The sequence below is a fragment of the Oligoflexus sp. genome, assembly GCF_035638955.1.
In the GTDB taxonomy this organism is placed as follows: domain Bacteria; phylum Bdellovibrionota_B; class Oligoflexia; order Oligoflexales; family Oligoflexaceae; genus Oligoflexus.
The window spans coordinates 57,672-108,028 of the sequence record NZ_DASQYZ010000019.1; the positions used below are offsets into that span (position 1 = coordinate 57,672).

General features: G+C 52.6%; 45 protein-coding genes and 2 pseudogenes (1 of these 47 only partly in view). 27 read left to right on the forward strand and 20 right to left on the reverse strand.

All coding sequences use genetic code 11. The features are described from left to right. Positions 1 to 976 carry the 3' portion of an ABC1 kinase family protein gene (locus VE954_RS02425; RefSeq protein WP_324949290.1) on the forward strand. It extends 476 nt beyond the left edge of the window, so only the last 976 of its 1,452 coding nucleotides appear in the window; its start codon lies beyond the left edge, outside the window; it ends in the stop codon at positions 974 to 976. Next, positions 966 to 1,931 carry a DUF3187 family protein gene (locus VE954_RS02430; protein ID WP_324949292.1) on the forward strand — a complete coding sequence of 322 codons (966 nt, stop codon included), beginning with the start codon at positions 966 to 968 and terminating at the stop codon, positions 1,929 to 1,931. Before VE954_RS02425 ends, VE954_RS02430 begins: the two co-directional genes overlap by 11 nt. A gap of 8 nt (positions 1,932 to 1,939) precedes the next feature. Here VE954_RS02430 and VE954_RS02435 read toward each other — a convergent pair whose 3' ends face one another. Next, a complete protein-coding gene (locus VE954_RS02435) occupies positions 1,940 to 2,755 on the reverse strand; it encodes a hypothetical protein (RefSeq protein ID WP_324949293.1) in 816 nt (271 codons plus the stop codon). Positions 2,756 to 2,988: 233 nt separating this feature from the next. Here VE954_RS02435 and VE954_RS02440 point away from each other — a divergent pair, with 233 nt between their 5' ends. Beyond that, positions 2,989 to 3,489 (forward strand): hypothetical protein, encoded by a 501-nt coding sequence (locus VE954_RS02440; RefSeq protein ID WP_324949295.1) that lies wholly within the window; start codon positions 2,989 to 2,991, stop codon positions 3,487 to 3,489. Positions 3,490 to 3,770: 281 nt separating this feature from the next. Next, the gene (locus tag VE954_RS02445) at positions 3,771 to 5,504 is read left to right on the forward strand and encodes a PQQ-binding-like beta-propeller repeat protein (protein ID WP_324949297.1); all 1,734 of its coding nucleotides are present in this window, start codon (positions 3,771 to 3,773) and stop codon (positions 5,502 to 5,504) included. A gap of 41 nt (positions 5,505 to 5,545) precedes the next feature. On the opposite strand, the gene VE954_RS02450 is transcribed toward VE954_RS02445, so the two are convergent. The 3 genes from VE954_RS02450 to VE954_RS02460 form a co-directional block, all read right to left on the reverse strand. Continuing rightward, entirely contained in the window at positions 5,546 to 6,268 is a 723-nt protein-coding gene (locus VE954_RS02450; RefSeq protein WP_324949299.1) for an SIMPL domain-containing protein, read from the reverse strand. 129 nt (positions 6,269 to 6,397) lie between these two features. Next, on the reverse strand, positions 6,398 to 6,667 hold the full coding sequence (locus VE954_RS02455) for a hypothetical protein (RefSeq protein WP_324949301.1): 270 nt from the start codon (positions 6,665 to 6,667) through the stop codon (positions 6,398 to 6,400). 147 nt (positions 6,668 to 6,814) lie between these two features. Beyond that, positions 6,815 to 7,504: a lysophospholipid acyltransferase family protein gene (locus VE954_RS02460; protein WP_324949303.1), complete on the reverse strand. Its 690-nt coding sequence runs from the start codon at positions 7,502 to 7,504 to the stop codon at positions 6,815 to 6,817. Positions 7,505 to 7,687: 183 nt separating this feature from the next. On the opposite strand from VE954_RS02460, the gene VE954_RS02465 reads away from it, so the two are divergent. Next, the gene (locus tag VE954_RS02465; protein WP_324949305.1) at positions 7,688 to 8,185 is read left to right on the forward strand and encodes a hypothetical protein; all 498 of its coding nucleotides are present in this window, start codon (positions 7,688 to 7,690) and stop codon (positions 8,183 to 8,185) included. Positions 8,186 to 8,286: 101 nt separating this feature from the next. Then, positions 8,287 to 9,666: an OmpA family protein gene (locus VE954_RS02470; protein WP_324949306.1), complete on the forward strand. Its 1,380-nt coding sequence runs from the start codon at positions 8,287 to 8,289 to the stop codon at positions 9,664 to 9,666. A 56-nt stretch (positions 9,667 to 9,722) separates the two neighbouring features. On the opposite strand, the gene VE954_RS02475 is transcribed toward VE954_RS02470, so the two are convergent. Further along, positions 9,723 to 10,415 carry an OmpA family protein gene (locus VE954_RS02475; protein WP_324949308.1) on the reverse strand — a complete coding sequence of 231 codons (693 nt, stop codon included), beginning with the start codon at positions 10,413 to 10,415 and terminating at the stop codon, positions 9,723 to 9,725. 313 nt (positions 10,416 to 10,728) lie between these two features. On the opposite strand from VE954_RS02475, the gene VE954_RS02480 reads away from it, so the two are divergent. Continuing rightward, on the forward strand, positions 10,729 to 11,970 hold the full coding sequence (locus VE954_RS02480; protein ID WP_324949310.1) for a PA14 domain-containing protein: 1,242 nt from the start codon (positions 10,729 to 10,731) through the stop codon (positions 11,968 to 11,970). 62 nt (positions 11,971 to 12,032) lie between these two features. Here VE954_RS02480 and VE954_RS02485 read toward each other — a convergent pair whose 3' ends face one another. Then, the gene (locus VE954_RS02485; RefSeq protein ID WP_324949312.1) at positions 12,033 to 12,848 is read right to left on the reverse strand and encodes a crotonase/enoyl-CoA hydratase family protein; all 816 of its coding nucleotides are present in this window, start codon (positions 12,846 to 12,848) and stop codon (positions 12,033 to 12,035) included. A 69-nt stretch (positions 12,849 to 12,917) separates the two neighbouring features. Between VE954_RS02485 and VE954_RS02490 the strand changes: the two genes are divergently transcribed. Next, positions 12,918 to 13,088 (forward strand): hypothetical protein, encoded by a 171-nt coding sequence (locus tag VE954_RS02490; protein WP_324949314.1) that lies wholly within the window; start codon positions 12,918 to 12,920, stop codon positions 13,086 to 13,088. Here VE954_RS02490 and trhA read toward each other — a convergent pair. Next, positions 13,085 to 13,729, reverse strand: a complete 645-nt coding sequence (gene trhA / locus VE954_RS02495; protein WP_324949316.1) for a PAQR family membrane homeostasis protein TrhA — start codon at positions 13,727 to 13,729, stop codon at positions 13,085 to 13,087. The genes VE954_RS02490 and trhA overlap by 4 nt on opposite strands. A gap of 282 nt (positions 13,730 to 14,011) precedes the next feature. On the opposite strand from trhA, the gene VE954_RS02500 reads away from it, so the two are divergent. Continuing rightward, positions 14,012 to 14,746 carry a hypothetical protein gene (locus VE954_RS02500; protein WP_324949318.1) on the forward strand — a complete coding sequence of 245 codons (735 nt, stop codon included), beginning with the start codon at positions 14,012 to 14,014 and terminating at the stop codon, positions 14,744 to 14,746. Between the two features lie 188 nt (positions 14,747 to 14,934). Beyond that, positions 14,935 to 16,392, forward strand: a complete 1,458-nt coding sequence (locus tag VE954_RS02505) for a sigma-54 dependent transcriptional regulator (protein WP_324949320.1) — start codon at positions 14,935 to 14,937, stop codon at positions 16,390 to 16,392. Between the two features lie 8 nt (positions 16,393 to 16,400). Here the strand turns inward: VE954_RS02505 and VE954_RS02510 are convergent, their stop codons facing one another. Next, the gene (locus VE954_RS02510; RefSeq protein ID WP_324949322.1) at positions 16,401 to 17,102 is read right to left on the reverse strand and encodes a sulfite exporter TauE/SafE family protein; all 702 of its coding nucleotides are present in this window, start codon (positions 17,100 to 17,102) and stop codon (positions 16,401 to 16,403) included. Between VE954_RS02510 and VE954_RS02515 the strand changes: the two genes are divergently transcribed. The 9 genes from VE954_RS02515 to VE954_RS02555 all read left to right on the forward strand — a co-directional run bounded on the left by VE954_RS02515 (position 17,079) and on the right by VE954_RS02555 (position 26,984). Beyond that, complete coding sequence (locus VE954_RS02515) at positions 17,079 to 19,490, forward strand: heavy metal translocating P-type ATPase (RefSeq protein ID WP_324949325.1); 2,412 nt, start codon at positions 17,079 to 17,081, stop codon at positions 19,488 to 19,490. The two genes, VE954_RS02510 and VE954_RS02515, sit on opposite strands and share 24 nt — an antisense overlap. Before the next feature lie 9 nt (positions 19,491 to 19,499). Next, complete coding sequence (gene ccoS, locus VE954_RS02520; RefSeq protein WP_324949327.1) at positions 19,500 to 19,655, forward strand: cbb3-type cytochrome oxidase assembly protein CcoS; 156 nt, start codon at positions 19,500 to 19,502, stop codon at positions 19,653 to 19,655. A gap of 39 nt (positions 19,656 to 19,694) precedes the next feature. Then, positions 19,695 to 21,815, forward strand: coding sequence for a cytochrome-c oxidase, cbb3-type subunit I (gene ccoN, locus VE954_RS02525; RefSeq protein WP_324949329.1), 2,121 nt, complete (start codon positions 19,695 to 19,697; stop codon positions 21,813 to 21,815). Then, complete coding sequence (locus VE954_RS02530; protein ID WP_324949331.1) at positions 21,812 to 21,994, forward strand: CcoQ/FixQ family Cbb3-type cytochrome c oxidase assembly chaperone; 183 nt, start codon at positions 21,812 to 21,814, stop codon at positions 21,992 to 21,994. Before ccoN ends, VE954_RS02530 begins: the two co-directional genes overlap by 4 nt. Next, positions 21,991 to 22,548, forward strand: a complete 558-nt coding sequence (locus tag VE954_RS02535; RefSeq protein ID WP_324949333.1) for a cbb3-type cytochrome c oxidase N-terminal domain-containing protein — start codon at positions 21,991 to 21,993, stop codon at positions 22,546 to 22,548. The genes VE954_RS02530 and VE954_RS02535 overlap by 4 nt, the downstream gene beginning before the upstream one ends. 12 nt (positions 22,549 to 22,560) lie before the next feature. After that, on the forward strand, positions 22,561 to 23,901 hold the full coding sequence (ccoG, locus tag VE954_RS02540) for a cytochrome c oxidase accessory protein CcoG (RefSeq protein WP_324949335.1): 1,341 nt from the start codon (positions 22,561 to 22,563) through the stop codon (positions 23,899 to 23,901). Positions 23,902 to 24,192: 291 nt separating this feature from the next. Then, complete coding sequence (locus VE954_RS02545; protein WP_324949337.1) at positions 24,193 to 24,552, forward strand: hypothetical protein; 360 nt, start codon at positions 24,193 to 24,195, stop codon at positions 24,550 to 24,552. A gap of 260 nt (positions 24,553 to 24,812) precedes the next feature. Continuing rightward, positions 24,813 to 25,820, forward strand: a complete 1,008-nt coding sequence (locus tag VE954_RS02550; RefSeq protein ID WP_324949339.1) for a hypothetical protein — start codon at positions 24,813 to 24,815, stop codon at positions 25,818 to 25,820. A gap of 12 nt (positions 25,821 to 25,832) precedes the next feature. After that, positions 25,833 to 26,984 carry a hypothetical protein gene (locus VE954_RS02555; protein ID WP_324949341.1) on the forward strand — a complete coding sequence of 384 codons (1,152 nt, stop codon included), beginning with the start codon at positions 25,833 to 25,835 and terminating at the stop codon, positions 26,982 to 26,984. On the opposite strand, the gene VE954_RS02560 is transcribed toward VE954_RS02555, so the two are convergent. Continuing rightward, positions 26,981 to 28,048: a hypothetical protein gene (locus tag VE954_RS02560; protein ID WP_324949342.1), complete on the reverse strand. Its 1,068-nt coding sequence runs from the start codon at positions 28,046 to 28,048 to the stop codon at positions 26,981 to 26,983. The two genes, VE954_RS02555 and VE954_RS02560, sit on opposite strands and share 4 nt — an antisense overlap. A gap of 420 nt (positions 28,049 to 28,468) precedes the next feature. On the opposite strand from VE954_RS02560, the gene VE954_RS02565 reads away from it, so the two are divergent. Next, the gene (locus tag VE954_RS02565; protein WP_324949344.1) at positions 28,469 to 28,666 is read left to right on the forward strand and encodes a hypothetical protein; all 198 of its coding nucleotides are present in this window, start codon (positions 28,469 to 28,471) and stop codon (positions 28,664 to 28,666) included. 12 nt (positions 28,667 to 28,678) lie between these two features. Here the strand turns inward: VE954_RS02565 and VE954_RS02570 are convergent, their stop codons facing one another. Continuing rightward, the gene (locus tag VE954_RS02570; RefSeq protein WP_324949346.1) at positions 28,679 to 29,563 is read right to left on the reverse strand and encodes a M28 family peptidase; all 885 of its coding nucleotides are present in this window, start codon (positions 29,561 to 29,563) and stop codon (positions 28,679 to 28,681) included. A 177-nt stretch (positions 29,564 to 29,740) separates the two neighbouring features. Here VE954_RS02570 and VE954_RS02575 point away from each other — a divergent pair, with 177 nt between their 5' ends. Further along, positions 29,741 to 30,706 (forward strand): YihY/virulence factor BrkB family protein, encoded by a 966-nt coding sequence (locus VE954_RS02575; protein WP_324949348.1) that lies wholly within the window; start codon positions 29,741 to 29,743, stop codon positions 30,704 to 30,706. Between the two features lie 54 nt (positions 30,707 to 30,760). Here VE954_RS02575 and VE954_RS02580 read toward each other — a convergent pair whose 3' ends face one another. The 3 genes from VE954_RS02580 to VE954_RS02590 all read right to left on the reverse strand — a co-directional run bounded on the left by VE954_RS02580 (position 30,761) and on the right by VE954_RS02590 (position 35,261). Further along, on the reverse strand, positions 30,761 to 32,383 hold the full coding sequence (locus VE954_RS02580) for an NAD(P)/FAD-dependent oxidoreductase (protein ID WP_324949350.1): 1,623 nt from the start codon (positions 32,381 to 32,383) through the stop codon (positions 30,761 to 30,763). 169 nt (positions 32,384 to 32,552) lie between these two features. Further along, complete coding sequence (locus VE954_RS02585; protein WP_324949352.1) at positions 32,553 to 32,984, reverse strand: CBS domain-containing protein; 432 nt, start codon at positions 32,982 to 32,984, stop codon at positions 32,553 to 32,555. A 204-nt stretch (positions 32,985 to 33,188) separates the two neighbouring features. Then, positions 33,189 to 35,261, reverse strand: a complete 2,073-nt coding sequence (locus VE954_RS02590; protein WP_324949354.1) for an ATP-binding protein — start codon at positions 35,259 to 35,261, stop codon at positions 33,189 to 33,191. 120 nt (positions 35,262 to 35,381) lie between these two features. Here VE954_RS02590 and VE954_RS02595 point away from each other — a divergent pair, with 120 nt between their 5' ends. The 4 genes from VE954_RS02595 (at position 35,382) to VE954_RS02610 (ending at position 38,472) form a co-directional block, all read left to right on the forward strand. Continuing rightward, positions 35,382 to 36,383, forward strand: coding sequence for a cytochrome-c peroxidase (locus tag VE954_RS02595; protein WP_324949378.1), 1,002 nt, complete (start codon positions 35,382 to 35,384; stop codon positions 36,381 to 36,383). A gap of 17 nt (positions 36,384 to 36,400) precedes the next feature. Next, positions 36,401 to 36,718, forward strand: coding sequence for a cupredoxin domain-containing protein (locus tag VE954_RS02600; RefSeq protein ID WP_324949356.1), 318 nt, complete (start codon positions 36,401 to 36,403; stop codon positions 36,716 to 36,718). A gap of 35 nt (positions 36,719 to 36,753) precedes the next feature. After that, positions 36,754 to 37,209: a cupredoxin domain-containing protein gene (locus VE954_RS02605; RefSeq protein ID WP_324949358.1), complete on the forward strand. Its 456-nt coding sequence runs from the start codon at positions 36,754 to 36,756 to the stop codon at positions 37,207 to 37,209. A 99-nt stretch (positions 37,210 to 37,308) separates the two neighbouring features. Further along, a complete protein-coding gene (locus VE954_RS02610) occupies positions 37,309 to 38,472 on the forward strand; it encodes a tetratricopeptide repeat protein (protein WP_324949360.1) in 1,164 nt (387 codons plus the stop codon). A 27-nt stretch (positions 38,473 to 38,499) separates the two neighbouring features. Here VE954_RS02610 and VE954_RS02615 read toward each other — a convergent pair whose 3' ends face one another. The 5 genes from VE954_RS02615 to VE954_RS02635 all read right to left on the reverse strand — a co-directional run bounded on the left by VE954_RS02615 (position 38,500) and on the right by VE954_RS02635 (position 46,486). Then, positions 38,500 to 40,125: a GMC oxidoreductase gene (locus tag VE954_RS02615; protein WP_324949362.1), complete on the reverse strand. Its 1,626-nt coding sequence runs from the start codon at positions 40,123 to 40,125 to the stop codon at positions 38,500 to 38,502. A gap of 214 nt (positions 40,126 to 40,339) precedes the next feature. Then, positions 40,340 to 42,349 carry a SpoIIE family protein phosphatase gene (locus tag VE954_RS02620; protein WP_324949364.1) on the reverse strand — a complete coding sequence of 670 codons (2,010 nt, stop codon included), beginning with the start codon at positions 42,347 to 42,349 and terminating at the stop codon, positions 40,340 to 40,342. A 9-nt stretch (positions 42,350 to 42,358) separates the two neighbouring features. Continuing rightward, positions 42,359 to 42,958 (reverse strand): hypothetical protein, encoded by a 600-nt coding sequence (locus VE954_RS02625; protein ID WP_324949366.1) that lies wholly within the window; start codon positions 42,956 to 42,958, stop codon positions 42,359 to 42,361. Between the two features lie 113 nt (positions 42,959 to 43,071). Continuing rightward, complete coding sequence (locus VE954_RS02630; RefSeq protein WP_324949368.1) at positions 43,072 to 45,096, reverse strand: PAS domain S-box protein; 2,025 nt, start codon at positions 45,094 to 45,096, stop codon at positions 43,072 to 43,074. 298 nt (positions 45,097 to 45,394) lie between these two features. Next, on the reverse strand, positions 45,395 to 46,486 hold the full coding sequence (locus VE954_RS02635) for a nucleoside hydrolase (RefSeq protein ID WP_324949370.1): 1,092 nt from the start codon (positions 46,484 to 46,486) through the stop codon (positions 45,395 to 45,397). A 135-nt stretch (positions 46,487 to 46,621) separates the two neighbouring features. Here VE954_RS02635 and VE954_RS02640 point away from each other — a divergent pair, with 135 nt between their 5' ends. Beyond that, on the forward strand, positions 46,622 to 47,995 hold the full coding sequence (locus VE954_RS02640; protein ID WP_324949372.1) for an adenylate/guanylate cyclase domain-containing protein: 1,374 nt from the start codon (positions 46,622 to 46,624) through the stop codon (positions 47,993 to 47,995). Between the two features lies 1 nt (position 47,996). Here VE954_RS02640 and VE954_RS02645 read toward each other — a convergent pair whose 3' ends face one another. Next, the gene (locus VE954_RS02645; RefSeq protein WP_324949374.1) at positions 47,997 to 49,145 is read right to left on the reverse strand and encodes an MBL fold metallo-hydrolase; all 1,149 of its coding nucleotides are present in this window, start codon (positions 49,143 to 49,145) and stop codon (positions 47,997 to 47,999) included. Between the two features lie 444 nt (positions 49,146 to 49,589). Beyond that, positions 49,590 to 50,008 (reverse strand): annotated as a pseudogene (tnpA, locus tag VE954_RS02650) (IS200/IS605 family transposase). Between the two features lie 89 nt (positions 50,009 to 50,097). On the opposite strand from tnpA, the pseudogene VE954_RS02655 reads away from it, so the two are divergent. Then, positions 50,098 to 50,357 (forward strand): annotated as a pseudogene (locus VE954_RS02655) (hypothetical protein); the annotation flags it as partial.

A 50,357-nucleotide genomic window follows, 5' to 3' on the forward strand; every position in this document is an offset into this window, starting at 1 on the left:
CGTGGATGAAGAAGGCCGCGAATGGGTGATCAAGGTGATCAAGCCTGACTCGCGCCGTCGTTTGGAAGAGACTCTCCAGGCCCTGGAACAAATCGTCACGCTGACCTCGCCTTTGAAACTGACTTCCATGGGTTCCAAAAGCATCCGTGAACTCCAGGATCTGATTCGCAGTCTGCGCCGCGAGGTGCAACTTGATCTTGAAAAGAAGAATCTCGATCGCATGCAGGAGCGCCTGAATGCAAAAAAGCAGCAGGTGCTGCGACTGCCTAAAACCTACGACCGCTTCTGTACCCCGTCCGTGCTCGTCATGGAACGATTCCGCGGTTCGTCCCTGGTGGACGTCGTGGAAGGTCGCGTGGCTCTGACGGCAGATCAGCGTAAAAAATTGGCCAAGCGTCTTTTGCAGGAACTGCTGGTGCAGGTCTTTGAAATCGGTCTCTTTCATGCCGACCCTCATGCCGGTAACCTCATGCTCCTGGATGATGGATGCGTGGGACTCTTTGATTGGGGCCTTACGGGCGAGCTGCGGGATATCGACCGCCGCCACATCTCCGGCATTTTAAAAGCCTTGCTGATGTCCGACATGCAAAGACTGGTCGATGTGCTGGTCAGCATTGGTGAAGAGCATGATGTGAATCTGCCGCGCACTGAAGTCGAAGCCGAACTGCGAAAAGTCGCAAACCTGATTCAGGAACATAAAACCGCGGGCACCCAGGCCTCCATGGAAGAACTCCTGGAAGCGGCGTTGCGCGGTTCAGAAAATCTGGGCATTCCTGTGCCGGATGGCCTTTTGATGATGGCCAAAAGCCTTTTGACCATCGAAGGATTGGCTCGCGGCATCGATCCCGAACTTTCCTTTGCCCGCGCGGCAGGGCCTGTTCTGCTCAAGGCCGCACGGCCCAACCTCAAGGAAGTGATCGGCATGGGCCGACGCCTGCCCCACTTGGTGAAAAAAATATTCGCCAATGCGTCATGATTTTTTATTTCTGCTGATTCTATCCTTGCCGCTCCTCACCGGCCCCCTTCAGGCCGGCGAGGGTCCTCTGCTCACTCGCTCCGAAGCCGTGGGTCAGCTCTTTCGCTTGAATCCCCCTCTGCAAAATCCTGAACTTCTGACCAGCGGCCGCCTTCATTTCGCAGCGTCACGAACCTATGCGAATCTTTGGGCTCGTGATAAACGCTATGTGGTGGACGGTGAAATTGTCGACGATCAGGCACGCATGGCCGCGGGGCTCGGTGCCGGATTTCAGGTCGGTCTTGGTTTTTCGAGTCGACGTTTTGTGCAAGCGGATACCGATCAGACGGCGATCACCTTTCATGATCTGTTTCGCATGGGGCAAGACGGTCGTTTGCAGACGGGAAAACATCACACGCGTTTTGTTATTCCTGATTACAACCTGCAGTATAGTCGCGATAACCTGGATCGAACCTTCAGCGAACAGGCGGTTTTTGATGTCAGTTACGCGTTTCTAGAAGCCGCCAGGCACGGCTGGGGCCTCACGGCCACACTCCTCGCGGCCTATGAAATGGCGGGTTTTTCCCCATACGCGTCGGGATCCATCGATCGGGGTGTGATTCTGAGTGCGATCTATCCTGGAAATGCCCTGACCTATTTTGCCAATGTGCGGCAGCTATTCTTTGATCAGCGGAAGGATGTTCGGGTCGGCACGCGTCCCGACAATCGCGGCTTTGCCCTGGGCATGACGTATCCTTTGCCGGATGAGCAGGAATTCATTTTTCAGTTTATGAATAATCAGCCGGTTTTTCGCGACCTGGGTCAGTTGAGTCGAAATTCTTATGAATGGCAGCTGGGCTATCGCTATCGGTGGGAGACTGTCACGCTGGAAGTGGCTGTGATTGAAAATATCTTCTGGCTGTACAACAGCCCGGACTGGGGCTTCAGTCTCGGGCTGCGTGCTCCTGTCAACTGACCTCGGACTCAGGGTTTAACCCAGAGGATCCCGCCGGAAAGTTTGCCCAGGTTATTGTTCCACTCATACGCATCCATGATCGCCAGATACAGCCTTGTGGTGCCGGTTGGTACCGTGAAACCCTGGAGCTTGCCGCTCGCATCCTTGCCATCACCGATGAAAAAGATCTGGCCCAGTTCCGGGGCGAGCGTTTTGAAGTTGCGTCCCACGCCTTCATTGAAATCAAGGGTAGCGGGTGATGCTGGTCTTTGTTCCGGTGTGCGATCATCCAAAAAAATGCCAATCAAGCTGTTGATCGGTGCCTTGATGTTGGAAAGGTTATTCATACCCGCCAGAGTATGGGTTCCTGGTGCGGTGGGAATGCCATCGGCATCTGATTCCTGATCGGTCATGGTTCCGTGAGCGATCTTGCCTTCCACGCGGAAGTAGAGATAGCGTCCGGCTTCGAAGCACTGGCGATCGGTCGGTGTCACCAGGATGGGCGAGTTCGCAGGCGCGCGATCCACCGAAGCGGGATAGGCGATTTCCGTGCCGCTGGGCATGCCGGCGAGGAACGGATTGGCAATCCCGGGAATCGAATAGAGCGTGCTGCACGCGACGGGCTCGGGATCCTTGACCACAGGCACCACGGGCGACGGTGTGGGTAAATTACTGACAGTGCCGTTCTCATCGCTGACAGGCGATCCCGTATCAACGGTCGCATCATCACCCGATGGACGAGCCATCGGAGCAGTTTCCACTGGAACGGATGGTTCTCTAAACTGGTGACCAGAGCCGCAGCTGACACTCATGGTCATGGCAAAAACATAAAACAAGTTTTTCATGTGCTCCCCCTCTCGAACAAGCAATAAACGGGTCGTTACTTTCCGGTTCGGCAGGATCTGCCGGGAATTAAGGAAGGCCCTCTGGGTGAAATTGATTACAAAGCACTTTTTCCCACTCTTTTACAAAATATAAAATCAATAACGTTGTTAACTGGACGGCCAGGCCTTCTGATGTTGATGATTTGTGCGTTATAACCAGCGCTATCAACTCGAGACTCACTGGAGAATTATCCATGCACGCAATAAAAATAACTCTGATCCTGACCTTGGCTGCTTTCGCGCCTCATGCTCTTGCCACCATTGTTCCGATGCCGAATCAAGTCGTCGAAGCCGTGCTTCACGGTGAAAGCGGATCGCTTTACGTTGATGGCTACGTGCAATTGAACAAAGATGCCCGCACGGTGAGTCTTGTTCTGCAGCCTGTGATGTCCCCCTGTCCTGCAGGAGACATGTGTCCTGAAGTGATGCCCGCTCCCGTCGAGTTCTTTTTGGAAAATGCCAAAGCTACCGAGGATGAATGCGGTGCGGTGAGTTACCAGGCTGAACAGGGCCAGGAGCCCATGATCAAAGTTACGATTACCGACAATACAAAGTACAGCTATGAAACCTGCCCCAGCTTTTTACCGGTGCCTGAAACCGAGGTGCAGGTGGAACAAATTTCCGTTGGCCCGAACAGTACGGAATCCAAAGGTGCCTATCTCTCTGGAACCGTCCTTTCTCATATTCGCTACTGATTTGTGGGGGGGCACCTGCCCCCTTTACACATTTTTCTGAGTCCTGACACCCGCCTCAAACCCAGCCTGCTTCCCCCTTCTGAGCTGCCCTGAGTTCATAACGACCTTGATGTCCGTTCATCGGTCTCATTCCATGCCGAAGCTTTGTGAATTTCACTTGATAACGACAGTTAACAAAGGCGATAACCAGCCTATCCCTGCATCCACAGGTTCCGCTCTTTCTATAAATTTCAGGACGCTTCCATTCATCATGTGCGGCTTTTGCCGCCAGGAGAACTATCATGCGAAAAAAACCAAGATCCTTGTGGTGGCTGGCTGGACTCCTCTTCAGCCTGCCTTCAGCTCCGGCTCAAACAGCAACGCATCGGTCTCCCCTTGGGGATGGCACCCATCTGTATTTGCGGTGCAACTCCACAACGTGGGATGTGAATGAGATGTCCCGCTTAAAACCCGGCTCGACTGATTTTTTGCGAGAACTGAGTTTTGACGTTAAAGAATCCTGGATGACCGATGCCGGCGATGACTGCGTGATCACGGAAACGCCTGAGCGGAACGCTTGGGGCGCCTGGCAAAATTATTATGGTGGGCAGCTTTCGTTCCTCAGGGTTCCCGAGAGTTCGCGCCTTCGCTTGCAAACCGATCCGAACGAAAGCGTGAATTTCAAACTGCGCTTTCCGACCCTGGGACGCTATCGCTTTATTCTGAACACCCGTGATGGATATTTTTCCGTTCGCAAAGACGGTACGCCTCAAGCAGGCGACGTGGCGTGGACCCTGCCTGGCAATATGCTGACTGACACTCAAGGCCGGCTCTTTCTATCCCATTACTATCCTCAGAATTCCCTATCGCTCGTCGACGGCGTGCAAGGGCTTCCTGTTTGGACCTATCAGGCGGATACATATATTTCCTTCTACAGCAACTGTTCCACCCAGGACACGGTTTTTGTCACCTTGTCGGGTCGGGTGGCGGCTCTTTCGATCAAGACGGGCAAGGAAGTCTGGAGCACCGATTTAAATGGAGCTTTGAAGGACGCCTATGGTTATTTAAATTGCTTTAAGAACAGCGATCAAATTTACCTGAGCTATGGCGCGGATCAGACCACGATCGTCAGTCTGCAGAAAAGCACGGGCAGGTCCGTCTGGTCCTGGACCGCTCCAGCCTATGCCGGCATCATGGGAGTTGATGCAGGTCATGTGTTTATCAACGCCTATCAGGATGCAAAATCCTCGATTCAATCTTTGAATAAAGCCAGCGGGCGTGAGGTTTGGCAGGCTCAAGCCGGGAGTGGCTATTTTACCCTGACGGACGATGGCGCTCTCTTTTTGGTCGATGGCACGCAGCTCAAGGCCTTATCTGCCGACACGGGGCGGGACCTCTGGACCTTTGCCGGTCGCCACGGTGATTCCATTTGGATGACGTTCGAGCAAAATGGTCTGTATGTTCATGAAAAAACGCGCATCAGTTCGCTTGACAAAAAAACCGGCCGCAGCCTTTGGGTTTATGATTACAGTGCGTTTGCTGAACAGTATCCTTACTCGCAAATCCTGAAAGCGGGTGTGGTGATTGTGCGTGTGAATGATTACAACGCCAATAGCAGTCGTCAGATCGCTTTGAATAGCTGGACCGGTAAAGTGTTGTGGGAAAAGGAAGAAACCAGCACCAGTGCCTATCTCACCGAAGATAATCAATCAGGCACATGGCTCATCAGCGGCAAAACCATTCGTTCCATTGAGCCCTGGACCGGCGCCACACGTTGGAGTTTTACCCTGAATTCCGAAGCCCCCTGGGAAAACATCATGAGCGTGCTGGAGCAGGATCGCTCGACGGTGTATGTGGCCTATGGTTTTGTCGGGAGCAAATATCCCCCCATGGGCGTGCTGGCCTTGGACCTCAAGACCGGGCATCTGAAGTGGCAAAATTGGTTGGATTCATCCGTCTATCGGGTGGGAAGTGATTTCAGCGCTTTGATTTTGAACTCCGGTTATTACGGTTCGACCAAAGCCTTGAAAAAATAATTCCTGATGGACCCGCGCATCGGCGGGTCCAAATACCTCGCTTATTCAGCATCAAAAATAACAGTGACCTGCTGTTTGACGCGAACTTCACCAGGAGCCAGCGTGGGCTCGCTCGAACTGCGGCTGGCGCTTTCCATCATCATCGCCATCTTCGGGGAAGGACCGGGATCACGCAAGCCTTCGGCAATACTGCGAGGTCGACCCAGTTTCAAACCCATCTGCTGGGCCATGGCTTCAGCTTTCGCTTTGGCGTCCTTGAGCGCGAGCAGCCGAGCCTCGCCTTCCAATTTGGTTTGGGTCGAACTTTTGAATTGAAGGTTATGGAGATTGTTGGCGCCGCTATTGAAAATCGCGGCCATCAGGCCTTCATACTTGTTGATATCCCGCAGCAGGATCCGAATATCGCGGCGTGCGTTGTACGAGATCACCGGCCGGGCTGGTTTGCCGTTGGGATTGTAAGGGGCATCCTGAATGGGCTGGACCCGCATGTAGTCGGACTGCACATCCTTGGCGTCGATCTTAAACTCTTTGGTGACCGCCAGAATGCGGCGCATCGCCTCATTGCTCTTCGCTTTCGCGGTTTCCACCTTGGCCTCGGTGACGTCGATACCGACATTAAATTCCACCTGATCGGGCGCAACGCCGGATTCACCTTCGCCTGTGACCAGGATCGTCCTGTCATCTTTGGCTTGCAGTGAAAGGGGAGAGACCAGACCAATCACAAGGGCGGTGCAGCGGGCGATACCAGGAATCGAAAGCGGCATAAGAAACCTCCTGCAAGGGATGACTCGCAGGATATCTTGCTTGCTAACGCTTTCTGCGTCAAGGGCTGGCGTTAACGCAGAAGGCGTTAAGGCTGGCCTTAATGCAGAAGGCGTAAAGCCACCTTAGGATCAGGGCTTGGGCTTGGTTTGAGAGGCGGCGATGGGAATGGGCATTTCGGCCTGACGGCGCTTCCGAAAATGCGCCTCGAGTTTGACCAAGGCTGCTTTGCGGAGATCGCTCGTGGCAAATTTTTTCACTTCATCCAAGGCACAGGCGATGGCGTCTTCGGGAATCGGGTTGGCGGCTATGTCAAAACCAAAGGAATCAAGCTGCTCTTCAACCAGACGAACCAGCAGGTAGTGTTCCTTGTCCCGAAAATCAATGTGAATGACGCTCATCGAATGAATTCACTTTCTTGGCAATGATGGAGGTTCATCCGCAGTCCTTCTCCCTATGAAGTCAGACATGGGATCGGTGTTCTTACACCTAAAGTAAAATTTTTAATTTTGGAGCCGTTCAAAATAGACAGGAAAAGCGTTCGATCATCACACCCCTGCAGTGGCGGTTCGGGGGCGGCCATGGGCCAGCATGGTGTCGAGTCGGTGCTCCAAATCCATCAGCGCATCACCGAGCTTCTTTTGATATTCCTGCACTTCATTATCCGTCAAACGATGAGGAATCTGCATGGGTGTTCCATAGAGCACGAGAATTTCAGTAAAAGGTTTGGGAAATCGGAATTGATCCCAACTCTTGTGCAGGATCCAGGTCCGACGGCCCCGACTCGCGGTCGGCAGAATGGGAACTCCTGTTCGTGAAGCCAGGGCAATGACGCCACCTTTGACTTCATGCCTGGGCCCGCGTGGTCCATCCACCGTGATGCCGACTTCATAACCTTCCTTGGTCAGCTTAATGAGTTGCCGCAATGCTTCCAGACCCCCGCGCGATGACGAACCACGAGCGGAATGAATCCCGAATTTTTTCGCAACAAAGGCGATCACCTCACCATCAAACGAACGACTCACCAGAATCGCCAGACGGCGCCAGGTATGAGCCATGACCGTGGGCAGTGCATTCTGGTGCCAGCAGGCATAGGCGACGATGTGCCGTTCGGTGAGCAAGGTGGTCTGCTCGCGCAGCTCAGGATTCAAGCGGCGATAACGATAACTGAGCTGGAACAGTCCCACGAGACCATAGGCCAGCCAGCAGATAAATTTTTGTTTGCGAGTGAAAGCCATGGCCATCCCCCCTGGGAGTCGCAACCGACAAAACCCCCTTTCTACCCTGCCCCAGCCCTGGGAGCAAGCGAGGTTTTACCCCTGCCAACGATTTGAAATAATTAACGAATAAAAATTTTCTTAAGGTCCTGCCCTAAACTACCGATCGTATACCCCTAGGTGGTTCCTTTTTAGAGGTGGAACATGCTTCGGATGACTCATGCATTGCTTTGTACCAGTCTGGTTTTAGGAATCGTAGGGTGTCGAGCGTCCTTCCAGGATATCCAAAAGCAGGGGCTGCTCTCCAGCGGTGATGACCTGGGAGCCAAAGGCGACGATAGCGTGAAGGCCAATCCTGATTATCCGACTCTTGAAAATACCAAAGAGTTGCCGCCCGAGGATAGTGAATCCTATGGATGCAACGGAACTGTGGTCATTCGGGAAAAGGGCAAGGATAAAAACCTTGACGGCATCCTGCAACCCACTGAAGTGACAGAAATAAAAACAGAATGTAGACCAAAAACGCCGACCACTCCCGGTGGCAAGGACCCAACCACACCAGGTGGCAAGGATCCTACGACCCCGCCTTCCCAGTGTCCGAACCAGAGCAAGGATCCAAACGGCAAGTGTCCGAACTACCCGGACGACCCGGATCAGAACGATCCTGACCAGAATGATCCCAGCCAGTCCGGAAAAAAGTAAGGGATTTCACGCAAATCACTCAAATTTTGTATAATCAGAGGTGGTCCATGACCACCTCTGTTTATTTTCAGAGTGTAGCCTCAGTCACAAGGAGGTGAGAGGTGAAGGCTTTCCGCCTTATTTTAGGTTTTTGCCTGAGCGCGCCGGCGTCCTTGGGTTTTGCCAACATCACAGGAAGTGACCTGCAAAATTTCAACGCCACGACCAACGGCCTTGATTTCGTGACGGTTCAATCTTCCGAAACGCTTGGCAAGGGTATCTTCAATCTAGGCCTCTTCTCCAACTACGCGGTGAACACTCTGCCGCGTTATGAAGCTGAGGACGGCCGTGATACCGACATCAACGATTCCATCGTCGCGGCGGATGTGAACTTCGGGATGGGTTTGACCAGCTTTTGGGATATCGGGATCAGTATTCCATCGGTCATCTATCAGGATGTGAACTTCGACGGGGACCGCGGGCAGTTCGATAAGAACGGCGTGACGGAGATCCGGGCCAACAGCAAATGGCGCCTTTGGGGCGATCGTGAAGGCGGAATCGCCTTTATCTTCGGCACCAACGTCAACGTTACCGAAAACAATCCCTATGTCGGGGCCGGTGGCAAACCCACTTTGAACTTTGAATTTGCCTTCGATACCACCTTTAACAAGATCGCGGTCGGTGCCAACGTTGGCTATCGAAAGCGTTCGCCTGGGGAGCGGGTCGAGGGGTTTCCCATCGAACCCCTGGAAGATCAGTATATCGGCTCGTTGGCCGCGAGCTATCTCTTCACGTCTCTCGATACCAAATTGATTTTTGAATTCTATGCCGGCATGCCGACCAAGAAAACGGAAACCGTGAAAAACCGTACGGCCTCCGCAGCCGAAATGCTCCTGGGTATTAAGCATGACCTGACCGATGCGCTGGCCTTCCATGCTGGTGCTGGGACGGAAGCCGGCAACGGCACAGCGTCCGCGGACTGGCGTGTTTACACCGGTATTAACTATGTGTTTGGCGGTGAAAACGAGAAGCCGGCTCCGCTGATCGCTGCGGCGCCCAAACCGAAAAAGCCCGGTCCACCCACACCGATGATACCCAAGTTTGTGGAAACCCCAGAGCCAGGCCCAGCGGAACCCGCCGGTGAAGGTGATGAAGTGTTTGTCTTGCGGGGTATCAACTTCGTCTTCGATTCCGCCAGCCGCGTGCTGCCGGGAACCCGGGAAATCCTGACCAACCTTGGTCAGCACCTGAAAAAGAATACGGTGGAAAAGGTGATCATCGAAGGGCATACCGATTCGGTGGGTCAGGAAAAATATAACCACGACCTGGGTCTGCAAAGGGCCAAGGTGATTCGTGAGTATATCCTGCGCAGCGAGAAAATTGAGCCGCATGTGATCGAAGCGCGATCGTACGGGGAAACGAGGCCGGTGGCTGATAACGGCAACTACCAAGGCCGGCAGTTGAACCGACGGGTGGTGTTCCGGATTATCTACAAGAAATAAATAAAAAAGCCTGCCGCATCCGGCAGGTTTTTTTTTCGTTATCGATGACCAGTCTGTTAAAGACCCTGAATTTCCACACGACGATTCTGGGCATGCTCTTCTTCGGTTTCACCTGATTGGGCCAACTGCGGTGAACCCAAGCTCATCTGACTCGATTTCACACCCATTTTCGCCAGAGCCGTTCGCACGGCCTTCGCACGCTTGATGGCGAGACGGCGGTTGAAAGCGGCGCTGCCACGAATATCGCAATGTCCTGTCAAAGTCACTTTAAGGGAACGATCGGCTTTGAGTTTCGAGGCAATATCCTTGAGCTGCTCTCGATACTCACGGGTCACGCGCGCACTGCTTTTCGCAAAGTGAACGGCTGTATTCGATGTCTGACCCAGACCGGCATCCATACTCATATCAGCAGCCGGAGCTTCAGGAGCCACCGGCGTATCGGTCATGGCTGGGGCTTCAGGCGCCGCCGTATTGTCGACAGGATCGACAGCTGTCGCCTTTGCAGCGTCACCATTCAACTGAACTTCATTCGGATCGGTAAAATCAGAGCCGCTGGCTTCCGCCAGAGCCTTCTCTTTTTCAAGGTCAGCCTCGGTTTTTTCGGCATTGGCAGGGGCTTCGGCAGGAGCTTCGTCGCCAACCGGCTGGATGCTTTCCTCGGTGGTGGTTTCCTGTGATGAACAGGCCACTTGCAGGATGAAGAGAGTGGATACAATTAGGGCAGCAATGGGACGGATTCGCATGAGCATGGAAGTCTCCTGTTTCAGGTCAGTTACAGTATTTACAGCCACAATAGGATGCACACGATAGGTACTGCTTTATTGGCAGTGCCAATAAGGTTTGCAAAACCTAGTCCAATTGGACTTAGATGTCAATATAGCATTTTGCGAAATTCGCCTGTTTCCAATACTTGAGAAAACGGATCTTTATTTAGTAATAACAATGGATTGCAAGAAAAAATTCAAGCTCTCTAAAAAAGTCTCGGGTTGCGAAACTGCGCGCGCCGAAAAGATTGGAAAGGGAAACAGCTTGCTTTGCTTCCATCACTCAGGAGTTCGCTTAATGCGTAAGCCTTTGATATCTCTTAGTCTTTTGATCATGGCCCTCCAGGCCTGCTCGGGTAAGCCTGCGGGATTTCAAGGCGACACGGCATCCGTGTCTGGTGCGACAGAGAGCGGCGACGCCGCGGGTCGGAATTTCGGCAATCGCGATGCGGAAAGCGATGATGCGACAGCTGCCATGCCCGGATCCATCGACGGCAATGAAGAACTTATAGAGACCGACAGCGTTGCGATGGATGACAGCATTATTTATGAAGGTGTGGATGCCACCATTTCTGTTCCGGCTGCGAACACAGCAGCCTCGGCTGATAACACAGCTTCGACTGAAAACACGGGCAATACGTCAAGCGGAAGTTCAGGTGGCAGTCCCACAACTCCCGAGACCAGTGGATCGACCGGTAACACCGCCGCAACGGGTGGAAGTCCAACACTACCAGCTTCGGGTGGAACGACTACACCCACAACGCCGACTCCTGCGCCGTTGACCCTCACCATTACTGTGCCTTCGACGTCGCTGCGTGCAGGCAGTTCTCCTATGCAAGCCACCGCGAAAGTCACGGGGCAAACCGCAGCGGCGAATGTCCTGTGGTCAGTGAAATCCAGTGGGGCGCAAAGTGCAGGCACCATCGATGAAACAGGGCTCTATACCGCGCCTGCAGCAGGTGGCGGCTATGACATCATAATCTCAGCGGTGTTGGTTGATGATCCTGGGGTCACCGCCAGCGTTACGATTAAAATTGTGGCTGCCGAACAGATTTTCGTGGGTTGCCAGCAGGGCTCCGAATTCTTCCCGATCACAGCGGATGTTTATCAGCTGCCTGTGAATACCACGAGATTGCCTGATTTCAGCGCCATTGGTTCCAAGCTGACGACCGTCTGCATGGATCAGTACAATGTCGCGGCGCGCGATTGGTCGACTGGCTTTCCAGGTGTATCAGGACTGTTCGAATGGTTTGCCCTGCGGACGACGACCACATTGGTCGCTGCCACCGAAGGCACCTATAGCTTTAAACTGAATTCCGACGATGGAGCTAAACTTTATATCGATGGCCGTCTGGTGATCGATAATGATGGCCAGCACGCTCCGACAGCCAAGGAAGCAACCGTGACTTTGACTGCTGGCGAACATACCCTGTCGATCGATTATTTCCAGGGTCCGCGTTATCAGATTGCTCTTGAGCTCTACTGGAAGACGCCCGGAGCGTCATCCTATATCTATGTACCTAAGGCTTCATTCAAGTAGTCGAGTGTTTTTGAAAACCTCAGGAGCCGGCTGCAATCTGCAGCCGGCTTTTTTCACGTGTATCAGTCAGGAAAATTCGCTTTTTTACGACCCATCGCCGCTTCCACAGCCAGCCTGAGATCATGGGAAAGGAGCATCCCGGCATTCCAGGTGGCGACATGTTCAAGGCCTTCAGCCACAGTATGATCACGACTATAATTCAAAACCTGCTTGGTACCGCGGACTGCCAAAGGCGATTTTTCGGCAATCTGCGCGGCCTGCCCACGAGCCAATTCCAAAAGGCTGGCGGCATCCGCTGTGACTTCATTGATCAGGCCGGCCCGTTGGGCTTCGTCGGCCTGAAAGACCTTGCCGGTCAGAGCCCATTCGCGAGCTCGACCTTCACCCACAATCTTCGGCAAGCGTTGCAAAGTGCCAATATCAGCCACAATGCCAAGGTCAACTTCCTTCACGGAAAACGTAGCATCCGCCGAGGCATGGCGAATATCACAGGCGGTCACCAGATCAATACCACCTCCATAGCAAACACCTTGTATCGCTGCAATGACAGGCTTGCGACAGGTTTCAAGCATCGTAAAGCTTTTCTGCAGAGCACGAATGGTCGCCAGCAATTGTTCCTGACGCCGACCATCCGGTAGGCTTCCCATGCGTTGCCCGATGCTGTGCACAAATTCAAAGTCGATGCCGCTGCAAAAGCGGCTGCCTTCACTGCGTAGAATCACGGCACGCACGTCGGGTGTTTCATCCGCCCATCGAAAGGCTGCTTCCACTTCAAACCACATTTTTTCATGGAGCGCGTTCGCCTTGTCCGGACGATTCAGGCTGACTTCGGCTACTTTATTCTGGTGCGTGATCTTCAGGAACTCAAAATCAGGCATGGAAAATCCTCGCGACTCGTGGTGATATGCTAGGGGAGTCCCCCTTCAATACATGAATCAGGAAATCTTATGTGCATTATCTGTCTGGAATTCAATAAAAAGAAAGATCTGGAAGATGCCCGCCTCATGGTCGAGGCGGCACGACGGGAAGTTAGTAGTATTCCCGAGGACCATTTGAAAAAAGTGGAGGAGGAGCTGAAAAAGCGCCAGCCGAATCAGAAAGAGCCTCTTAAGGTCTAAGCTGCGAGGTATAGCAGAACACCAATATAATGGCAGGCGGAACCACCCAGAACAAACAGGTGCCAGATTGCATGACTGAAGGGTAGGCTACGCCATAGGTAAAATATGGTGCCCACACTGTAGCTTAAACCGCCAGCGACCAGCCAGGTGAGCTCACCCTCAGGGAGGGTCCTCAAAAAGTCGAAATGAAAAACCACGACCCAGCCCATCAGTAAATACATAAGAGTTGAGACGAAACGGAAGCGACCCACCAGAAAAAATTTCGCCACAATGCCTACCACCGCCATGATCCAGACCGTCACGGCCAGAACCACGCCTTGACCATCACGTCCAATCAAACAGTACGGTGTGTAAGTGCCGGCTATCAAGAGAAAGATCGCAGCATGATCGCAGTATTTGAACCAGCGCTTGCGTTCGGGCGATGTCGCAGCGTGATAAAGCGTCGAGGCCAGATAAAGTGCCACGAGTGATAAACCAAACACTGACAGTATAAGGGCCTTGCTCATCGTCATGGGCTGTGGATGCCAGGTAAAGAGTAGGATAAATCCCACAAGGCTCATTAAAAGACCGAGGGCATGGCTGATTGTATTCCAGCTTTCCTCAGTTGGTGAGATCAATCGCGCTGATTTTAAGGATGACACGGTGCAAGCTCCAACTGTGCTGAATTTGCGGATTATGCCGCATTCCAATCCATTGTAGGGCTTCTGCAAGCGGAGTGTTGTCATAGTTTGGTCATGATGGGAGCCGGCTCGCCCCTTCCCTGATAGTTGCGTCCTGGACTTCGTGAATTGACGCAACTCCGATCAAGATGAAACTTAGGGTTGGGTCGATGGGCGCGAATAAGCCATTTCGAAGTTCGGTACGATCCTTGCTCAAGAGAAAGCAAATTGAGCTGAACCTGCTAAGACATTTTGGAGAAGATCATGAAATCGAGCATACTATTCCTCGGCCTCGGCTTGAGTCTTGCGACTGCCAACGCACAAGAGCAAAATCCCATTGAGGTCCCAGCCGAAATTGAGAAAATTTTCATCCCCCAGGGCTTCGACGATAACGATAACGTCGAAGTTGTCCTCCATGGGAAATTTCCGAACACCTGTTATCAGGTCGGCAACACGGAAGCCAAAGTCGATCCGCAGGCTCGCACCGTAACGGTTTCGGCAACCAGTTACAAATATCCTGGCGCCTTTTGCATCCAAAGCGTCACCCCTTTCCTGCAGACGGTGAAACTCGGGATGATTCCTGAGGGGAACTATCAGGTTGTCTATTCGAAAAACCAACAGGTGCGCAACAGTCTGGAGGTGTCACGTCGCAAAACCGAGTCGCCTGATGATTACCTTTACGCGACTGTGGAAAATGCCTCGATCGACGTCAATTTTGAAAGTGGCAAGCAAGCGCTTAAAATCCAGGGCCACTTCCCCTACTTCTTTTTGGGCTGCATGGTGCTCAAAGAGGTCAGGGTGCTGAAAAATCCAACCGATGTCCTGGTGGTCCAGCCCATTGCGGAAGTCGTGACTGACGAGGCCGTGTGTGCCACCCAACCGGACGATCGTTCGTTTGAATACACCAGCGGTTTAGCCGAACCTTTCCAAGGCGAAGGTCTGCTGCACGTTCGGACGCTGCATGGCAACTCTTTGAATCGTTATATTGAAATCAAGTAAGGAATCGCCAGGGAGGCCCACCCGGTCCTCCCTCTTCGAAGTGGGAAATCCCACTTCGCGTTGTGAGTTTCCCCGCACACTCTTCCCTATTTTTTCCTAACCCATTAATATTATAGAAAAAACCTGCATGGGCAGGCGCTGGTATATTTCTTGTTAAAGGAGTCATGTGAAGAGGAGCACACAGCACGATGTCCAAAACCAAATTGCCTCGCAATGCCCTGACTGGCACTCGCGTATATGTCGTTGATGATGAAGAAATGCTCGCGTGGAGCATTGAAACGGAATTGAAGTCCAACGGCGCGGACGTGATGTCCTGCAATTCCTTGCGCACAGCGCTGGAAAATTTCCAGAGCTTCAATCCGGACCTGGCGATCTGTGATTTGCGCCTGCCGGATGGCAGTGGCATGGAACTCCTCAAGAAATGGCGGGTGGAAAAACCCGATATGCCCATCATCCTGATCACGGCCCATGGTGCGGTGGAATCCGCAGTCGACGCGCTGCGCTTTGGAGCGTTTGATTACCTGCAAAAGCCCTTTGATCTGAAAGCTCTGATGGCCGCCGCCAACCGTGGTGCCGAACTTTCCTCGCTCCGACAGAAGGTGAGTCAGCTCACGGGCCATGAAGTGGCGCGCGAACCCGTTCGCATGATCGGTGAATCGGCCGCCATGCAACGCATTCGCAGCCAGCTTGAACGCGTGGCCAAATCCCGCTCCAGCACTGTGCTCATTTTAGGTGAGAGCGGCACGGGTAAGGAACTGGCGGCTCGGGCCATCCATGATTGGTCGGAACGAGTCAGCAGTCCATTTGTAGAAATCAATTGCGCCAGTATCCCTGAAAACCTTTTGGAAAGTGAACTCTTTGGCTATGAGAAGGGCGCGTTTACCGATGCGCGGGATCGTAAGCTTGGACTCTTTGAGTTGGCACAAAACGGCACTATTTTTCTCGATGAGATTGGTGAAATGCCGCTGAAGCTTCAAACGAAGCTCTTGCGCGCGCTCGAATATCGCCGTTTCAAACGACTGGGTGGCACCAAGGATATCAGTTTTTCGGCGCGCATCGTCGCAGCGACCAACCGCAATCTTTTGGAAGAGATTCAGAATAAAAACTTTCGCAGCGATTTTTACTATCGACTTTCCGCTTTGCCCGTATCCCTGCCGCCGCTGCGCGAACGGATGGAAGACCTGGACAGTCTCACCGACTTTTTTGTCGAGCGCGTGGCCTCCGAACTGGGCTGCGAAGCCCCCCGCATCACGGCGGCGGCCCGCGAAAAACTACGCTCGCATAACTGGCCCGGCAACATGCGCGAACTGAAAAATGTTCTGGAGCGCGCCCTCGTGTTTCACGGCACACCGCAGTTGGATTCATATCAGGTGGAACTGGATCCAGCCTTTGAACCCATGCCGGCTTTCTCCCCATCTCCTGGATCCATGGCTCATAACGGCACGCAAATCCGTTCGAACGGTTCCCTCCAGCATCCGCTGATTCTGCCGGAAAAAGGCATCAATTTGGAGGATCTGGAGCGTGACCTTCTTCTGCAGGCCATGGAGCAAACGCATAATAATCAGACCAAGGCTGCTGATCTTCTGGGGATCTCGCGCCACACTTTTCGCTATCGTCTGGAAAAGCATGGCATCATTAAACCCTGACGACCGCATTAAAGGGTTCGCGCGATCGTCATGATGCCAGCCAAAGCCAAAAGACTCCGACCGATCATCATGAACAGTCGGGTCGGGAACACGCGCCCCATGACGGCAGGCATGTAGGCTGTTGCGAGCATGACAGGCAGCGTCCCTAGAAAAAAAGCCAGCATGGACAGTCCGCCAGCCCAGGGACTGCCGCTCCCTGCACTGGCCAAAAGCAAGGGATGCAGTGTCATGCAAGGCATCAACACAGTGACAACGCCCAGAAGAAAAGCCTGCGCGTATTCGGATTGATGAGGAAGAAATTTTCTGAGACGGGGCATCCAGATCGACGAAAAATTTGGCATCAAACGGGAAAAGGTCAGGAAGGGAAGAACCGCCCAGGCGATCAACCCGACGCCGGCAAGTCGAGTCAAGATCTGACCCCATGCCAGTGACTGTTGCGCAATCCCGGAAGCGAATGCCCCGATGATCACGCCGGCGGTCACATACGAGAGAAGGCGTCCCAGGTTATACAGCAAACTTGCTGTCCACGAAGGACGGTCGCGACGCGCAAGGATGGAGCAGGCCAGGGGGCCACACATCCCGGCACAGTGCCACGATACGAGGAAGCTATAGGAAAAGATCGCGGCAAAGCCCACAAGCTGCAGCGGATCAACGGTATGCAACGCATCCATCATGTGGTGATGATCATGGACCAGATGTTCCAAACTCATACGATGACTCCTGTGAACTCGAAAGTAGCAGGGCAGAACCTATGCCGTCACTGTCAAAGCAAACTCGATAGCCAGCTGGCGGATGAATTCTGCTGCCACGGCTGCCGCTCGGCGTTCGAATTGATCGAGAGTTTTGAGTTAAAACGCTTTTATGAAATTGTACAGGAAAACCGTGACAGTTTAAGGCCTGCTGGTCCGCAGACACAGGATTATCGCCTGTTCGATGCGGCCGAGTTCCAGGCAGGCTTTGTGGAAACCACTTCGTCCGGAGGGCAGACGGCACATTTTTATTTGGAGAATATGAGCTGCTATGCCTGTGTGTGGGTATGCGAACAGGTGACGAAACAGATCGATCCTGAGGCAAGTCTGGCCATCAACCTGTCGAGCGGCGAAGCGACGCTCGATTTCAGCTCGTCCAAGGTGGCCCTTTCCGAATTTCTATCGCGTTTCGAAACCCTGGGTTTTCCCGTCAGCCCCAACAGCGAATTTCAGCAGAATGAAAAGCAGGAAATGGCTCGTATTGGGGTGGCCCTTTTTTGTGTGACCAATATCATGATGCTGGCCTTTCCCGAATATCTTGGTGCCGAGTCGCTGGAAGACCGGTTTCGTGATCTGTTTCGCTGGATTTCAACTGGTCTGGCCGGACTGAGCGTTTTCTATGCGGGTTGGCCCTTTATCCAAGGGGCAGTGGCCAGTCTGCGACGCGGTCAGCTCCATCTCGACCTGCCCATTGGTCTGGCTCTGGTGGTCTGCTTTTTCTATAGCCTGCTTCATACCTGGCAGGGGCACCCACACGTTTACTATGATTCCACGGCTGCGGTGGTGGCGTTGCTGCTGATAGGCCGCTGGGCTCAAGGCCGGGCGCTGCGCCGCATCATGCGTGAGAAGTCCAAATACTTTGCTAGCGAAGCCCGCTTCGTGCGTCTGCAACACGGCAATGGCGACGAAGAGATCACGCACCTTGCGTCTATTGAATGCGGGCAGACCCTCAGAATATTGGCTGGTGAAGTGATCCCTCTGCGTGCGGAACTCGTCAGTCCGTGTGCTGAAATCAATCGAAGCCTGCTGACGGGAGAAGCCGATTGGCTGGCTCTGCATCACGGTGATTCCATCGATGCCGGTTCGATGAACGGTGGGCAGCCCATCCTCATTCGCAGTTTGGAGCGAGGGATGCAAAGTTTCCTGCTGCGTCTGCAAAATGCGGCGCAAATCCTTTATCAGCAAAAAGGTGGCTTCGCCGCACTGTCTGAAAAAATGGCCAAGGCGTTTGTGATTTTTGTTCTGATCATGGCCTTTGGATCGTTAGCCTGGCACTGGCAGGCTTCGACCGAGCGCGCTATCACGCGTTTTGCAACGGTTCTGCTCATTGCCTGCCCTTGCATCTTCGGGTTTGGCGCGCCTATGGTTTTGTCCCGCGCCTTGCTTCTGGGACTGCAGCGCGGAGTTTTGTTTCGAAGTCAAAATGCGCTGGAGCGATTGGCATTGGTTCGCGACTTCTTCTTTGACAAAACAGGAACCCTAACCGAAGATGACAGTCAAGTCACCAACGCTGTCTGGGATGAGATCGCACTCCAAAACCTCACGCTCCAAAAGGACGAGGTGTTGAGTCTCTTGCGCAAGCTTCCGGACTTATCCCACCACCATAGCCTCTTGGCTTTGGCTGCATTCGCTGGACGGGGGTCGGACCACGCCGTAGGCATCAAGGCTGTTCGTGAAGTTTTTGGTCAAGGCATCTCCCTGGTTTGGCGCGATCTGGATGTGCGTATCGGTCGGTTTGGTTTCTGTTTTCAGGAACCGCCCGCCCATGCAGATGATTTGGAATATTCCTATGTGAGTCTCAATCAAGCCAATGTTCTGCGCTTTAAGCTTCAGGACCAGCTGCGTGCCGATGCCCGCACGGCTGTGCGGGACCTGCTGGGTTCCAGGAAGAATGTTTATATGCTCACGGGAGATTCCATGGAGAGGGCTCTTTCGGTAGGCGAAGAGCTGGGGCTGCAGGCCCATCATATTATAGCCCGTCTGAGTCCGAACGAAAAACCTGGCCAAATCGAAAGGAAATCTCAAAATGCCATGGTCGGCAATGGGATCAACGATACACTGGCCATGGCCCAGGTGGAAATTGGCATCGCTGTTGCGAATGCTACAGAGTCACTGCGCGAAAAAGCAGATATTGCGTTGCTTGCTCCAGGACTGGATCCTTTGATGCGAGCCATCGCATTGTCTGGAGCCACAAGACGCGCATTACAAAGGTGTTTTGGGTTTGCGCTCCTTTTTAATCTCATCGGAATGAGCCTTGCTATAAGTGGTTGGGTCACCCCGGTTCTGGGTGCGATCCTGATGCCCATCAGTTCCTTTACCATCTTCGCCATCGCCCGCCGCTGGCATTAGGAGCCCGCTGTGGAAGTCCTCTATGTGCTGATCACGCTGAGCTTTGCCATGGCCGGTACGGGACTGCTGGCCTTTCTTTGGGCCAATGCATCAGGACAGTTTCGGGACCTTAAATCGCCCGCTGAAAAAATTCTTTTTGATGAGCAGGACAACCATCGATCCTGATCATCATTTCTTTCCCGTTCGTAACGAGAGGAGTTTGCTTTGGTTCAGTCCAAGAGGGAAGTGGTAACATACGACGATCGGATTGCTGCCTGGTTTCTGGCGGCCACGCTTATCTGGGGCATCATCGGCATGCTTGTGGGCGTGTGGGCGGCCCTTGAATTAGCCTTCTGGCCGGCCAATGGCGGAATTTCCTATCTCACCTTCGGCAGGATTCGCCCGATTCATACCGATGCCATGATTTTCGCGTTCGCGGGCAATGCCTTCTTTTCGGGGATGTACTATTCCCTACAACGACTCTGCAAAGCACGGCTTTGGTCGGATACATTATCGCGTATTCATTTTTGGGGCTGGCAGTTTATTATCCTGGCATCGGCGGTGACACTTGCCATGGGCTTTACCCAGGGCAAAGAATACGCGGAAATGGAATGGCCGATCGATATTCTGATCGCTGTGATCTGGATTCTCATGACCGTTAACGTGTTTGGTACATTGGCTGTTCGTCGTGTCAAGCACCTGTATGTCGCCATCTGGTTTTATATTGCTTCGATCCTGACCATTGCCCTTCTGCATGTGGTCAACGCTCTGTCGGTGCCCGTCTCGTTTATGAAAAGCTATTCGATTTATGCTGGTGTTCAGGATGCACTGGTCCAGTGGTGGTATGGACACAATGCGGTGGGCTTTCTTCTGACGACCCCTTTTCTGGGTCTTATGTATTATTTTATACCCAAGTCGGTCAACAAACCGGTTTACTCCTATCGCCTGTCCATCCTGCACTTTTGGTCGCTGATCTTTATCTATATTTGGGCCGGGCCCCACCATCTGCTTTACACCGCTCTTCCGGAATGGGCTCAATCACTGGGGATGGTTTTCAGTATCATGCTCATCGCTCCAAGCTGGGGTGGAATGATCAACGGACTGCTGACCATGCGTGGGGCGTGGGGGCGCGTGCGTGACGAACCCATCCTGAAATTTTTCGTCCTGGCCCTGACGTTTTATGGGATGGCGACGCTTGAAGGTCCCCTGCTGTCCATTAAATCGGTCAACCTTCTGTCTCATTACACGGACTGGACCATTGCGCACGTGCATGCCGGAGCTTTGGGCTGGGTTGGTGGTTTTGTCTTTGCGATGGCCTACTATATGGTTCCTAAGATTTGGGGCAAGCCTCTTTACAGCACGGCGCTGGCCAACCAGCACTTCTGGATTGCCACGATCGGTATCCTGCTTTACATCACATCGATGTATGCTGCAGGTATTACACAGGGTTTGATGTGGTTCGCCACCAATGAAGATGGACTCCTGAAGTACCCTCAGTTTCTGGAAACCGTGCTGGCCTTGAAGCCTCTTTACTGGACCCGCATGGTCGGTGGTTCCCTGTTCCTGTTCGGAGCTTTTATTTGTGCCTATAACCTGTGGAAAACCGCTCGATCCGGAACACTGACCGATGAAACCGCAGAAATCATCAGTGAGCGTCACGGCGAGGCTAAAACTGTTCATGAGAAAATGGAAGGTCACGTGGTGGCCCTCTCGGTCGCAGCTTTCCTCGTGGTGACGATTGGCGGCATCATTGAATTCGTGCCAGCCTTTATGATGGAAATCAAAGCACCGATGGTGACGGCCAAACCCTACACGCCTCTCGAGTTGCAGGGTCGTGATATCTACGTTCGCGAAGGTTGTTACAACTGTCATAGTCAGCAGATCCGGACTTATGCAAAAGAGGAGATGCGTTACGGTCCCGCTTCGCAAGCTTATGAATTCGTCTACGACTATCCCTTCCAATGGGGCAGCAAGCGAACTGGACCCGATCTGCAGCGACTCGGCGGCAAGTATCCTGATCTCTGGCACTTCCGTCATATGCTCGATCCACGCAGTACGTCTCCGGGCTCGATCATGCCTGCCTATCCATGGCTTTATGATACGAACGTGAACGTCGATGAACTCGCTCCCAAATTGAATGCCATGAAAACCTTAGGCGTTCCTTACGATGCCGGGGTGATGCGTGATCCCGTGGCTGCTTATCAGCAGCAGGCTCAGAGCATCAGCGACAACCTGGCCAAGGACGGTGTCAAGGTGCAGCCGGAAGCTGAAATCGTGGCGATGATCGCCTATATGCAAAAACTTGGTCGCGATTATAACAAGGACGCAAAGGAGGCCAGCCGATGAATACCAATTTGATCAAGGCAGTTCTGGCTGAATCCAACGTGATCTGGTTCCAGATCGGAGCGTTTCTGGCCTTCATCCTCTTTTTTGTGGCGACTGTGCTTTGGGTCTATTGGCCAGGCTCGAAAGCCTATTACGATAAGGTTGCTGTGGATTTGTTGAAGGGAGACTCACAAGGATGAGCGAGAAGAAGATCAGAGATGTCGTACGCCCGAATGTGGTCGATGGAATCGAAGAGTATGATAATCCTCTGCCTCCCTGGTGGGTTTGGCTTTTCAATCTTTCCATCGTCTTCGCTTTTGTCTATTTGATTTGGTATCACGTCCTGGATAAGCCAGGACTTGATGAAGAGCTGGCTCTGGATCGTCAGGAGTTGGCTCAGAAGGCTTCGTTGCAAAAATCAGCAATGATGAGCGGGGACGGTCTGGACACGATCGTCAAGGATCCCAAGCGTGTGGAAGAGGGCCAAGGCATTTATGTTGCGAATTGCGCCCCCTGTCACGGGCCTTCGGGAGAAGGTACTGTTGGCCCTAACCTCACGGATAAATTTTGGATTCATGGCGGCACGCCCGATCAGGTTCTGTCCACCATCACCGACGGCGTTCCAGCCAAGGGTATGATTGCGTGGGGTCCTATTCTGGGGCCGCAGAAAATCGAATCCGTGCTGGCCTATGTGCTGAGCCTGAAGGATAGCAATCCGCCAAACGCCAAGGCTCCCGAAGGTGACGCCTACTAGGAAGGAAGTCGTATGTCTGAGCAAGATAGTCTGCGGGCCCCCACCGTTGACGCCAGTGGCAAACGTCGCTGGATTTACCCGGATCGGCGTGCTGGTCGTTTGAGCCGTATTCGGGGCAAGCTCGCTATCCTGCTCATGGCCGTTTACATTCTCGTTCCCTTTTCTACGTTTCGGGACTTGCCGCTGTTCCGCTTTGATGTGCAGCAAGGCATTATCTATGCGGTCGGGCAAACCTTTCGTTTCTCTGATGGCTTTTATCTTGTTTTCGTTTTTCTCGCCGGATCCCTGGCGCTGGGATTTGTGACCAGCGTCTGGGGCCGCATCTGGTGTGGTTATGCCTGCCCCCAGACTGTATTCGTGGAATGGATTATCCGACCCATTGAAGAATGGATCGAAGGTCCAGCTTTGCAAAGAAAGCGCCGCGATGCTGGTCCCAAAAATCTGGATTATGGGCTGCGCAAACTCAGCAAACATATCCTGTACGCTTTGGTGATCTGGGTGATCACCAACGCCTTTCTTGGTTACTTTGTGGACCCCTGGCAGCTTGTTTCATGGTTCACAGGTCGCCCGGGGGCGCATCCCTTTGCCTTTGGTTTCATGCTTTTTACGTTCAGTATGCTTTATTTTGATCTGGTCTGGTTTCGTGAGCAGTTTTGCTCGTTCGTTTGCCCTTATGCCCGCTTTCAATCGGTGATGATCAGTCAGGCGACCCCCACCATCGCCTATGATGTGACGCGAGGCGAGCCGCGCGGCAAGCACAAGGATGGGGATTGCATCGACTGTGGCCTTTGTGTGCGGGTTTGCCCGACGGGGATCGATATTCGCAATGGCTTGCAACTCGAATGTATCCAATGCGGCCGTTGCGCCGACGCCTGCGATACAGTCATGTCCAATATCAAAAGACCCAAAGGATTGATTCGAACGGCATCCGAGGTGGCTTTGGCCGGACATAAGCCACGTCGCTTCCGATTTCGGCCGGCGCTCTATTTAGCTTTGCTCGTGATCAATCTGGGGATCATGGTGGCGTCTCTCGGCATTCGATCGGATGTTCAGGTGACCGTTCTACGCCAGCCGAGCACAACGTTTTCCATGGTAGGCCAAGGTCATTTCGGGAATTACTTCAGCATGCGTGTTGTCAATCAAAGTCGTCTTTCCCAACCTTTGACCGTGCAAACCGATCCTGACGTTCGGGTCATCTTTTCCCTCTGCGATCGCAGCCTGGCACCGGATGCCGAAGAGAAGGGGAGCCTGGTCCTGATCGTCCCGCTTCATTATAAACAATCTGAAGTGACGTTGACCTTTGGCGACACCAGGATCACCTTACCTCTCCTTAAGCCGGGCAGAAATTCCTAGCCTCGACCCGGTCGAGCTCTTCGCTTATCGAACGCCAATAAATCTGTAAACTAAGTTTGCCAGTTGGACTGTCGCTGTCTTGAAAAAGTGTCACTTTCTGGAAGAGCTTGGATGCAAGCCCTTGGCGCTGATGGATGCCGCCTCCAGGCAGCATGGGAGGGTCTGGTCCGATGCTGTCTCGGGCCTTCCTCTTTGCCCTCGGCCTTGCCAGGTTTCCGCTACTTGTATTCCCCTATTGTCGGAATCCCAGGGGGCTGCTAGTTAAGTTGGGTGGAACTTGGGAGAACACGTATGCGATTTGTTGGAAGGATCTTCGGTCTTACATTTGCGGTGGCCACCGTTTTTCTGGCCTTGCATTATTTTAATTGGAGGCGCTCGATTCAAAGTGAACGAGCTATGGGGCAGGAATTGAATGCCAAGGTCTGTGAAAGTGAACTCCAGACTTATGCGAACCGTATCGAACAAGATTACAAAGTCCATGGCCTCGATCGGGCCATGTTTCTGAATAAAGAGTACTCCCGCGATTGTCTGGATAACCCCGTCCATATTGAATTCAGTGGGGAGAGCTTTGCTGTCACCAGCGCTGGCTTTGATCGGATTGAAGGTACCAACGACGATTTTACCGCCAGTCCCCAGGCATCCCCTAACTAGACGTTTGCGCCGAACGCAAGATCGAAACTCAGCAAAGACTCCTAAGGGTTGGAAATCAAGAACAAGCCGACCCTTAGGAAACATCGAAGAATACAGCCTGAATTTTCATTCATGCTGCAGCTTGCATACACCCTTGTCCTGTCGCCGATGCTTCGCGATCATCATCCAGAGCACGATTTCATAGACAAATTTCCGAAGGCAACGATTTTGCATTATCCATGATTGGATGATGCATGCGACGTTCTTTTGGGAGGACCGAAATGCGGCAGCTGTTGATCGTATCGATGTTCAGTTTTGCTCTTCTCTCCAGTTCATGTCAGAAAAAAGACAGTGGCTCGACACCACAACCTGATCCTGCCACGAATACCGGAGCGACCATCGTGGAAGATCCGGCTCCGGTGCCCGTGGAAAACCCGGGAGTCCAGCCTTTGCCTCCCAATCCCGGCCTGCCCACACCGCCTCTGCCAACACCATCCACTCCTGACGAACCAGGAACACCGGCGCCTGTTGAGCCTGCTCCGACTCAAGGTCTTGTCAGTCTATCGATTCAAAGCCAGGGTGCGTTTATCGTCGGCTATCCCAAGAAATTAAAGGCGATCGGGCAGTACGAAGCTCCCGCTCCGACCAGGGAGGTGCCGGCTGACTGGAGTCTGGTGAGCAACGACGCCGAAGCTACACTCGAAGCGGATGGGACTCTTCTGGCAAAAAAACCCGGCAAAGTAGTTGTTAAAGCTCAGTTCGGGGATAAAAGCGCGGAAGCCGAAATGAATTTTCAATTTCCCATCCTCACGCGCAAGGAAGATCAGTTTTGGGTGTATCGTTTCAAAAACGATATTCTCTCCTTCAATACGCCCTGGGACAAGGAAGCCGGTAACGGCATCATACGATCTGGTGCCAATCTTCCCGCCTACGTCATCGGCTGCTTGAATCAGGCCAAAGAACGTTTCAATACCCTGCAAAGCCAGGACGATATCAAGGCGCGCTTTGGTCAGGTCATTGCCAGCGGCGCCACAGCAAAACTCATCTTCATGGTGAATGCGGTCCCTGTGGATGGTCGACGCAATGACCTCCGGCGTATGGATCGGGATGCCTATTTTTGGCATTGGATGCGAGAAGACCTGCGACCTTCCCTCGCCATGAGCAAATTTCAAGAGGGCGTTTGGGTTTGGGAAGTCCTGGCCAGTCCGGAAGCCTGTGAGCAGCCTGACGAAACAGAAATGAAGCGTTACCTCGATTATGTTGCCAGCCGGCTGGCTTCGGCGCGATAAGGAGTGTTGAACATGAAACATACTGTGAAACTAGCCTTGCTGTCGTCGGCTCTGCTGTCTCTTGCATGCCAGCCGACTCCTGATTCTGACGTCAAAGTTACCAGTGTCGCCCACACGCCGGTCAAGCGTCAGGCTATTGGCAACTGCTGGCTCTACGCTCACGCCACGTGGCTGGAGTCACTTCTGAAACATACCACGGGCCAGGAAATCAATGTCTCGGAAACCTATTGGACCTATTGGGACCTTTACGAAAAGATTATCAATAATGAGCCCATTCCCGAAAAGGAATTGAATGCGGGCGGCACTTGGTATCGATCGAAGTCCATCATCCAAAAATATGGCTGGGTCGAGGAAGGTCAATTTATTGCGACCGAAAGCGAAGCCGTGATGTCAGCATCGCAGGATTGCGCCGAGGCTTACATACTTCAGCAGGGTAAGGCAGGCGGTACTCTTTACGGACTCAATTCCCGCACACCGGAAAATGTGAAGGCGGAACTCAATAAAGCCTTTAGTTGCTATGGACTAAACAACGTGAATATGGATGAAGCCTGGAACCTGCGCCGCAAGGCGGAAGACACCATGCTGAAGGATGTGAAGTCGGGACAAGAGGCCACCCTTGCCGTATGGCTGAACCGTTGGCAGGAAATCAGCAGTCCCGGTTACAATGCATGGGGACCCTATGAAGGGAAAAAGCTGGGCTCGGTGGCCGAACTCGATTCCTATAAGAAGATCGAGCAGCGCATCAAGAAAGCCTTGAATGATCATCAACCGGTGGTGGTGGCCTTCTTCGTCAGTTTCAATGCGCCGGATCCAAACGGTTACTTTAATCTTAATACTCTGGCGAAATCAGGAAGCCTGGGTGATAACGGGGGCCACATGGTGGTCCTGCATGACTATACCGTCAAGGATATTCCTGAAGAGGAAGGATTTACCACACTCGGTGAAGGCGATATGGCTCCGGAATTGAAAGAGGCTGCCTTGAAGGGCAACCTGGATTATCTGGTCGCGAAAAATTCCTGGGGCTTTGATCGTACGGATCGGCCTTGGCTCAAGAACGGCTACAGCCGGATCACCTGGGATTATCTTGTGAACCGTTACTTTGATGAAGATACCAATCGGTTTCAGCCCTTCTTCCGGAGCGTGGTGCTGCCCCCCGGTTACTAACGCTGCCACGGTCGCGCTTCAGGCTCGACCGCAAAATCGACAAGCATGGCCCCGGTCACTGTTGGGATCGGGGTTCGTGTGACGGGGAAAACTTCCGTAGCCAATCGATTCAAAGCCGCCCGATAAAATTTTGCCGTCTTCAATTGAGGCTCGTCACCTTCCCGCATGATGCGCGGAACCTCCGTATGAATAGCCGGACCCGGGGTCACATGATTGATCGACCCACATTGTTTGGTTTGGCCAGCATTGAAAAACACAGTGTCCACGGGCTCAATGACGATCGTGATTCCAGCAATCCCCGCGCGCGCCAGTTCCTCGCTCAGGATCTTGCGCACCTTTTCAGCTTCGGCCGCTGAGATTCGCTCGGTGGCGACTTCCAGACTGGCTTCAAGACCAAGTTCACTCTGACCATGAATTTCAAAGTAGAGCGCCGGTTTGCTGGCCAGGCGATCCATTTGCGCCTTATAACCATCATAGACGCTCTTCGAAGTTGCCAGGGCTGCCGGGTTTGTACAGACGTCATTGGTCAGGGTGCTGGGGCGGTTCACATTATGCTGAAGACCCGAAGGAGCATTGCCACGAAAGGAATGCGCGATCATCTGACTCCAGATGGGATAGCCCGCTGGAATGGACGCTGGAAAAATACTGTGGGTGATGACATCCGTGCCTGTATCGAACCATCCATGCGGTGCAGCCAGAAGATAACGCGCCTCGGGTCTTTGAATCGTGAGAAAGGATCCTTGAGCCACGCCGTTGACGGTGAAATTTTCACAGGTCCACGGTTTTTGATAAGGATCTTTGCAGCCATAGGTATCTCCCGGAAACGGCTTGACCAGCGTAACAGCAGGAAGCTCGGCAACTGCGGGAGTCGATGCAGGTGCGGGAGTGGTATCCTGCTTGTTTCCATCTTTGGATTCTGTTGCAGAGGGAACAGCATCACCTTGTGAAGTTTGCGTGGCAGCCTGCTGCGGCGTTGCCGAGCGTTTGCGGATCGATGTTGGTTCCGCGCAGCTCCATTCGAGTACGATAAGACCTATCCACAGCACCAATTTCTTGTGTTGCATAACGTATCCTAGCAAAGGGTAAAGCCGAGGCTTGGGCTTTATTTTGCAAGGCTTGGTCCCTAAATTGTCGAATGAAATCAGTGGTATAATTGATGGTTCATGTCCAAAGCTTGAACAACACAAGCCAGACTTCGGACGCGGCAGGATTAAATTCAATCTGAAATCATGGTGTTGTCAGGCCGAGTCGACAAACAGCATGAAGAGTCGTTGAGTCATTCTTAAGAGATCGGCCTAACTTGACCGAATCCCAAACAATTTCGTCTTTCTCTAGCAAGCGGAAGTGGAATGCCACTCTGTCCAAGTCAAGAAGTGTGAGCGTGAAGGACACCGCCTCAAACGCCGTCAAATGGGTCATTGGCACGCTTATTGAAGATACGATTTCGTGATGTAAACCTCACTTTTGAGGACAGGGCAAATCAAATGCAAAACAAGATCGTAAAAAAAATATCGCCTCCTCTCTTTATCGCGCCTCTTTTCGACAGTCGCATGTTGAATGAGTTTGAAAGAAATCATCGTTCTTATGAAGAAGAAACCCGCGCTGTGGATACGATTGTCACCAAGTATCTCGCCAGCCGGATTGTTGATTTTCAGCGTAATGATGAAGCGATCACCGTGTAATCCAAGCTGGACTCAGGGCTCGAAAGCCAGATTCTCAATGGCTTTGAACAGAGCCCGAGTCACCTGACCCAATCGCGGATAGTCGACTTTTTCAGGCGTGTCTTCCCGTGTGTGATAAAACGGATAACGAAATGGTGCCGTATCGGTGATCATAAGTGCCTGATAACCCGATTGCCAGAACGACCAGTGATCCGACCAACCGACCCCCGGTAGAGCTTCCATAAAAGCCCCTTTTTCAAATGGAATGGTGCGAGCCTCTTCAAAAGCCTTGGCCACCTGGTTGAGAAGAGGAGACGAAGCGCGATTGGCCACGAGTCCAATGAAATTGCCTTTGTCTGGATAAACCAGATTTAAAGGAAATGGATATTTTTGACTCTCCTTCTCGTCTGAGAAGTAGCCCATTGTTTCCAGACTGAGCATGGCCTCAATGCGCTCACCCTTGGCCTTGGCACCCCGCGCGTAAACCAGGCTCCCCATATTTTCACCTTGGAAGTAAGGGGGCTCCTCATTCACAAAGGCCACCAAACGCAATGTTTTACGGGGCGAAAGCTGGGCAAAAGCCTCGGCCGCCGCCAGCAGGGCAGCAACGCCTGTGCCGTTGTCGTTGGCGCCGGGACAGCCTTGGACGCTATCGTAGTGCGCGCCGATCACAATAATACTCTCGGGTTGATGGGTTCCTTTCCATTCGATTTCCAGATTGGCGACGTCCCTGTCATGAACACGCATGACCAGGCGGTTGACCGGGCGACCCGAGGCCTGAAGGCGCTGACTAATATAGCGCTCGGCTTCCCGCAAAGCGTCGTAGTGTTGCAGATTGCGCTCACCAATTTTTCCTGCGATATGGGTTACATCCTGACGAAGACCGTTTTCCAAAACAGCCGATGTAGGGATCATCATGCAGCTCCTGTGTGGACAGTTTCAGTGTTCCCGTCCTGATTCAACGTGGATCGTGACCAGGAATTTCCAATCTGCCGCAAGAGGGTGATCGGACCAAGCTCGGGAAAACATGCAACTGTGCTGGTTTGTTTTTTGCAAATATTCGACAGCACGTAAGACACGACCAAGGGAGTCTCGATGAATTCTTCAGTTCCATCATCCGCCAGCTCACGTTCCCAGGCTCAGACTGAGCCGTCTACCAGGTTGCGCTGGGTGGATTGGAAAAATATTCTGAAGCGAGTGAAGGATGAGGTTGAGAACGATCGCGTCGGCTTGATTGCAGCGGCTGTAGCGTATTACGCACTGCTGGCGATTTTTCCCCTCCTGATTGCCACAGTTTCCATTTATGGTCTGTTTGCAGATCCCATCGATGTCGCGAAACAAATTCAGGCCATGTCACAGTTTGTGCCCATGGACGCCTTGACTGTTATTAATAACGAGCTCAACGCCATCGTACATAATTCCTCAAGCAAGTTGGGCTTTGGTGCGGTTGTGAGTATTCTGCTGACGCTGTGGACGGCTTCCAAGGGCACCAAGGTCCTTATGGAAGCCGTGAACATTGCCTATGGAGAAAAGGAAAAACGAGGCTTTATCCTATTCAATGGCGTGGCCCTTGTCCTGACTCTTGGCGCTGTGCTTACGGTGGCGCTTGCTGTTGGTTCCATTGCTGTGCTGCCGCCTATCATGGACTTGATTGGTCTTGGCGGCCTCACCAATACGCTTGTGCTGGTGCTGCGCTGGCCCGTGCTTCTGCTGCTGTTTATAACAGGTCTCGCCGTATTCAATCGATATGGCCCTTCGCGCGAAAAGCTGTCATGGAAATGGATTACGGTTGGCGGCCTTTTGACGACGCTGATGATCCTGCTCGTGTCGGTGGGCTTTGCCTTCTATGTGGAAAGGTTTGGCGACTATAACAAAACATATGGAAGCCTGGCAGGAGTCGTGATCATGCTGCTCTGGTTTTATCTCGTATCCTACGCCGTACTCCTGGGTGTGGAATTGAATGCTGAGATCGAACAGCTGAGGAAATCGGGCACCCAGAAAGTTCCCGAATCACCGCCTCTTCGTCAAGGTGTCGTCAAGGCGGATCGTGTCCCCGGTTGAGCTGCCCAGAATACATCCCATGAAGGGTTTCAGGGCCGCCCTGAGCCGGAGGTTTTACCCATCAGAAGGCTTGGTGCGTCCCAGAAGTAAATCCACGGCCTGCCTGCCGCTGTGCACAGCACCATTCATATAGCCTGACCAATCCGCGCTACAATGTTCTCCAGCAAAGACCAACCTTCTGTTGAGCTCGGCTTCCGCAAAGGCTCCATAGATGGTCGTGTACTGCCCCGGTTTGCTGCACGTGTACGATCCTTGAGCCAGCTTCTGACTCGGCCAGTGCATGAGCATACGGTTGCCATCGAACGCAGCCTTGGTGCCAGGAAAAATGCGATCGAGGAAATCCAGAGATTGGACTTGCTGCGACGGCGCGATCACGCGACCAGCTTCACCACCCAGAAAGCAGGTCACGATCCCGCGGACTCCAGTCTGCCCACGACTCGTATCCCAGAATTCCTGAGCCTGACGATCGGGCAGTATGGAAAAACCACGATTCCCGTCCGGTTTTTCCCAGACCCGCTTGTGAAAGCCCAGCATCAATTTACTATTGGTGCCCCAGCCCCATTCCTGAATGGCCTGACGTTTGACAGGACTGAGTTCCACACCCTTCATATCGATGTCTTTAAGCAGGGGCGGCGGCACCGCGAGAATAATTCTTTGCGCGGACACTTCCACTGTCTTGCCGGATCGATCGAAGGTGAGTGTGAAGTGAGTGCCTAGATCACGAATAGCGAGCAGTTTATGTTCCAGCTCAATGGGAACGGCGGAAGCAATCGCTTTGGCCAGAGCTTTAGGAAGGGCTTCACTGCCGCCTTGAATCCGTTTGGCTTCATCGCTCTCACCAAAGACCTTAAAGCCTTCCTTGGTATCGGGTTCCATGAGAACGATGAGGTTGAGGGCTGACTGCTGGGCGGCTTCCAATCCATATTCACCGACATAAGCATTGGCAATAAGGTCGACCAGCCAGGCATCGATGCGAGCCTGCGCCAAATACTCAGCCAGACTCATGCGATCCAAAGCCTTGACCAAAGGCGATTGAGCCAGTTCCGAATGATAGGTGGGAACTTCCAATTCGCCTTCCACATGCAAAGCTTTGCCGTCCTTGATCAAGCGTGCCGCGAGCGGTTTAAAGGCCGCGATGATTTGCTTGCCGGTTCGGATTTTATTGTGGCTGAAGTAAACTTCGTTCAGAAGGAGTTTTTCATTCGTGATGAGATCCTCAACGACCAGACCCAGCTCTCGGCACAGGTTGATGACGTCCTCATGCTGCGTATCCACGAATTCGCCGCCCAATTCACAGAACATGCCCTCGTCATTGAATTTCTGGGCGGTGAACATACGGCCACCGACGCGGTTGGATCCCTCATAGATGGCACTGGCAATGCCTTCCTTGGCGAGATGATAGGCGGCGGTCAAGCCCCCGGTTCCAGCTCCGACAATGATCACATCGCGTGGGGGTGGTGCCACCTGCAGCTGGGAAGCCGGCGTCTGACAGGCCATCAGTCCGGGAACAGCAACACCGGTGAGGCCTGCCTGCATCAGAAAGCGCCGCCGTGTGATCTGGTCATGACCGCGCTCCATGGCTTCATGAATCTGGTGATCCTTGAGCTGATGCTTTTCCTGAAACACGGCAACTTTCATCAAACGCGACAATTGCTTCATGAGTCGAGTGCGCGGCATATCAGATCCTCATCCTGAGCTGATGAATCGCAGGCGATGCCTTCAACGTGAGGGCGGCCCTTGACGATTTTTTTTCATCATAGCATGACGAGGAAGAAAGGCGAGGTCGAAGGAGTTTGGTCCCGCGCTGTGCATCGGAGGCGGGACAATGGGGAATGGGACATTTGGGTTAGAGCACGACACGTGATCCAGGTTCAGACACCTGCTCCAGCACATGGCCTGAGAGCTTGTGATCGGTATACTGGGAAAGGTCACCCAGCGAAACGATGCCGGCCAGTTCCTGATCGCGGTTGAGAATCAGAAGGCGGCGAATCTGCCGATCTTCCATCAGACGCGCGGCTTCGGAAACGTCCTGGTCTTCAAACAGATAGATGACTTCTTCGGTCATGATATAGCTGACCATGGTTTGTTCAGGATGCATACCTTTCGCCACGGCGCGCACGACAATATCGCGGTCCGTGAGCATGCCTAAAACTTTTTTACCATCACAGATAGGCAGCGAGCCCGTATCAAAAACCCGCATTTTTTCGGCAGCCTCCTGCAGTGGGGTGAAAGGGGATATCACTTCAACGCTGGCAGTCATGATTTCTCTGAGAAGCATGGGTAACTCCTATAATGTCGCTATGCTCATTTGTTAATCCATGCGGATCTGTGTCCACGCTCGTCCAAGGCTGCAAATCTTGTACCGATTAGGATTTCATGCGGGGTTGGGGGCCTGAGGCCATCGGGCACGAAGCCCTGGGAGGTCCTGAGAGTTTATGACCAAGTAGACTCAGCGTGGGGGGCTTCGGCCTGCAGCTTGATCTTAGGCGCTGCGTCTGAGACTGTCAGGCGAGGCCGAGTCCTGAGCGGGAATTTCGATTTCAAATCGTGTGCCTTGGCCCGGCTGGGAACGCACCGTAATGGAGCCTCCAAGCTTTTGCACCAGCTCCTTGACGGCATCCATACCTACGCCCCGCCCGGACAGTTCTGTCACTTCATCTCGCGACGATAGCTGTGGCAGAAACAGAAGTTCGACCTTTTGCTGTTCATTGGCCGCATGGGCCTGAGCCTCAGACCAAAGGCCGGCTTGCACGGCCTTCTGAGCGAGTTTAGCTCCATTCACGCCTTGACCATCATCCTGGATAATAAAACGGAGCCTGTCGTTCGCTGAGCGTACCACGGTCCACTGGATGACGCCTTGAGGGGGTTTGCCCTGCTGCACCCGCACTTCAGCTTCTTCGATCCCGTGGTCAACACTATTGCGCAGAATATGATTGAAAATGGCGTCGAGTTTTTGAACTTCAAAGGGAGCGATCTCGGCGCTATCTGCTGCAAAACTGAGTTTGACCTGCTTGGCCAGTTTATCGGCCGTGGTGCCCAGGTAATCCTGGTAGCGCGCAAATATTTCAGAAGCTGGCTGGCGCAAACAGTCCAGGAGGAGGGTCTGCAGCGCGCTGTCCTTGTGCGTTGAAGCGTGATGATGAATCCTCTGAAATTTGGCTCTTGCGATATGAACACGATCCGTTCGTTGACTGAGGCCCAGGACGTGGTCGATGTCGGCCGTCTCGAAGGTCCATTGCTCAACGATCTCTTGCCACTGCTGCATGACCTTGGGATCGCTGATGCCATGGTCCTCGATAAGTGTTTCCAACTGATGGAGCGCGGCCGCAAGGCGACTGAAATCAGCGGTCGCCAGAGTGCCTTTCAGGGTATGAAGATCGCGCCTGACCTGACGGTCTTCCGCAGCATCCAGAGGCGAGGTCTTTTTCGAAAAGGCCTGGTTCGCACGCTGAACAAGAAGCCTGGCTTCGTCGAGAAAAGCAAGGTAATCGTCCAGGCGCGCCGCGGCACGCGTAATTTTCTTGACCCGCTCGGCTTGGATTTTTGCTTCCCGTTCCTGCTGCAGTTTTTGAGTCACATCGGCCACTACGACGACGACGCGTTCCAATTCATTTTTGGCATTACGCAGTGGTCTGTAATCCAGCTCGATGATGCGATGGTCGGGCAGGACAAAGGACCGAGGCAGCATACTGAGTGTGGTGCTGATGTCGCTGAAGAAGTCGGGATCGTTGTCCGCCCAGAGCATACGCAGACAGACTTCAACATTCTTGCTCGAAGCCGGGGCATAGCGCTGGATGAAGTCATAGAGGCTCTTCATATCGGGAGTCTCGGGCAGAATCCTTTGCAATGTCTGCGACCGCTCCTCGGCGATGGTCCCCTGTCCGTCGAAGAAAAAGAGACCCTCACTCAGTACATCCAGCAGACTTTTGGTATTGCGATCTGATTTTTCCACGTGACGCGAAAGGATGGTGATGGTGACTGCAATCACGACAATGCCCAGCAGAAGAGTCAGGGCGATATGCACGAGGGATTGCATATTCTTTTTGTGCATCTCTTCGCTGGCTCGATTCAAATCATCAACGCCGATGGCAGCCAGCTCGCGAATGAGTCTTTCATATTCTTTTTTATGGGTTTCATACTGGTCAAAATACATCCGCCGCGCCTGATCCACGTCCTCGAAAAGTTTTTCCAGGACCTGCGTATCGATGGGCCGAAGCTTCTGCTCATCGATCTCTTGAAGCTGCTGGATCAATTCCTGGAACCGGCCTGAGCCTACTTCCTGCTGCAGCTCGATCAGGAGTTGTTTATGAGCATCATAGGCTTCAATTTTTTTCGCGGAGAAGATCTCGAGTTGATTCGGATCAATAAGAATAGCTTTGGACGCATCGTCCTGGACCAGGAGCAAGGACAGGATTCGGTTGGTTTTGGACTCGATGCGCAACAGTTCGGAAAGATGGGACGCATTGTCCTGCAGCCCGTTCAATGTCATGACGCCCACGGCGATGGACACCAGGATAAGGGGGACCACAAGGGTCAGATGGAACTTGGCGGCCAAGGGAAGTCTGCTTTTCACTAAATTAAGCAAATAAAACTCCGATCCCTTGATGAACGACTCTGCTGGACAGGGATCGGATGATTTCTTGGGAATATTAGCGGAAGGCTGCCTGTGCGTATCATGTTTAAAACTTTGGCCATTCTTTATTGCGTTATCCTCAGCGGGGCGGCGTCAGGTTCCGGTGCGGATCAGGCTACCCGGAACCTCTATAAGAGGCCCGCGAGCCTTCCTTTTCCGGCCGATAATGCCTATTCTCCCGCCCGGGAATCACTGGGAAAGACTCTGTTTTTTGATCCTCGTTTGTCAGGATCCAATTGGATATCCTGCGCCACATGTCATAATCCGGGCCTTGCCTGGGGTGATGGCCTGCCCAAAGGTTTGGGCGAGGGCATGAAACCCTTGGATCGCCGCACCCCCACTCTTTTGAATCTTGCCTGGGGCGAAATAATGCTCTGGGACGGCCGGGCCGACTCGCTGGAGGCTCAGGCTCTGATGCCTTTGACATCGACTGCGGAAATGAATATGCCGCAGGACAAATTGGTGGCGAAGCTCCGATCGATTCCCGGTTATCCCGCTCTCTTTGAGAAAGCCTATCCGGGTGAGGGCCTGACCGCCACAACACTGGCTAAAGCTCTCGCCACTTATGAACGCACCATTGTCTCGGGCATGGCCCCTTTCGATCGCTGGATCCAAGGTGACGACAAAGCCATCTCAACGTCAGCCGCACGCGGCTTCATGCTCTTCAATGGCAAGGCCCTCTGCGCCCGTTGTCATAGTGGATGGCGTTTCACGGACGATAGCTTCCATGATATCGGCCTGGCTGATGGTGATCGAGGTCGCGGCGCGATCCTGCCTGGTATCGAGGTGCTTCAGCACGCCTTCAAAACTCCCGGTCTGCGCAACATCGATCGCCGCGCACCTTATATGCACGACGGCAGTGAAGCGACCCTGGAGCAGGTGATCGAATTCTATAATCGCGGTGGTCAGGCCAGGCGCCCGAACCAGGCAGAAGACGTGCGTCCCCTGGGGTTGACGGATCAGGATAAAGCCGACCTCTTGGCCTTTCTGAAGACTCTGACCAGTATCGACAAACCCGTACAGCTGCCAGCCTTACCACAATGACCCAAGGAGGGTGCATCATGTTCCAGGGAATTATTTGGGCTCTGATTGTGGGCTTCACACCTTTCACCCTTCTGGGCAAGGATCATATCGTGACGCAAAAGGGCAAGCAGTTTTCTCAGACTGACCTGCAGATCGCTCCGGGTGATACGATCGTCTTTAAAAACGACGATGACACCATTCATAATGTGTTCACCGCCAGCGAAGCCATAAAATTCAACCTGGGCGTGCAAAAAGCAGGAACTGAATTGCGCCGTGAGTTCGCCACAGCCGGTGAGGCTGAAATTCGCTGTGCGATTCATCCCAAGATGAAGCTCAAAATTGTGGTGAAAAAATAATAGGTCCGGCCGTGACGCAGAAGGGTAAAGATAAGATGATGAAGGTCTGGCTGATGGGGCTCGGGCTCACCGCAATCTCCGGATCTGCGCCTTCAGCATCGTCCCAAACCGAAAATGTCCTGATCACACTCAGGACCGATGGCAACGAAATCGCTTTCGACAGGACTTCGATTCAAGTCCCTGCGGGGCGAAGAATCCAGTTGCGTTTTGTCAACGGCGCCCGGCCAGGGTCCGAAATCCTGCATAACGTCGCGATCCTGAAATCGGGCACACTGGATGAAGTCTTGCGAGCCCTGCAAAAAAATTCTTACAACTTGGACGCGATGAGTCAGCATCCGGCGGTTCTTGCCATGACCAGATCCCTTGCCCCAGCCGAGGAACAAACTTTGGAATTCAATCCCCTGAAACCAGGCGTGTATCCCTTTATCTGCTTTATGGCAGGCCATGGGGATATGCTGGGTATGAAGGGCCAATTGATTGTCTCGCCTTAGGTCATAAGCTTGCATTGGTTGGGGCTATTCAAATATGATACAATATGATTCATGCTCATCGGCAATGCCTGCGCCCTTTACCATCAGAGAGGCTTCACCTTGGCACGCGATAGAAAGGTTCGTCTAGCGATAACGGCCCGGGAGTCGGAAGAAGTCAACCGCATAAAGTTTGTCGCTCAATCCCTCGGATTTTCAACCACGGATACTTTTAATTCTCCAAGACATACCTATCAGGTCGCCTCCCGCAGCCAGTATGATATTTTCATCACCTATCATAGTTTTCAGGATATGACCGGCCTCACCATGATCCAGTCGTTACGCGAGACTGGCAATTATGGATTGGAATCGCATCTGGTTCTGGTGGATATCTTGAATCGGGATCTGATGGTGGTCATGGCTGAACACAATATTAAATTTGTTCTGCAAAAGCCCTTTAACAGCGATCATATCAGTCAAAAGCTTGAGAGCCTCTGGCAGGAGGAATGCAATCCCAGTCCTGCTGAAAAAAGTTATAGGGAGGCTCACGCCGCTTATCAAAGCGGATTAAATGATATGGCACTGGACCTGACCGTCAGGCTTGTCAGGGACCAAAAACCCCATGAAAAATTTCTGCTTCTATTAGGTGATATCTTCCTAAAGACGGGACGGAATGAGGATGCAAGGAAAGTTTACGACAAAGCCCGCGAGACGTTCCCTCAGTCGTACATCCCGGCCCACAAGATAGCCAAGCTTCTCATGAAGCAAAACCGTTATGCCGAGGCCGTTGAGATGCTGAACGAGTTGGCAAGACTCAGTCCACTGAACCTGGAAATTCTGGCGAATACAGGTCTGGCCAATTTTCAAATTGGCCACTATGATGCCGCGAAAGCCGCCATGAGTCAGTTGAGAACGCTTGATAGGGAAAGGCAGGATGCCAATGAAATTCTGTCCCGCGTTGCCATTCAGGAAGGCGATTACGTCAACGGTCTGAAATTTCTGAGCGTATTGCATGGGCCCAGTGAGTTATGCGAAGTCTTTCATCGCGAAGCCGATGTCATGAGACAGCGGAACGCATTTGTGCGGGTCATTGATTTTTATCTGAAGGCCATCGAGATGCTCGGTGACCATCCTTTTCTCTTTGATTTCAACTACAGGCTGGGACTTGCGTACCAGGATATCTATGATGACTCGAACGCGGTTCGATATTTGCAGAAAGCTGTCAATCTGGAGCCATCCTATGAGCCAGCAGCAAGTGCCTTAAGAAAAATCAGAGAGAAAAAATAGAGGGCCCGGCTCCTGGCCGGGACACACTCACACGAAATCTGTAGCAATAATATTCTCAATATTGCGTTCGGCGAGAGCCGCGATGGTAAAGGATGGGTTGGTACAGGCCGACGCGCTGGGCATGAACGATCCATCATTCACATACAAACCTTCGTAGCCTTTGACCCGACCAAAGAAGTCAGCGGCCTTGCCCATGACGCAGCCTCCCAGCGGATGGTAGCAGATATCATCCTTGACCTTGTCTTTGAGGTAAGTCAGCAGCGAAGTCGTTAAACCGCCGTTGGCCCGGTTCAATTTCGCCATCGTTTCCAGCAGCGATTGATTGATACGCTCCTGACCAGGATCGTTTTTCGGCCAATCGATGACGACCTTGTCATTGGACTCATCGTAGCGGAAGCTGCCACGTGTTTCGCTGATACCAATCCCGAAATAAAGCAGACCAAAGAGGTCAATGCCGAGCGGCAGCTGCGGGTGTTCGATGAACATCGGCCCCGATGGATTGTCGAGGTCCCGAATGCCAACGGCGGGAGGTCCACCCTGCTGTTGCCCAGTGGATTCGCCGACGGCGAGACGCAGGGCATAGACGTTACCGTTGTTGCCCCAGCCCTGGCCGACCTGATCGTTCAGCTGAGGCAGGGCGCCCTTGGCTTTGGCTTTCACGAGCAGACTGCAGGTGCTGACCGTGCCGGCGGTCAGAAACAGTTTTTTACAGGTAAAGTTACGCTTGCCAATGACATGACCGTCCTGATGCAATTCATCCACACTGACCGTGAAAAGCCCGTTGGCATCCTGACCGATCTCCTGCACCTGATGCAGAGTTCTGACATCCAGCAGACCAGACTCTTCTGCCTGGCGCAAATAGGTGTTGTCCAGCGTGGTCTTGGCCCCACTGTTCACACCATAGACGGCCTCGCCCTGGGTGACGGATGCCGGAATGCTGCCGTCGATCTCCTGACGAACGACATCCCATTGGGTGGCCGTTGGCAACAGCTCCCACTCCAGGCCAGCTTTTTCACATTGTTTTTTGGTGACGCGCACGTGCTTGAAGCAATCGGCTTCGATCACATCATCGGGAATGGTGGAGCGATTGAGTGCTTTGCCGACAGTTTCGTAGTGCCGCTCCATCTCCTGATAGGAGATTTCTTTCGGAAAAACCATTTTGAAGATTTTTTCTTCTGGCTTGGCCAGAATGCCCCCAAAGACGATGGAGCCGCCACCGTAAGCCGCGCCGTTCAAAACTGTTTTACCGGCCAACTGCCGACCTTGTAAAACGCCGGTTGTTTTCACAATCGGCAGCGGTGGGCCGAGGGGAATAACGGTCTTATGGCTTAACCAGGTGGAGCGACCATCAGGGTAGAGATTTTTGGAAAACCGTCTCTCGCCTGCCGGAAGAGCCTGATCCCAGCGACGACCCTGCTCAATCATCAAAACGGCAACACCCTTTTCGGTCAGACGGCAGGCCGTGATCGCCCCACCGAAACCACTGCCAATAACAATCACATCATGATGTTCGCTGGGATATTTGCGAGGCGGGGCCGACCAGCCCATGGCTGGCGTGGAGGCCAGGGCAGCGCCTGTTCCTGCTAATGACGTGAATCGGACAAAGTCCCGACGGGAGAAGGGTTTTGATGCTGGCTTTGGGGTGTCGGTCATGGGTCATAACTCCGGAGCTGATGTTGCGCAAGGTTTTTGCGTCGACAGAGACCCAAACACATTGGCCTGGAACCACTCCAGTGTCAATACCTGGCGACGGAGGGGCCCTTTATAATATGACAAACAGGATGGAAACCGGCTTGTGGTGACTTGGTTGGGATGCCGGGCGAGGTACCGTTCGTGGCAGCGGCGGAAGTGGGCTCGCTTCCACCGACTAGCCAGCGGAAGCGAGCTTGCGGAGCTTTTCGAGACGCAGGATAAAAAATGTCGTGTCGTCAGCCAGGGGCTGCTCGGTCCAATGACGGTTCATCAGTTGAATTAACGTTGATTCACTGCTCTCTAGCGTATCACCAGCCAGGAGGGCCTTATGAATGGCTCGCATGCGCAGCGGCCGCCCCTTGGGGGACGTATTTTCGGTCAAGCCATCCGTATAAAGAAAGATCGATTCTCCTGGATTCAATGTCAAAGTCTGGGCTCGGAAGATGGGATCTTTGAACATTCCAATGAGGCTGCCGGGTTGAATAAAGGATTGAACTTCATCGTGCGTGACTTTGAGAAGTGGCGTGTGCCCGGCATTGACATGACATGCCTCTCCCGTCTCCCAATTGAGCGACACCAGGGCGAGACTCATGAAACAGTCGGCTTCGTGACAGCGATCAAAGAGCGCATCGTTAATGGACCGAACAATGTGCAGAACGCGATCCGGCTCGCCCAGACTACGATCCAGGCTGTTGTGAATGGCACCACGTGTGGCGCCTGCCGCAATAACCGACATGAGCGCGGGTGATAGACCATGGCCCATCACATCCCCCAGATAGATATAAAGGCGTTTGGCTTCAGGGCAGATGACCATGCCCACCCAATCCCCGCTGACATTCTTAGCGGCTTGAGAATAGTAGGTATAGTTCAGAAAATCCGGCAGACCCGTTTCAAGTTCACGGCGACGCAGGAATTGGGCGGAACGCACGACCTCTTCAATTTGCTTCTGTTCGGTCAGGACCCGAGTCAGCTTCGTTTGGATGTGGGACATTCGTCCGCCCACGGCTAACGACAGAAGAACGATTTCGATGCTGCCGCCATAGAGTTGAATCCAGTTACTGATCTCAAAAGCCGGAATCAAGCCGATCAGGCTGAAGATATTCCCTGATGCACCGGTCAGGTAGAAACTCCAGGCCAGCGTGAAAAAATAAGCCGGTTTGTAGCGCTTCCAGCAGAGATAGAGTCCGGCGCACATCAGGAGGGTCACCGCCAGAACAGAATTAAAGAGACAGAATACAGCCGCTGTTTGCACCGAAATCGTGAAGTTGATTAAGAGATTGAGGCAGCTGATCAGGCCACAGGCCTTCATGGCCCGTGACATCATCGGTAGCTGATCGTTCAGAGAGAGCAGGAAGTGCGAGAAAATCAAAGCCGTGATGATAACAGCATCGACCGAAGCGATCATGACCCAATTATTCAACGTCTCCCAGCCGAATAAAATATGGTTCACGTACTGCATGATGCCCATGGAACTCGACTGATAAGCGACATTGCTGAGGACGTAGGCCACATAAATAAGGTACATCCGGTCACGAACACTGACGTAAAGGAAGAAATTGTAAAGAGCGATGACGATATGGAAGCCCAGGAGAAGACTGATCGTCATCAGCTCCGTCGTGTTCTTTTGATGGAAGACATGCTCGTCCCAAATTTTGAGACCCAATTGAACGACGTTTTTTGCATCCATTCGGATCAGATAGTTGTGCGTTCCAGGCGGTACTGTCAGGCGAAAGACCGGCTGTCGACTCAAGACCGCGCGTTGTGAAATAGGCTCCTGATCCCCCTGGACGGAGAGGGATACAAAGCGATCGCCCTGATTTTGAAAGAGCTCCATGTGATCGATGATGGTGGTGTTGTTTTCAATGAGAATGGAGCGATCGCCAGGGAACGGATTGGTGAGTTGAAAGTGGACCCACTTGGTGGAAAAATCCAAGCCAAAATTCACGGACTCGCCCGTTTCGCGATAATAGGCCCCTTTTTGAAAGTGCTCCTGCACGGTGTCTGGACCCCATTCGCTCGGCACCCCGTAAAGAATAGCGAGAAAGGGAGTCAGCGATTCCCCTTTGGTCTTTTCGCCAAGGATGAAGGAAGGTCCAGTGATATCGGCCGACAGTTCGGGAAGCTGCAGGAAAAAGCTGATGAAAACCAGCCCGAGTTGAAAGATTTTTGTCCTGATCCCGTTCATGCCCTGCCTTTACGCGAAGATCCACCCTCTGAGGATCGGATGAATTTCTGTAAAAATAAGGGAAGTTGAGTCGAAAAATTCACCCAGGAAGCCCTTGCCTATTCCGGTTTTTCGGCAAATGCCGATGTGCATCCCGGACTCAGTGAGGATGTCATGGAAGATCATCGAAGCGCGGAATACAAGCATCGTGTTCGCCTGCACATTAAACTTTATACCTTCGTTCTGCTGGTAACGGTCATCGGTTTGGGGATTTTGTTCGAAAAGAACATAGCCTTGAAGTTCCAGAATGATGCCGTGCAGTACATTGATATTTCCTTTTCCGTCTATGGCGGCCTCGTTGGATCCATGCTGAACCTTTTGGTTTAATTGCCCCCCACGTTTCGCCACCTCCGGCACTGGAGCGACGAGGACCGCGAGGCGAATTTTTGCTGGTTGTTCCTGCGACCTTTGCTGGGGGCCTTGTCGGGGCTTGTATCCTATGGCTTTATCAATGCGCTGCCGTTGCAGCTGGATATGGGTGAGGAAGGCCAACGTGTTTTCTGGCTGATGTTTTGCGTGGCCGTCGTCGCTGGTTTTAAATCCGAGGATTTCATCCTGCGCTTTTCTCAACGATTTGAGAATTTGATTCCCAATGCCGGGAAGCCAGCCGCTAAAAACGAGGGCGGCCCAGGCGAGCCAGTCATCCCCATTCGTCGCCGTCCCCGCAATCGGAATCTTTGAGCCTATGGCGCCTTTCGTTCCTTGCTGAGCACGGCGATCATCTCTCTAAAATTGATAGGTTTGGTCAAATAGCCGCTAAAACCAGCGGCCAGACACTTTTCGCGTTCGCCCGTCATGGCATGCGCGGTCAATGCATAAATCGGCCAGCAACAGCCTTCGGAACGCAGGTGCCGGGTCGCCTTGAATCCATCACAGATCGGCATCTGTAAATCCATCAGGATGGCATCGAATGGGCTTGCATGAGCCAGATGAATGGCTTCCGCGCCATTGGTGGCTTCCGTAACCGAGGCGCGCTGATTCTGCAGAAAATATTTGACGATGGCACGGACATCATCGGCATCTTCCACAACCAGGATTTTCATATCGCGTATGTTGGGTTCGATGGAAATTTTCCTGGCGGGAAGAGCAGCTGAAGGAAGGGTCAGTGGGGGATCTGGTGACTTGGATATCTCGCCAACATCGCCAGGATCAACCGTGAGAAGAAAGGTGCTGCCCTTTCCGGGTTCACTCTTTTGGAGCACCAGATCGCCACCTAAAAGGCGAGCCAGCTCCAGAGATAGGGAGAGCCCGAGTCCGTTTCCCCCGTAGTTTCTGGTGATGGATCGATCGGCCTGGCTGAAGGCCCCAAAGATCCTTGCACTTTGCTCCTGGGTCATGCCAATACCCGTATCGCTTATGACAAAGGATAGAAGCCGCGATGACGGCTTACCCCGGGTTGGTATCATGGCGACCTTGACACTCACTTCGCCGTCTGGCGTAAATTTGATGGCATTGCCGACGACGTTGAGCAGGATTTGCTTGAGTCGAAAGGGGTCGGTTTGGATGGACGTGGGCATGGCGCTGGGGATAGCGAAGTCGAGCTTTACATTTTTTTCAGCAACCTTGATATTCAGCATCTCTTTGATGTCACTCAGAATCGTAGCCAAGGAAACCGGCATGGGCTGAATTTCCAACCTTCCCGCTTCCACTTTGGCAATATCGAGAATGTCATTCACCAGCAATTCCACCTGACGGCTGGCCCTCAGAATGGACTCGATGCATTCGGTTCGATCCACATTGAGGTCATCGCTGGTCAGGAGTTCCGCATAGCCACGAATAACAGCCAAAGGCGTACGGATCTCATGGCTCATATTGGCAATAAATTCTGACTTGAATCGATTGGCCTCGGCCACATGAACTTTTTCAAGATTCACCATGGCGACCTGCTGTTCGCAAAGCTCCGAATGGAGGACTTGCCATTGCGTTTCCATGGCCTTTTTTTCGGTCAGATCGCTGGAAATTCCTATAATGGTCGACAGATTTCCAAATGAATCGCGCAGGCAGGTGTTGGTGACGCGAGCAGGGAAGCGCCGACCATCGCGATGACGTACGATAAATTCTCCGCTCCAGGATTGTCCCGCCTGGAGTGCAGCCATGATTTCCAGGCCCAGGTCCCGGGATTCCTCCACCGGGGTAATTGTGATGATGTTCTTGCCGAGAACCTCTTTGGCCTCCCATCCATAGATTTGCTCAGCGGCCTTGTTCCAATAAAGAATACTGCCTTCCAGATCCGTAGCGATGATGGCTTCACCGATGGAATCGAGCAGGGCGGATTGAAAAATAAGTTCGGATTTACTCTGCAGAGGCGGTTCAGCTGGGATCCTATCCATGAAGGACGCAAGATAGAGAGGCCGGGTTAGGCCCGGTGCAGGGGGTGTCAAACTCAAGCGCATGTGCATGGCGACCACATTACGGTCCTGACTGATCATCCGAATGGGGCTGCATGGATAATCTTGAGACGTCGACACCTTGGACCAGGCCTGGCGAAAGCTTTCATGATCCGATGCCGCAATAAATTGAGTCAGCGGACTCTGCACGAAATCCGCTCTGGAATAACCCAGCAGCTCTTCCACAAAAGGATTGGTTTTTAGTATGAAGCCATCAGCATCGAAGAGAATAAATCCCACGGGTGCCACATCAGACACGTTAAGGCTGCTGCGCACAGCTCGCTGCTGGCTCAAAAGCTCACCCCACCCATCGCTTGTCATCGCGTCGGCCTTTTTTTGGTTTCAATTTTCAATCGAACAAGTGTCGCTTCATGAACGCGAGAGATCTTTAACAGAACTTTTTTTGAGCCTTTCCGCAGCGAAAGTCCAATCTATTTTTCGATTTTCGTAAAATTGCATTGGTGCTGCAGCTTTTGGGAAATCTTCACGAAATGGCGTGTTTTAAAGGGCGTAGCCTTGGTGCTTTTGCGAAAAAAATGATCGGTATTTACGCTCATGGCATCACATCTTATAAGTCATGGGTGGGTTTCGGACTGTCCCACCCAGCAGCTTCGCAGGATCAAGGCCGGAGGTTGATCGTATGGATGAGATCCTTTTTAAAGGCCTTGGCATCGGCCGCCACGCACACCCTCGTCATGGCTCCGCGATCGGATAGGATGGTCTGCCCCGTAAAGTAAGGGTCAAAGTTCCGACGTTCCTTGCCATCCCAGCGCTGTTTGCCAAACGCGGGGAGAGGATCGCCATTGGTTTTCTCGGAGTAAGCAACGATCACTTCAAGTGGCAGATCCTTGAGTGTGCAAAATTCAGGATGCAGGATGACAGCTGCTGTCAGCGCATCCCAGAAATAATATTCGCCGGAGTCGATGAACCATTTGGTTTTATCCAGGATCTGACTGAAGAAACGAGCGCCGTCTGTTCGGGCCGCAGCTTTCATGGCAGAGGCGTCAGCAGGAGTCACCTTCACATGATTGGTCCCATCCAGTGGCACCAGTGTCACGGGAATGCCCGATTCCAGGACTATCCTGGCCGCAATCGGATCGATCAAGATATTCCATTCCGCGGTCTTGTTTTTATGTTTGTCGGTGAAATTCGGAACGATGATGTTGCCACCGGCCCAAATCGATCCTCCCATGAAGGCAATCCGTTCGATCTTCTTTTTGATCTGAGGTGCCTTGCCCAAAGCCAACGCGACATTGGTCGCATTGCCCAGAATCACGAGACTGACCGGAGCGTCGGCGCGTTCCAGAAGATCAATCAGAACGTCAGGAGCGGAACGAGGATCAGGTTTTCGCGAGCTGGCCTTCAGCGGCACTCCATAAAACGTATCAGCACCTTCGCGCCATGGCGCTGGAAATTGATGGAAACCATCCATGGGTTCACCGGGTCCACAGGCCACAGGGATGCCTTTTTGTGGTGTTAAGTCAACCAGATCGACGGCGTGCTGAGCGCCGGGTTGACAATGAGCTTCTCCGGCACCGGTTACGGTGACACCAAGCACACGACTGCTCGGATGATGCAAAAGGTAAAACATGGCCAACCAATCGTCGATGGCCATATCGGTGTCTATAATAACGGGAGTTTTGGCTTCAGCCCCTTGAGAGAGGTTCCCAAGACAAAACAAACATAAACTCAACATTCGAATCAAGTGCATGGTGTCCTCGCAAAGAGTGAGACCCCATGTTCTAGGAGAGCCAGAGGAATTTGGCTAGTTCGATTCTTCGGCCCGCCTCACCGGACCAGGATTTTGGGTAATGTCTTGGACAATTTACACCGATCAGGAGGCCAGGTGTCATGGAATATGGGACTTTGGGTGCAGCCGAAAAAATCGAAATTTTTGGCTTTTAAACTCAGCAAAAGGCGCATCTACAATGGATTAGGGCCTTATGCCGCGGGCCTTTGCGCGTGCTCCACCGTGATCATGACGAACCTCGTGATCAGCTTTACCGGACAAAGCCCCAGCTATGACTATGTAACGTATATCATCGACCATTTTCTTTATTCTTTGCCATTTTCCCTGCTTTTTCTGTTTGATTTTCCTATGTCCCTTACGAATGATCGGCAAACGAAAAAGCTTATCGTCAAACATTTGACGTTCATCTGTGTAATCCTTCATGGCATCACGGGCACCTGCTTCATGCTGAGGGAGTTGCCAGCTGACGTAAACTGTTACCCGGCGTACTTTTGGTTTACCTATGGTGTGATGTTCTTCTTTTTAGGAGCAGCCAATTTCCTTAATCTGCTGCTCTACGGCGCCGTTTATTTTGCCGTGGTCGTGACTTACATGATGCGATACAGCGATTTTTCTCTGGACGAGAATATTACGCTGACGGCGATGCTATTTCAGCTTTTGCATTTTACTCCCGTGGCCCTTCTCGCTCGCATGCGTATTGCGGCCTTGCGCCATGCCTTCAAGCAACTGGAAAAGGTGTTCTATCCACATCAGATTAAAATGATCCGGCGCGCCAGGGAACTGGAACAAACCATGCCCACGACCTCCGGCGAAGGCTGCGTGATTTGTTTCGATATTATCGCCAGCTCGCAGATTCAGCATGAAAAGGTCAAAGAATTTCTGCGGATTATCTTCGCCCGTTGTAACAGCCTCATGATGGAAGGCTACAATGGAATCGATATGGCCTCGCGTGGATACCGTATCAAAGAGATGGGTGATGGGTTTCTCTGCAGTGTCGGCTATCCCTTCAAATCACGCACGGGTTACGTTGCCAAGGATGCCTTGGATCTGGCGCTGCAGTTCCATGACGTGTTCCAGGAGGAAGTCCGGCTGCTGGAATACGACCGACCCATTCACTGCGGGATCGGGATTGCTTATGATGGGATCGCCGGCTTTTTCCCGGAATCGGGCGCCAAGGAATATGATCTGCATGGACGGGCTATTGCTTTGGCCACCCGTTATGAAGCCATGCGGAAATCACTCTTTGCCGGCAAGCCGCCTGCCAGCCTCGTCATTCTTCAGGATCGGGTGTGGAGCAGTCTCAAAGCTGACGATCGCAGGGATTTTATCCGCGTAAATCTCCAGACCCATGGTCTCACGGTTCGCGATGATCCTGATGCCAAGGGACTTTACTATCGTTTGCTAGGTGATGTTGTCACGATGGATCATGCCGAGTCCCATGAAGCTGGTGATGGGGCTGTCGCCTCGTAGCTTAACCCTGGTCTTTGGAAACCATCGACTGGCCCTTGATAAAATCGGGATGTGACCGCCACCAGGTCTCTTGAGACGGCGTCCCTGGGAATGATGTGAGTTCACCCAATTTAGGATGCCAAATAGGGAGCTGAGCCTTTGTCGCCAGACTGGTGATGCTATCAATGGGATCAAACCAGTTATGCAGGGACAGATTGAACATACCCCAGTGCACGGGGGACAGGTTCCTGGCTTGCAGGTCCCGGGCCGCCTGCAAAACCTCGTCTGGCATCATATGCACATAGCGCCACATCGTGTTGTACTGACCGCATTCCAGAAATGCGAGATCGAAGGGACCATACCGGTCACCGGTTTCTTTAAAATGTCCGGCATAGCCCGTGTCGCCGCTGTAGACAATGTTCAGTCCTGGGCCTTTCATAATCCAGCCCGTCCACAGGGTTTTATTCGCATCAAAGAGGCCTCGACCGGAGAAGTGTTGAGCCGGCACCGCGCGGAATTCCACACCTTGCACGTTCAGGCTCTCGTGCCAATCCATTTCCTGAATGCGTGCCTGATCCACGCCCCAGCTTCGCAGTCGCGAGCCCAAACCGAGAGGCACAAGGAATTGAGCGGATGTTCCTGCAAAGAACCGCATCGTTCCGGCATCGAGGTGGTCGTAGTGATCGTGTGAAATCACGATCACATCGGGCTTGGGCATGGTCTCGACCGTCGCCAGAGGGGCTTGAAATCGTGTGACCATAAAGCGAAACGGCGAAGCTGACGTGAAGACAGGGTCGACGAGAACCAGGGTGCCTTGAATATTCAGATAAAGCGTCGAGTGTCCGAGCCAGATCCATTTCAAAGGCACGCCATCTTTCTTTAGCAGTTGATCAAAATCAGGAGCCACCACGGGCAGGTCCTGAGTTGGCGTGCGGATTTCCTTGCCGAAGATATAAGACTGCAGCAGGGGCCACGTCTTCATATCGCGCCGGAGATCTCCAGGCACGATGTTGGTGAACGTTCCGTTTTTGGAATCAAAGTTCGGCGACTGAAGAAACTTTTGACGTTCCGCCGCGTCCGGGACCGCGCCGAATTCCTGAATATCGAGCCATTTATAGATGCCATAGCCCAGGATGAGAAGGCCTGTGATCAGGCTGAGGGCAATCTTCATAGGAGGTCCTTTTTTGACTTCGGCATATTGAGAGGCGGGACTTCGATACTGAGTGTAGCTCGACAGACTGGGTCTTCGATACCTTGTGTGGTCTTGATTTTTATTTCGGTGGGAAATATTGGGCCGTGTGACAACGAGGGGGAAGGATAGCCTGGGCTGGAGGTCGGCGAACCTGGCATGCTCGCCGACCTGGGTCAGACCAAGGTTTTAGAAAAATTAGCCGAAATCCCCCTCTTTTTAAAGACTGACTTTTACCCGTAAGTCGTCAAGTTACAGTATTTATTGTACAAACGACCACCTCACCTTATGTAATTGTTGAACCGGTGGTGGCGAGGCTGGCGAAGCCTCCACGAACGCATCGAGTTCACGGAGGCACTCACTTGTGGGTAAAAGTCAGTTTTTAAAGAGGGGATGTAAGGCTGCCTGTCTATCATTCGGGGAAGTTTACTTCTCCGCGTCTTCTGTTTTTTGATTTTGAATATATCGAAGAACCACATCCTTACTCATATTTCCAACGGTACCGATATAATAGCTCGGGTTTCACAGATGCCCTGCCCAAAGTTTTTTCCTGATGACTGGAAACTCCTAAAGGAGTTTTCTTGCTGTAATGCCTTTCAGGCATTTAACGATATCTAATGGCGATATCTTTGGATGACATGAAACGAAGACATGACAATGATCGGGCATCACCTCCATTTCTTTGATTTCAAACTCGAAATTCCTGGCTCTTGAAAAAGTGACTTCAACCTGGTTTCAACTGCTCCTTCTATAACTTTGCGTCGGTACTTTGTTGACCAGACTATGTGATAGCCGATGTTATAGACGCAGGTTCTGCCAGAAATCCAATCCTCGTGACTTGTCATATGGTCGTGATTAATCCTATTTAATACACTCAAATTATGTTGATTATTGTATTTCGTATGGTTACCATACAAGCCGTTGAGGAGATAAAATGCACCTGACACTGAAGCTCACAATAATGCCGGATTGGGAGGCCCAAAAAAGACTTTGGGAGGTTTCCCATCGTTGTACGGAGCTTTGGAATGCCTGTCTGGAACAGAGAAAAGACCTCAAGGCCTGGGGCAAAGTCAACGTCTTTTCTCAAAAGAAAGAACTGCCGGAAGTCAAAAAACAATGTCCTGAGTTCAAGGTTCCATCTTCGCAGGTCCTGCAGAACGTCGTCTTTGATCTTGATGCCTCCTATAAGATGTT

Coding starts and splice junctions, on each gene's coding strand:
- VE954_RS02445 (WP_324949297.1), top strand. CDS start 3,771: ATGCGAAAAAAACCAAGATCCTTGTGGTGGCTGGCTGGACTCCTCTTC.
- VE954_RS02545 (WP_324949337.1), top strand. CDS start 24,193: ATGCGATTTGTTGGAAGGATCTTCGGTCTTACATTTGCGGTGGCCACC.
- VE954_RS02635 (WP_324949370.1), bottom strand. CDS start 46,486: ATGCACTTGATTCGAATGTTGAGTTTATGTTTGTTTTGTCTTGGGAAC.
- VE954_RS02455 (WP_324949301.1), bottom strand. CDS start 6,667: ATGAGCGTCATTCACATTGATTTTCGGGACAAGGAACACTACCTGCTG.
- VE954_RS02585 (WP_324949352.1), bottom strand. CDS start 32,984: ATGCTTCTCAGAGAAATCATGACTGCCAGCGTTGAAGTGATATCCCCT.
- VE954_RS02595 (WP_324949378.1), top strand. CDS start 35,382: ATGTTTAAAACTTTGGCCATTCTTTATTGCGTTATCCTCAGCGGGGCG.
- VE954_RS02630 (WP_324949368.1), bottom strand. CDS start 45,096: ATGACAAGCGATGGGTGGGGTGAGCTTTTGAGCCAGCAGCGAGCTGTG.
- VE954_RS02645 (WP_324949374.1), bottom strand. CDS start 49,145: ATGAAGATTGCCCTCAGCCTGATCACAGGCCTTCTCATCCTGGGCTAT.
- VE954_RS02505 (WP_324949320.1), top strand. CDS start 14,935: ATGTCCAAAACCAAATTGCCTCGCAATGCCCTGACTGGCACTCGCGTA.
- VE954_RS02480 (WP_324949310.1), top strand. CDS start 10,729: ATGCGTAAGCCTTTGATATCTCTTAGTCTTTTGATCATGGCCCTCCAG.
- VE954_RS02510 (WP_324949322.1), bottom strand. CDS start 17,102: ATGAGTTTGGAACATCTGGTCCATGATCATCACCACATGATGGATGCG.
- VE954_RS02615 (WP_324949362.1), bottom strand. CDS start 40,125: ATGACCGACACCCCAAAGCCAGCATCAAAACCCTTCTCCCGTCGGGAC.
- VE954_RS02555 (WP_324949341.1), top strand. CDS start 25,833: ATGAAACATACTGTGAAACTAGCCTTGCTGTCGTCGGCTCTGCTGTCT.
- VE954_RS02570 (WP_324949346.1), bottom strand. CDS start 29,563: ATGATGATCCCTACATCGGCTGTTTTGGAAAACGGTCTTCGTCAGGAT.
- VE954_RS02580 (WP_324949350.1), bottom strand. CDS start 32,383: ATGCCGCGCACTCGACTCATGAAGCAATTGTCGCGTTTGATGAAAGTT.
- VE954_RS02430 (WP_324949292.1), top strand. CDS start 966: ATGCGTCATGATTTTTTATTTCTGCTGATTCTATCCTTGCCGCTCCTC.
- VE954_RS02535 (WP_324949333.1), top strand. CDS start 21,991: ATGAGCGAGAAGAAGATCAGAGATGTCGTACGCCCGAATGTGGTCGAT.
- VE954_RS02560 (WP_324949342.1), bottom strand. CDS start 28,048: ATGCAACACAAGAAATTGGTGCTGTGGATAGGTCTTATCGTACTCGAA.
- VE954_RS02620 (WP_324949364.1), bottom strand. CDS start 42,349: ATGAACGGGATCAGGACAAAAATCTTTCAACTCGGGCTGGTTTTCATC.
- VE954_RS02500 (WP_324949318.1), top strand. CDS start 14,012: ATGAAATCGAGCATACTATTCCTCGGCCTCGGCTTGAGTCTTGCGACT.
- VE954_RS02440 (WP_324949295.1), top strand. CDS start 2,989: ATGCACGCAATAAAAATAACTCTGATCCTGACCTTGGCTGCTTTCGCG.
- VE954_RS02490 (WP_324949314.1), top strand. CDS start 12,918: ATGTGCATTATCTGTCTGGAATTCAATAAAAAGAAAGATCTGGAAGAT.
- VE954_RS02530 (WP_324949331.1), top strand. CDS start 21,812: ATGAATACCAATTTGATCAAGGCAGTTCTGGCTGAATCCAACGTGATC.
- VE954_RS02550 (WP_324949339.1), top strand. CDS start 24,813: ATGCGGCAGCTGTTGATCGTATCGATGTTCAGTTTTGCTCTTCTCTCC.
- VE954_RS02475 (WP_324949308.1), bottom strand. CDS start 10,415: ATGCTCATGCGAATCCGTCCCATTGCTGCCCTAATTGTATCCACTCTC.
- VE954_RS02465 (WP_324949305.1), top strand. CDS start 7,688: ATGCTTCGGATGACTCATGCATTGCTTTGTACCAGTCTGGTTTTAGGA.
- VE954_RS02575 (WP_324949348.1), top strand. CDS start 29,741: ATGAATTCTTCAGTTCCATCATCCGCCAGCTCACGTTCCCAGGCTCAG.
- VE954_RS02485 (WP_324949312.1), bottom strand. CDS start 12,848: ATGCCTGATTTTGAGTTCCTGAAGATCACGCACCAGAATAAAGTAGCC.
- VE954_RS02515 (WP_324949325.1), top strand. CDS start 17,079: ATGGACCAGATGTTCCAAACTCATACGATGACTCCTGTGAACTCGAAA.
- VE954_RS02600 (WP_324949356.1), top strand. CDS start 36,401: ATGTTCCAGGGAATTATTTGGGCTCTGATTGTGGGCTTCACACCTTTC.
- ccoG (WP_324949335.1), top strand. CDS start 22,561: ATGTCTGAGCAAGATAGTCTGCGGGCCCCCACCGTTGACGCCAGTGGC.
- VE954_RS02605 (WP_324949358.1), top strand. CDS start 36,754: ATGATGAAGGTCTGGCTGATGGGGCTCGGGCTCACCGCAATCTCCGGA.
- VE954_RS02435 (WP_324949293.1), bottom strand. CDS start 2,755: ATGAAAAACTTGTTTTATGTTTTTGCCATGACCATGAGTGTCAGCTGC.
- VE954_RS02450 (WP_324949299.1), bottom strand. CDS start 6,268: ATGCCGCTTTCGATTCCTGGTATCGCCCGCTGCACCGCCCTTGTGATT.
- VE954_RS02565 (WP_324949344.1), top strand. CDS start 28,469: ATGCAAAACAAGATCGTAAAAAAAATATCGCCTCCTCTCTTTATCGCG.
- VE954_RS02460 (WP_324949303.1), bottom strand. CDS start 7,504: ATGGCTTTCACTCGCAAACAAAAATTTATCTGCTGGCTGGCCTATGGT.